This window comes from Azospirillum brasilense (assembly GCF_001315015.1).
GTDB classification, from domain to species: Bacteria; Pseudomonadota; Alphaproteobacteria; order Azospirillales; family Azospirillaceae; genus Azospirillum; species Azospirillum brasilense.
Genome location: NZ_CP012914.1, coordinates 1732501 through 1789723, shown reverse-complemented (window position 1 = coordinate 1789723; position 57223 = coordinate 1732501). Strand labels below are relative to the sequence as shown.

Sequence of the window (57223 nt, the reverse complement as noted above, 5' to 3'; positions counted from 1 at the left end):
CCAACGTCGTCACGAATCGCGATCTTGAAGCCCGTGTGGACACCTCGGACGAGTGGATCGTCCAGCGCACCGGCATCAAGTCGCGCCACATCGCCGCCGACGGGGAACTGACCTCCGACCTCGCCATCGCCGCGGCGACCCGCGCGCTGGAGCATGCCGGGGTGGACGCCGCCAGCATCGACTGCATCGTGCTGGCGACGACGACTCCGGACAACACCTTCCCGGCCACCGCGACCAAGGTGCAGGCCGCGCTGGGGACCAAGGGCTTCGCGCTGGACATCCAGGCGGTGTGCGCCGGCTTCGTCTACGCGATGTCGATCGCCGACAACTTCATCCGCATCGGGCAGGCCAACCGCGCCCTGGTCATCGGCGCGGAGACCTTCTCCCGCCTGCTCGACTGGAAGGACCGCACCACCTGCGTCCTGTTCGGCGACGGTGCGGGGGCCGTGGTGATGGACGGCTACGATGCCGCCGGGACCTCGGCGGACCGCGGCGTGTTGTCCACGCATCTGCATTCGGACGGCGCCCAGTACGGGCTGCTCTACGTCGATGGAGGCCCGTCGACCACCGGCACGGCCGGGCACGTGCGGATGAATGGCCAGGACGTGTTCCGTCATGCCGTCAGCAAGTTGTCCTCGGTTGTCGAGGAGGCTTTGGCGGCCAACGGGTTGGAGCCGTCGGCGGTGGACTGGCTGGTGCCGCACCAAGCCAACCAGCGGATCATCGACGGCATCGCCCGCAAGCTGAAGCTGCCATCCGACAAGGTCGTGCTGACGGTGGACCGCCATGGCAACACCTCCGCCGCCTCGATCCCGCTGGCGCTGTGCGAAGCGGTGCACGACGGCCGCGTGAAGCGTGGCGACCTGATCCTCATGGAGGCCATCGGTGGTGGCCTGACCTGGGGCGCCGCGATGGTGCGCTGGTAAGCCGCGCACCCGCATCGCTTTCCCGTAGGGTGGCGTTTGCTGCGCCGCTCACAACGACGCGATCCAAGCTTTTGAATTGACCGGGTTCTTTCCCCGGATTACGGTTTTTCCCCTATGGTTTCGGGGGGGAAGCGAACCATGTCACAGAATACCGTCACCCGCGCGCAGCTCAGCGAAGCGGTCTACCAAGAGGTCGGCCTGTCGCGCAACGAATCCGCCGATCTGGTCGAAAGCGTCCTGGAGGAGATCTCCGACGCCCTGGCCCGCGGCGAGATGGTCAAGATCTCGTCCTTCGGCAGTTTCCAGATCCGGCAGAAGGGGCAGCGGGTCGGCCGCAACCCGAAGACCGGCGAAGAGGTTCCGATCCTGCCCAGGCGCGTCCTGGTCTTCCGGGCTAGCCACGTGCTGAAGAACCGCATCAACGAGGTCGTGGAGGCGGAGGAAGCCGAGGCGCAGCGCGTGAAGGCGGTCTCCTGATCCGCCGCACGAACCGGCCGACAACAAGGGTTTTCCGGATATGAAGGCGCGCGGCACCACGAAGTCCGCCATGGCGTTCCGCACGATCAGCGAGGTGTCGTCCGACCTGGACGTGCCGCAGCATGTGCTGCGTTTCTGGGAAGGCAAGTTCCCGCAGCTTCGCCCGCTCAAGCGCGGTGGAGGGCGGCGCTATTACCGCCCGGAAGACGTGGACCTGCTGCGGCAGATTCAGAATTTGCTGTATGGCGAAGGCTACACGATCAAGGGTGTCCAGCGCCTTCTGAAGGATGGGAAGCTGGACGACGATCCGGACGCCCGAAGGAGAGCGGAGGACGCGCCAGATGAACCGGACGCGTTTGAGGCTGCTTCGGACGGGGCGCGCGTGGACTTGGTCGCCACCGAAGAGGCCGCTCCGATCGTTGCGCTCGACGGCCTGTCGGACACCATCCGGCAGGCCATCGCCCAGGCTCTCGATGAGTTGAGGGAGGCGCGCCTTCTGCTCGCAGTGGGGGAGGCTAAAGAAATTTGAGAAGCATGGAAAAAAGTGAACTGTAGCGCTTGCGTTGGACCAAGGTCCCGGCTATAGTCCCGCTCCCTTCCGGAACGAAGGGCGGTCCGTCGAACGGAGCGTAGCGCAGCCTGGTAGCGCATCAGACTGGGGGTCTGGGGGTCGCAGGTTCAAATCCTGTCGCTCCGACCAAGTTCCGGATTGGAAGAGAAGCCTTGGAACCCTGCGGTTCCAAGGCTTTTTCTTTGGCTGTGCCGACGCTCATGTGCCGTGTTGAAGCAGGCTGTGCTTGTGGGGCTTATTGTCGGGTGGAAATCGCGGCTTACGCTTGATGGCACTCCAGCCGTTGGCTGCTCACCGCCACGGCCTCAACTCGCGCTGCCCACGCTTCAAAATGCGACCCGATGGGGCTTATCCATGGCTTCCACGTCAATGGAGATCATGCCCCTCCGTGAAGTGAATTATCATTTATAGAATGTCATGATTTTTCGATGTGGCATGGGTGATTCCGCAATTTCCCAACGTTGGAACAATTTTTCATGGTCCATTAGGATACGCATAAGCGCAGATGCAGTGAATAGGAAGGTTTGATCGACACCCGCCGAACTTACGCCGATGAGAGGCAAGTCATTCAAATCTTTTCCGCGACCATCGAATACACCTCCGAATATTGGATCATCAAGCTGGGGAAACTCGATGACCAGAGCGTTGCGCGTGAGTTCCGCGCAACGCCTCAGGACCCGCATGGGCTCTTTGAGGTGATGGATGACATTGAGAAGGAGCACACGATCGAACGGCTCGGATGGTGAGTAATCCAAAATGTCCTGGCAGCGAAACTCCACCGAGCTGCCCAATATTTCCTTCAAGATGACTGCGGCTTGGAATCGGGTTTGGCGTGGCTCCAATCCGACCACCCGCTGGGCCCCGCGGCGCTCCGCCTCGAAGGAGAAGAATCCAATGGCACTGCCGACATCCAGAACGGAATGGCCACTCAGATCGTCCGGCATGGTCAAGGCTGCGGTTGCAGAACGGTCCTGCCCACGCGTGGCAAGGCCGTGTGGCAGCTCTATGCGTTGATACTCAAAAATGGGTGATATGATGATGTTCTCGATTCTCTCCCGTGAATAACGGGACGGGTGATCGTGCAATATCTCATTCATTTTCTCTGGTGGAACATCCAGGAATTTGCCGTCTCTTGAATGAATGAACTCAACCTTGATCCCTTGCCGAGCAAGCTCATCAATGAAGCTTGTGTACACATGGGACAAATCAAACCGGGCATAGACGCCCGTCCAGTAGCTGTTCGGGTAGGCCTGAACGACCGACCGCAGATTCGGTTCGATGGACGTCCGCACACCGGCTCGTGCGTTCAGTTCATGCAGAGAAGCGAGAAGGACCGTGGCCTTTTTCGGACCGGGCAAATCCCGGATCCGCAGCCAAGCCTCATCGATGTCGTACGACCAGGGGGTATTCTCAACTTCATGGCCGCCATCGGCATCAATGGCATGGACAGGGCGTAGGATGTTGTAGTGGATGGCAAAATCGCCCGGTGGCAGAGGGCGGACACCGATTTCGTCGGGGAACACCAATGGCACCTTGCTTCCCTGGTCATCGAGCAACCGGGGTGAGTTTGATTCATAGAATGTTGATTTCCCGACGCAACTCGGTCCGCAGATCAGGTGGATCATCTAAGTCGAACCATCCTTATAGGTTACCAATACGCGGTGTATGGCGAAAAACTAGATCAAGCACCGCCAGCCCGAGAAGGGAAAACAGCTCCCAACGATCTCTTCGCCCGCAGGCGGTACGGACAGTTTTTCTGAGTAGCGTTGACGGGTCTCCCGCATGAGTCATTTGAGGCATGCTGGGCACGCTTCAAACTGGCGTCGATAGCTGGAATGGATCGGAGAACCATCATTCCGCCCAGGTTCGGGAAAACGAAAGGCCTTGGGTTTCTTCGGCTCAAGGCCTTTCGCTTTATTGCCGGTAAATGCTTGTGCGAAGGCTCCCGCTTCATTCGTCTATCGGATCGGTGAATGCCACACCGTTTCGAACCGTTCAGGCGGCGCTTTCCGATGCGGCCACAGCCTCGTCGGTGGCGGCGTCCTGCTGGTTCATCTTGCGCCGCTGCGCGGCCATGTCGATCAGGGCCGTGCGCAGCGCCGGATGGCGGGCAGTGAACTGGTTGAAGTCGCGCCGCTCCAGCACTTGAAGCTGGCAATAGTCGACCGCGGCGACATCGGCGTTGCGCCGCTGGCCGCTCAACAGGGCCATCTCGCCGAACATCGTGCCGGCGCCCAGGCGGATGGTCTGGCCCTCCATGAGCACCTCCACGGCGCCGGAGGATATGAAGTACATGGCGTTGGCGCGGTCGCCCTTGCGGATGATCCGCTCGCCGGGCACCGCCGACTTGGGCCGGAACAGCATCATCAGCCGCTCCTGCTCGTGGGCGTCCAGCAGCGACAGCACCGGGAAGGTCTTGGCGAGCGCCTGGATTTGCAGGTCGTGCTCCTTCTCGCGCTCCTCCGCCTGGTGGCGGGCGTCGGCGAGGCTGCTCTGGAGCTGCTCGAACTGCTCCCAGCCATAGGGCGGCACGCCGGCGGCCCGCTTGGCCTGGAGATGCTTGCGCAGCATCGCGACGCCCGCGAAGACCGCCGGGTTAAGCGTGATCGACAGCAGGGCGCCGGCCAGCACGAGGTCGCGCCCTTCCTCCGGCAACAGGCCGAGCGACATGCCCAGCCCGACGAGGATGAAGGAGAATTCACCGATCTGCGCGAGGCTGGCCGACACCGCCAGACCCATGCCCACCGGGAAGCGCAGCAGGATCACGATGCCGAAGGCAATCAGCGATTTGCCGACCACGATCAGGGCCACCACCGCGATGACCGCCAGCGGATCGCGCAGCAGGATCGACGGGTCGAACAGCATGCCGACCGACACGAAGAACAGAACGGCGAAAGCGTCCTGCAACGGCATCGAATCGGTGGCCGCCTTGTGGCTGAAGCGCGATTCGTTCAGCACCACGCCGGCGAAGAAGGCGCCCAGCGCGAAGGATACGCCGAACAGCACCGCCGAGCCGTAGGCGACGCCGAGCGCGATGGCGAGAACGGACAGGGTGAACAGCTCGCGTGAGCCGGTGCGCGCCACGTTGGTCAGGATCACCGGGACGACGCGCGGACCGAGCACAATCGCCAGAACGGAGAAGGCGGCGACCTTGCCCAGCGTCAGGGCCAGCGTCAGCCAGATCGGACCGTCCGAGCCGGCGCCATGGCCCCCGGCGGCGCCCCCTGCGGCGCCCGGTGCGTGGCCGCCCAGGACCTCCGCCAGGGCCGGCAGCAGGACGAGCGCCAGGACCATCGCGAGGTCCTCGACGATCAGCCAGCCGACCGCGACGCGACCTTCGGCGGTGTTCAGCATGTCTCGCTCTTCCAGCGCCTTCAGCAGCACGACCGTGCTCGCCACCGACAGGCTGAGGCCCAGCACGAGGCCGGCGCCGAGACTCCAGCCCCACAGCCAAGCCAGCCCGACGCCCAGCGCCGTGGCGAGGCCGATCTGGCCGACCGCGCCGGGAATGGCGATTTTCCGGACCGCCAGCAGATCCGAGGGCGAGAAATGAAGACCGACGCCGAACATCAGGAGAATGACGCCGATTTCGGCCAACTGGGCGGCGAGAGCGCCATCGGCGACGAAGCCCGGCGTGAAGGGACCGATGATGACGCCGGCGACCAGATAACCGACGAGGGGAGGCAAGCGAATGCGGTCAGCGAGGTATCCGAATATGAAGGCCAACCCGAATGCGATGGCGATCATGGAAATAAGCGGAACATCATGGGACATGCGAAAATCCTGGCTGCATCGGCGCGATGCCGCATAGTACGGATTTCGGCGGGCGGTGTGAGCGATGTTGTCGAGATTTTTCCAGTCGTTCGTCCGCATTCGCGGACACTAATGTTCGATCTCCGCAAATTCGCCTCAATTGCCCAATGCTTCGGCATAAGGTCCGAAATCCATGCGGTGTGACTTTGCTGGCCTGTGGCGTTCCGAGACTGGATAAGCGGGCCAGGACCGCTATGCTCCGCAGGCGGACGGAGAGGTGAAAAGCATGGCGAGCAAAAGACGCAAGGCATCCAAGAAGACCGGCCGGGGCCGCTCGGGGACGGGGCGCCCTCTGGCGGGCGAATCGATGGTCCTGGATGGTCGGGCGCCGCGACCACAGGTCCGGACCTCCCCTGTCGTGCGAAGCCGGGGCAATGCGAAACGCTCCGTCTCTCTGGACGGCGATTCGGGGGCCTTTCTCGGGCCGGAGCAACAGTATCTGCTGAGAAAGCGCCAGGAGGTCGAACGGCGCGACGCCCGGTTGCGGCGCACCGTGGCCGGGGCGCTGGTCGCGCTCGCCGCAGCGGCGGCGGGCGGCCTGTTCTGGGCGTTTGGCGGGGTGTGAAACCGCGCCGCGCCCGCTCCCATGACAATTGGGACGCAGGCGCGGGGCGATGCGCGTCAGGACCCCAGGCGGCGGCGCAGGAGCGACAGCGGCTGCGGGTCGTCCAGCGACGGCTGGAAGGCGACGGTGATCTCCGTCAGGGCGTGCGCCCAGCTCTCCGGGTTGGTGTTCTCCGGCGCCTCGGCGGAGGTGAAGCCGGTGCGCAGGAGGAAGCGGTACTGGTCGGGGATGACGTGCCCGACCGCCCGGATCTCACCCTCATAACCATAGCGCTCCCGCAACTCGCGCGCGGTGGAGAAGCCGCGGCCGTCGCGGAACTTCGGAAACTCGATCGCCACCAGGGCGAAGCGGCCCAGGTCCGGCGCGATGGCCGGGGCCAGGGTTCCGCTCTTGACCCGGACGCCGAGCGCCGCGTTGCGCCCGTCGAAGCTCGCACGCTCCGCCTGCCAGCGCTCGAAGGTGACGACGGCGGGGCGGTCGGCGGGAACCGGCTCGCCGTCGGCGACCGCGACCCACTCGTCCTCGACGATGCGGCCGTCCTTAATGAGCGGCATAGACTCTCTCCTTGAACGGGCCGTGGCCGACGCGCTTCAGCGTGTCGATGAAGCGTTCCCCGTCGTAGCGGTTGGACAGATAGACCTCGACGATGGCCTCGATGGCGTCCACCGTCTCGTCGGCGGTCACCGCCGGGCCGAGGATGTCGCCGATGGCCGTGGTCAGGGTCGGGTCACCGCCGACGGTGATCTGGTAGAACTCCTCGCCCTTCTTATCCACGCCGAGGATGCCGATGGCGCCGACGTGATGGTGGCCGCAGGCGTTGATGCAGCCGCTGATCTTGATGCCCAGCTCGCCGATGGTCTGCTGCCGCGCCGGATCGGCGAAGCGGGCCGAGATGGCCTGGGCCAGCGGGATCGAGCGGGCGTTGGCCAGCGCGCAGTAGTCGAGGCCGGGGCAGGCGATGATGTCGCCGATCAGCCCGGCGTTCGGCGTGCCCAGCCCGTTGGCCTCCAGCGCCGTCCACAGGGTGAACAGCGCGTCCTGCCGGACATGGGCGAGGACGAGGTTCTGGGCGTGGCTGACGCGCAGTTCGCCGAAGCTGTGCGCGTCGGCCAAATCGGCGATCAGCTCCATCTGCTCCGAGGTGGCGTCGCCGGGGATGCCGCCGGCGGGCTTCAGCGAGATGGTGGCGGCGGCGTAGCCGGGAACCTTGTGGGCCAGCACGTTGACCGCCACCCAGCGGGCGAAGTCCGGGTTCGTGGCCTTGGCGGCCTGGAAGGACTCCGGCTCGTCGGTCAGCTTCTCGAAGGCCGGGCCGCCGAAGCGGCGGCGGATCTCGTCGACGACCTCCGGCGCGAGGCGGTATTTTGGGCCGCGCAGGCGGGCGAACTCCTCCTCGACCTCCTGGGTGAACTTCTCCTGGCCCAGTTCGTGGACGAGGATCTTGATGCGCGCCTTGTAGATGTTGTCGCGCCGGCCATACTGGTTGTAGACGCGCAGGATGGCTTCGAGATAGGCGACGAAGTCCTCCTCCGGCACCCAGTCGCGGATCAGCTTGCCGATGAAGGGCGACCGGCCGAGGCCACCGCCGACGTAGAAGGTGAAGCCGACCTCGCCCCGCTCATTGCGCTTGGCGAAGACGCCGACGTCATGGACGCGGATGGCCGCACGGTCGGCGTCCGACCCCATGATGGCGATCTTGAACTTGCGCGGCAGAAAGGTGAATTCGGGGTGCAGGGTCGTCCACTGCCGCAGGATCTCGGCGTAGACGCGCCCGTCCACCACTTCGTCCCGCGCCGCCCCGACGAACTGGTCGGTGGTGACGTTGCGCACGCAGTTGCCGCTGGTTTGCAGCGCGTGCATGTCCACCTCGGCCAGCTCATGCAGGATCGCCGGGGTGTCCTCCAGCTTGATCCAGTTGAACTGGAGATTCTGCCGGGTGGTGAAGTGGCCGTAGCCCTTGTCGTACTTGCGCCCGATCTCGGCCAGCTTGCGGAGCTGCCGCGCGGTCAGGACGCCGTAAGGAACGGCGATGCGCAGCATGTAGGCGTGGAGCTGGAGGTAGAGGCCGTTCATCAGCCGCAGGGGCTTGAACTCGTCCTCCGTCAGCTCGCCGGACAGGCGGCGCTCGACCTGGGCGCGGAACTGCTCCACGCGCTCCGCAACGAAGCGGCGGTCGATGTCGTCGTAGCTGTAGACCCCGGCGTTGCGGCCGGGCGCGATGTGGTTCATGGAACTCGCCCTTGTCAAAAAAGTGGCCGCCCGGTTCAGGCCGCAGCCTGCTTGCCGAGATCGATGCGGACGGTGGGGCCGAGCGCCCGGATGCGCTCCCGCGTCTTGACCGGCACCCGCTGCCCGTCCACGACGCGCAGTTCGAAGGCGTAGACGTCCACGGCGAACTGCTCGCCCTCCGCCTTGGCCTTGGCGGCGGCCAGGGCGGTGTCAGCGGCGGCCGCGTCCTCGAACAGGGCGGCGCCGTCCAGACGCTCCACCCAGCCGAGGTCGGGGCCGAGGTCGGGGCCGGGGGCGAGGAAGATCACCTCGCCGTCGCGCAGGCGGTTGGCGGTGATGGCCTTCAGCACCGCCTCGTTCCTGGACTTATCGTTCAACGCCATGCCTTCAACTCCTAACACGTACGCTCACGCCGACACGGCGATGGAAAACGGGTTCTGGCCGGTGGTCTGCTGCCACGCGCCGATCAGGGTGCGCAGCCGCACGACCTCGCCGACCACGATGATCGCGGGGCGCTTGGCCTGTAGCCGCACGACGTCCCGGGCGCAATGGGCAAGATTGGTCTCGATGACGCTCTGCGCCTCGGTGCTGGCGCTCGACACGATGGCGACCGGGGTCATCGGCGGCTTGCCGGCGGCTTCGAGCCGTTCGGCGATGGTCCCGATGGTGCCCAGCGCCATGTAGAACACCAGCGCGCCGGGCAGCCGCGCCAGAACGTCCCAGTCCAGGTCGGCGGGCAGACCGCCGGCCTTGTCGTGCCCGGTGACGAAAGTCGCCGTGGTGCCGAAGCCGCGGTGGGTCACCGGAATGCCGGCATAAGCCAAGCCGCCGATCCCCGCGGTGACGCCGGGCACCACGCGGAAGGGGATTTCGGCCTCGGCCAGCGCCAGGCATTCCTCGCCGCCACGCCCGAAGACGAAGGGATCGCCGCCCTTGAGCCGCAGCACGCGACGGCCTTCCCGGGCCAGTTCCACCAGCCGGGAGTTGATCGCCTCCTGCTTGGGGGAGGGGTGGCCGGCGCGCTTGCCCATGTCCACCAGAAGGGCCTCGGGGTTGGCGGCCTCCAGGATGCCGCCGCCGACCAGCGCGTCGTGGACGATGGCGTCGGCCTCGCCCAGCGCCTTGGCGGCCAGCAGGGTCAGCAGGCCCGGATCGCCGGGGCCGGCGCCGGCCAGCCAGACGCTGCCCGGCTCGAAGGAGGGCAGGCGGGACAGAAGAGACGATGCGATCATGGCAGCCATCCTTTGGCGGCGATCAGATCCCGGCAGGCGCGCAGCACCTCGGGTCCCTTGGCGCCCGTGGCGCGCAGGCGGTCGCGGAGCGCGGCGAGTTCCGCCAGCCGGTCCGCCCAGACGGCGGGGAACAGGGTCTCCAGCCGTTCGCGGAGCACCTGGGCCAGCGCCGGGCTCCGGCCGCCGGTGGAGACGGTCATCAGCAGGTCGCCGCGCCGTATCACAGACGGCGCGTGGAAATCACAGAGCGGAATCACATCCTCGACATTCACCAGGATGTTCCGGACACGCGCCTGACGGGCCAGGGCCTCCGCGGCGGGGTCGTCGATGCCGACGACGAACAGCACCTGCACACCCTCCAAGTCGGCGGGCGCGGGCAGGGCGCGACGCAGGGCAATCCCCGCGAGAGCGATCAATTCAGCATCCGGTTCCGGTGAATAGACCGCCGGTGCCGCGCCGCCCTCCAGCAATTGCGCGAGACGGCGTTTCGCCAGCGGTCCCTGACCGACCAGCGCGATCCGCACATGCGTCGGGTCGAGCGCGACCGGGATCACCGCGGCCACCCGAAATACACACCGGAGCTATCGTGAAAACACATCATGGGCGCATTTAAGCGCGATGGCGGGGTGCAATCAACAGATTTCACAAACTCGCTTAAACCTATAATACATGTAGACAATGTATATGCATTGCAACGCCGTGAAACTGGTGTTAATGTGCAATTCAGAACAAATACTCCACTTCGTGGATAGGCAATTAGGTCATGCTTGATGGACTTGCCCAGGCTGTGAAACGCGACCGCGTGACCGATCTGACCGAACGTTACGGGCGGCTGGACGGGGCGGTGCTTCTGAACGCCCTTCTGCGTGATGAATTCGACGGCCGCGTTGCTGTGGTTTCGTCCTTCGGAACGGAATCGGCGGTGCTGCTCGCCTTGGCGGCGGAAGCCGACCCGTCCTTCCCGGTTCTCTTCGTCGACACCGGGAAGTTGTTCGGGGAAACGCTGCGCTACCGCGACAAGCTGGTGTCCGCGCTCGGCCTGACCGGCGTGCGCACGATCGGCCCGACCGGCGCGGATCTGGCGGCGGAGGACCCCGACGGGCTGCTGTTCACCCGCTCGCACGACGCCTGTTGCCATCTGCGCAAGACGGTGCCGCTGGACCGCGCGCTGGAGGGTTTCGACGCCTGGGTGACCGGGCGCAAGCGCTTCCAGGCATCGACGCGCGCCGCCCTTCCGCTGTTCGAGGCGGAGGAGGGCACGGGCCGCATCAAGATCAACCCGCTTGCCCACTGGGACCGCGAGCGGATCGAGCAGGAGTTCACCCGGCGCAACCTGCCGCGCCACCCGCTTGAAGCCGACGGCTTCCTGTCCATCGGCTGTTTCACCTGCACCGAGCGTGTCGCTCCCGGTGCGGACCCGCGGTCGGGCCGCTGGGCCGGAACCGCCAAGACCGAATGCGGCATTCACACCTTCAAGAAGACCGGAACCGCACAATGACCGCCGATCTCGATTACCTTGAGAGCCAGAGCATCTATATCCTCCGCGAGGCCTACAACCGCATCGACAAGCTGGCTCTGCTGTGGTCGATCGGAAAGGACAGCAACGTCCTGCTCTGGCTCTGCCGCAAGGCGTTCTTCGGGCGCGTGCCGTTCCCGGTCGTCCAGCTCGACACCGCGATGGAGCTGCAGGAGGTCTACGACTTCCGCGACCGCATCGCCGGGGAGTGGGACCTCGACCTGCGGGTGGAGGCGTGCCCGCCGGAAGCGGACATGGACCAGACCCTGCCGCCGCTGACCCGCGCCGCCGCCCGCAAGACGGAGGGGCTGAAGAACCTTCTGCGCACCGGCAAGTACCAGGGCATCATGGTCGGCATCCGCCGCGACGAGCAGGCGACCCGCGCCAAGGAGCGCGTCTTCTCGCCCCGCTCGCTGGAAGGCGATTGGGACGTGAAGGACCAGCCGGCGGAGTTCTGGGACCATTACAAGACCCGGTTCGACGAAGGCACCCACGTCCGCATCCACCCGCTGCTGCATTGGACCGAGCTGGACATCTGGCGCTACTCCAAGCGCGAGGGGATTCCCATCGTCCCGCTGTACTTCGCCAAGGACGGCAAGCGCTACCGCTCGCTGGGCGAGAAGAACATCACCTTCCCGGTGGACAGCACCGCCGGCACCATCGACGAGATCATCGCCGAACTGGTCGTGACCCGCATTCCGGAGCGCGCCGGCCGCGCCATGGACAACGAGGCCGAGGACAGCTTCGAGCGCCTGCGCAGCTCGGGCTACATGTAAGAAGCGGGGATTGGGACCATGGACATCCGGAACGAATTGAACGGCCAGCTCCGCATCGTCATCGTCGGCCATGTCGACCACGGCAAGTCGACGCTGATCGGGCGCCTGCTGAACGACACCGGCAGCCTGCCCGACGGCAAGGTGGAGCAGGTCCACGAGATGAGCCGCAAGCGCGGCATGCCCTTCGAATGGGCCTTCGTGATGGACGCGCTCCAGGCCGAGCGGGACCAGGGCATCACCATCGACACCACGCAGATCCACTTCAAGACGGAACAGCGCCCCTACGTCATCATCGACGCGCCGGGCCACACCGAGTTCCTGAAGAACATGGTGACCGGCGCCTCCCAGGCCGACGCCGCCCTGCTGGTGATCGACGCCGCTGAGGGTGCCTTGGAGCAGTCGCGCCGCCACGCCTTCCTGCTGCACCTGCTGGGCGTGCGGCAGGTGGCCGTCGCCGTCAACAAGATGGACCGCGTCGATTTCGACCAGTACCGGTTCGAGGCGGTGTCCCAGGAGATCCGCGCCTATCTGGCGGAACTCGGCCTGCACACCTCCACGGTGATCCCGATTGCGGCGCGCCACGGCGACAACATCGTCACCCGCTCCGACAAGGCGCCCTGGTACGAGGGGCCGACCGTGGTGGAGGCGCTGGACGCCTTCCGCCCGCAGCAGGCGCCGACCGAACTGCCGCTGCGCTTCCCGCTGCAGGACGTCTACAAGCCCGACGACCGCCGCATCCTGGCCGGCCGCATCGAGAGCGGGCGCCTGCGCGTCGGCGACACGCTGCGCTTCTCGCCGACCGGCGCCACCGCCACGGTGGTCAGCATCGAGGGGTGGAACCACAGCCAGCCCATCGTCGCCGCCCAGGCCGGGCAGAGCATCGGCATCACGCTGGACAAGCGCATCTTCGCCGAGCGCGGCCATGTCGCGCACCATGAGGAGGGGGCGCCGCACGTCACCCACCGGCTGGGCGTCCGCGCCTTCTGGCTGACCTCGGAGCCGCTGGCGGTCGGCAAGACCTACACGCTGAAGATCACGACGGGCGAGCACCGCGTGACGGTGGAGAGCATCACCGCCGTCATCGACATCGAGGACCTGTCGAGCACCCCGGCCAAGGCGGTCCACCGCAACGAGGTGGCCGAGGTCGTCCTGCGCTCCCGCTCGCCGATCGCCGTCGACCTCGCTTCGGCGCTGTCGCGCACCGGGCGCGGTGTGCTGATCGACGGGCACGATGTGGTCGGCGGCTGCATCGTCGTCGAGGTGGACGAGGGGCCCGCCGCCTCGGCCAACACGACCGAGGTCTCGCACGCCGTCACCGCGGACGAGCGCAACGCCGCCAACGGCCACAAGGGCGGCGTCCTCTGGCTGACTGGCCTGTCCGGGGCCGGCAAGTCCACGCTGGCCATGGCGCTGGAGCGCGCCCTGTTCGACCGCGGCTGGCAGGTCTTCGTGCTGGACGGCGACAACGTCCGCAACGGGCTGAACGCCGGGCTGGGCTTCTCGGCGGAGGACCGGGCGGAGAACATCCGGCGCGTCGCCGAGACGGCCAAGCTGTTCGCCGACGCCGGCGTGCTGGTCATCGCGTCGCTGATCTCGCCGCTCCAGGCCGACCGGGCGCGGGCACGGGCCATCGGCGGCGAGCGCTTCCACGAGGTCTATGTGGCCGCCGATCTCGCCACCTGCGAATCGCGCGACCCCAAGGGCCTCTACCGCCGAGCGCGCGCCGGGGAGATTCCGGACTTCACCGGCGTCTCCGCCCCCTACGAGGCTCCGGAGTCGGCGGAGCTGACCATCGACACCGGTGCGGTCACTCCGGTGGAGGCGCTGGGCGAACTGCTCGACTATGTGGACGGTGCGTTCGGCCGGAACGCCCTGAAGCGCGACCGGGTGTAACGGCTTCCCTCGTCCGTTCGGGAAAAAGCCCCTTCGCGTCGCCGCGAAGGGGCTTTTCCTATGGTGGAATGGATTTCACATTGCGAAACGCATTATGTGAAATCAGGCATTTCATCATTCAATAATGTGTAATTCGCTCTTCCTTCCGATAGGAGATGTGCTAAATAGGCGGGCAATTTCCTGCGAGGATGGAACCATGACCGCCCTGACCCGACGCTCCGCGATGCTGGCTGTGGCCGCCGTCGCATCCCTGACCGCCGCGTCCCTGACCGCCCTGACGCCCGGCGCGGCCCGCGCCGCCGATCCGGTGAAGCTGGAGGTCGGCTACATTCCCATCCTTGCCGCCGCGCCGCTGTTCATCCTGGAAGGGGAAGGCTGGGCGCGCGAGGCTGGCATCGACCTGAAGCTGACCAAGTTCGAATCCGGCCCGCATGCCATCCAGGCGATGGCCGCCGGCAAGATCGACCTGCTCTACGCCGGCGTCGCTCCGGTCCTGGTCGCCCGCTCGAAGGGCGCCGACGTGTCGGTGATCGCCAACTCGGCGGTCGAGGAGATGGTCGTCGCCAGCCGCGGCGAGTTCGCCAAGGCGCTGGGCGGCAAGGCCACCGCGGAGTCCATCGCGAAGTTCGTCGCCGACAGCGGCCGCAAGGTCAAGATCGGCACGCAGCCGCCGGGCTCGGTCCCGGACACGGTGCTGCGCCACTGGCTGTTCAAGGTGGTGAAGGCCGACCCGGCCAACGTGGAGATCATCTCCATGGGCATCGAGAAGACCCAGCAGGCCCTGCTGGCCGGTGCCCTCGACGCGGCGACGATCCGTGAGCCGACGGTGACCGTGACCCAGAAGGTCGACCCGAACGTCGGCCTGCTCGCCACCGGCGCGGAGATGTTCCCGAACCAGCCCGGCACCGTCATCGCGGTCCGCGGCCCGGTCGCCAAGGAGCATGGCGAGGCGCTGACCCGCCTGCTCAAGGCGCACATCCGCGCCGTCGACCAGATCGCCAAGGACCCGGCCCGTTCCGCCAAGGTCGCCAACGAGTATCTGGGCAAGGGCCTGATGGAGCCGGCTACGCTGGAGTCCGCCTTCCGCTCGCCGGGCTCCAAGTTCGTCGCCGACCCGCACGGCGTCGTCCCGGCGGTCGAGCAGATGATGACCTACGCCAAGGAGATCGGCTCCGCCGAGGGCACCATCCCGGTGGCGGAGGCGTTCGACTTCCGCTTCTACGACGCGGCCGCCGCGAAGTAAGCGCGATGCGTCAACCGCTGAAGCTCCACAGCTCCATCGCCCTGTCGGCGCTCGGCGTCGGCGCTTTCCTGCTCGCCTGGGAGGCGCTGGCGCGCAGCGGCGTCGTCCCCGCCGGGCTGCTGCCGTCGCCCAGCGCAGTGCCCGGCGCCTTCCTGGCGGAGTTCCGGTCGGGCACCTGGCAGGCGATGGTCTTCGCCAGCCTGTCGCACTATCTGTCGGGGCTGGCGCTCGGCACCGTCCTGGGCATCACCTTCGGCACGGCGGCGGCGACCTGGGGCATTTGGGACGCCTTCCAGGCCTGGGTGGTGCGCATGCTGCGCCCCATCCCGTCCATCGCCTGGATTCCCTTCGCCATCATCTGGTTCGGCGTCAGCAAGTCGGCGGCGACCTTCCTGATCGCGCTGACGGTGTTCTGGATCAACTACTACGCCACCTACAGCGCGGTGCGCGGGGTGGACAAGGACCTGATCGAACTCGGCCATGCCTTCGGGCAGGGCGGGCTGATCCCGCGCCTGTTCAAGATCGTCCTGCCCGGCGCGCTGCCGGGCATCCTGTCCGGCGTGCGCGCCGGGCTGGGGCAGGGTTGGATGACGGTGGTGGCGGCGGAGCTGTTCGGCATTTCCGGCCTGGGTGCGCGCATGTCCGACGCCTCCGGCCTGCTCGCCACGCACATCGTCGTGCTCTACATGGTCACCATCGCGGCGCTCTATGGCGTCTGCGACTTCCTGTTCATGCAGGTTCAGCAGCGGGTGCTCGCATGGCAAAAGTAAATGGCTCCGCTGTGATCGATCTGAAGGGGGTCGCTATCGGCTACGGTGCCGAGGCTCCGCCAGTCCTGGTGGACGTCGATTTGTCCATCGAGCGCGGCAGCTTCGTCGCCATCGTCGGGCCGTCCGGGGTCGGCAAGTCCACGCTGCTGCGCGTCGTCGCCGGGCTGCACACGGCGCGCGCCGGTGCCGTGACCATCCACGAGACGAAGAAGCCGGGCCACCGTCCGGTCAGCCTCGTCTTCCAGGATGCCCGCCTGCTGCCTTGGCGGCGGGTCGCCAAGAACGTCCGCTTCGGCCTTGAGGGCCTGCCGATCTCCACCACCGAGCGGGAGGAGCGGGTGGCCGCCGCGCTGCGCCTCGTCCGGCTGGACGATTACGGTCGGCGCTGGCCCTATGAGCTGTCGGGAGGTCAGCGCCAGCGCGTCGGCATTGCCCGCGCCCTGGCCGTCGATCCCGACATCCTGCTGATGGACGAGCCGTTCGGCGCGCTCGACGCCATCACGCGGCACAGCCTTCAGGATGAGCTGCTGCGCATCCACCGCGAGACCGGCAAGACCGTGCTGTTCGTCACGCACGACCTGGAAGAGGCGGTGCATCTCGCCGACCGGATCATCGTGCTGGGCGGCAGCCCGGCGCGCATCGTCCAGGACGTGCGCAACGAGCCGGGCCGCGAGAGCGGCGGCTTCCGCGAGCAGGTCGAGCAGCTGCGGTCGGGGATCGCGGACAATTACAGCATTTGAGGCGTCGAACCGGGCACCCACCCAACCCTCCCCCTGCGAAGCGGGGGGAGGTCGGGAGGGGGCGACGCGACCTTTCACGCTCTTACGGCGCCACCCGCCGCACATCCCTTGCCGTCAAATGCACGTTCGCATCCGGGTCCAGCTTGCGGTCCATGATGCGGGCCTCCACCGCCTTGTCGAAGACCGGGCGGTTCATGCAGACATACTGAAGCGCCTCGTCCGGCTTCGGCAGATGGCCAGCGAGGGTTTGCAGGGCGCGGCGCGGGACAAAGACCCGCCCGTGATACTCCCCGACCTCCACCGCGAACTCCACGGCGTCGGCTTCCTCGTTCCAGGACGGGTCTTCGGGGAACACGAACAGCGGCATCACACCCTCACGCAGTACACATCTCAGTCCAGGATGTAGGTAACATCGTAGCCGCTGCGCTTGAAGCGGGTCTTCAAAAGCGTGCCCTGCGCGTCGAACCACAGGTCGCGCTCCACGTCGCCGGAGATGCGGTGATGCTGCGCCGGCACCGCCCGTCCGCCGACGGTCAGCGTCTCTGTGCCCACGAGGTCGGTGCGCACGCTGTAGGGCTTGCCGTCGATGACCGACAGCAGGGTGGGGCGCTTCAGCACCTCCGGGGTCCACAGCGTCAGGGGCAGGGTGTCGGCGCTGGCCTTGCCCACCTTGCCGTCCACCGTGACGGAATAGCCGTCGCCGGTCCGCATCATCCGGATGGCGTGGGGTGTGCCGTCGTCATCGGTCTGGGCGCTCATGGAGTCGAGCATCCCGCCCTTCCACACCTCCTCCCGCTTGTGGTCGTAGCGGAAGTTGATGAACAGCACCTTGACCCGTGTCGAGGCCGTGACGGCGACCTTGGTCACGTCGCTCTGGTGCTCCAGCCGGACGGTTTCGCTGCCCACCGGATCGTCGCCCATCAAAATACGGTAGTTCAGCGTGCGCGGCTCGGCCGCCTGGGCCGCGGCCGCGGAGAGCAGCAGACCGGCGGCCGTCAGCGCCGCGCGCAGGGCGTGCGTCATGGATGTTCCCTCCCTGTGCTCGTTGTACAGCGGCGGCTTATGATGCCGCCGTCCGGTTTTCGTTACTCAGCCGCAGGCGCTCAGTCGTCGAGGAGTTGCGCCAGCTTCATGGCGACGCCCATCGAGCCGTCCACCTTCAGCTTGCCCATGGTGAAGGCCAGCATCGGGTTCAGCCGGCCGTCCATCAGCTTCTTCAGATTCTCGGCGGAGATGCGGATGGTGCAGTCGGGGTCGTCGTCCCTGGCGCCCTCCCGCGCGATGGCGACGGGCGTCTCGCGGGCGTTGACCCGCACCGCCTCGCCGTCCTCCAGCGCAAAACGGACGTCGGCCTTCAGGCTGCGGAAGCTGGTGGAGCGGGATTGGAGTTCGCGCAGGATGTCCTCAACCATGGATCGGTCTCTCTCCCCTGGATTCATGTTGGTTGTATCTTGACAGTAAGCCGGCTTTACGTTTACGTCAACGTCATAACCAAAACGTTTCCGGCGCCACAATGATCCGGGAAACATCAATTCATCCACGGGGAGTGAAACCATGCAGACCGCCGCCGCGCCCGGAATCCCATCGCCCCGCACCGCCTTCCGTCGTCGCTTGTCCTGACCCGCCGCGCAGCCGGGAGGATCGGAGATGACCGAGAATCTTGCGCGCCGGGGCAGCATTGGCGACGACACGCCGGCCCATCCCTGGCTGGCCCATTACCCCGAGGGCATCGCCTGGGACCAGCCGATCGCCGTGACGCCGCTGGCCACGCTGTTCGAGGAGGCCGCCCGCCGCTACGCCGACCGTCCCTGCCTGGATTTCCTCGGCCGCCGCTACCGCTACGCGGAGGTGCTGGGGCTGGTGAACCGGGCGGCCAAGGGTTTCGCCGCAATGGGGGTGAAGCCGGGCGTGCGGGTAGGGCTGTGCCTGCCGAACACCCCGACCTACGTGATCGCCTATTTCGGGATCCTGAAGGCCGGCGGTACGGTGGTGAACTACAACCCGCTCTATGTCGAGCGGGAGCTGGAGCACCAGATCGAGGATTCCGGGACCGAGATCATGGTCACGCTCGATCTGAAGCAGATTTACCCGCGCATCGAGGCGATGCTGGACCGCACGCGGCTGAGGACGGTGGTCGTCTGCCGCATGGCCTCCATCCTGTCCCCGGTGAAGAGCGTGCTGTTCCGCGTGCTGAAGCGCAGCGAGCTGGCCAGCATCCCGCAGGACGGGCGGCATGTGGACTTCGACGCGCTGCTGGCCAACGACGGAATGATGCCGCCGGTGCGGCTGGACCCGCGGCGCGACGTCGCGGTGCTGCAATACACGGGCGGAACCACCGGCGTGCCCAAGGGGGCGATGCTGACCCACGCCAACCTCGTGGCCAACGCCCGGCAGGTGCAAGCCTGGTTCCCCGGCATGGCGCTGGGGGAGGAGCGGATGCTCGCCGTCCTGCCCTTCTTCCACGTCTTCGCCATGACGGTGATCCTGAACATGGGGCTGGCGGCGGGGGCGGAGCTGGTCATGCTGCCGCGCTTTGACACGCTGCAGGTGCTGAAGACCATCGCGCGGCGCAAGCCCACGCTGCTGCCCGGCGTGCCGACCATGTACAAGGCGCTGCTGAGCCATCCCGACGTGGCGCGCCATCCGATGCGGTCGATCCGCTACTGCATCTCCGGCGGGGCGCCGCTGCCGATGGAGCTGAAGCGCCAGTTCGAGGAGGCCACCGGCTGCGTGCTGGTCGAGGGCTACGGCCTCAGCGAGGCGTCGCCGGTCTGCGCCTGCAACCCGCTGACCGGCGTGAACAAGGAGGGCTCCATCGGCCTGCCGCTGCCCGGCGTCATGGTGCAGATCCGCGCGCTGGACGATCCCGACCGCGTGTTGCCGCCCGGCGAGAAGGGGCAGGTCGCGCTGTCCGGCCCCAACGTCATGGCCGGCTACTGGAACAAGGACGAGGAGAGCCGGCGCACCATCGTCGGCGGCTGGTTGTTCACCGGCGACGTCGGGCTGATGGACGAGGACGGCTATGTCTTCCTGCTCGACCGGCTGAAGGACCTTATCATCTGCGGCGGCTACAACGTCTATCCGCGCGTGATCGAGGAGGCCATCTACCAGCACCCCGACGTCGTCGCCGTCTGCGTCATCGGGATTCCCGACGACTACCGCGGCCAGAGCCCGAAGGCCTTCATCCAGCTCCGGTCCGGTGCCGACCTGACCGCCGAACGGCTGAAGGACTTCCTGCGCGACAAGATCTCGCGGATCGAGATGCCCAAGCAAATCGAATTCCGCGCCGAGCTGCCCAAGACAGCGGTCGGCAAGCTGTCGAAGAAGGAGCTGATCGCTGAAAGCTTGCAGAAGCCGGAGGGGTGACCGGGAAAGGGCGCGCGGCTTTGTCACATCGTGGTGTGTGTGGTAGGAACGGTGACGCCGTCCGGCGGTGTGGAACGAGCGGCCTTCGCTTCCCACACGCCAACGCGGCGCGACGTGACGGAAGGCGTGCCCCCCACCATGGAACAGCTCTACACGGTCAATCAGTTGGCGGAGGAACTGGGCATCACGCCGCGCGCCCTCCGCTTCTACGAAGTGAAGGGGCTGCTGTCGCCCAACCGCCTCGGCAACAACCGCGTCTACACCAAGCGCGACCGCGCCCGGCTGAAGCTGATCCTGCGGGGCAAGCGGCTGGGCTTCTCGCTGGCCGAGATCCGCGAGTATCTGGACCTCTACAACGTCGATGGCGGGGTGGAGCAGTTGAAGGTCCTGCAGAAGCGCATCGACGCGCGGCTGAAGGACCTGGAGCAGCAGCGCCAGGACCTGGAGGCGACCGTGGGCGAACTGCGGGAGATCGGGGCCCAGGTGCAGGCCGCGCTGGACGAGCGCGGGTTGGCGTCCAAGAGCGCCTGAGCCGGTGCGGTCCCGTCCGCCGGGCCGGGCCGGAGGGGATGGGGTATGAATTTGCTGTTCCGCCTGATCGGCGTCATCGTGGCCGCTCTGACCGGTCGGCCGGTGGGGTTCCTGGAACCGGCGCGGCTGCGCTTCCGGGTGTGGCCCACCGACCTCGACCTCAACCTGCACATGACCAACGCCCGCTATTTCAGCGTCATGGACCTGGGGCGGGTCGATCTGATGCTGCGCTCCGGCATGGGGCGGTCGATCCTGCGCCACCGCTGGCAACCGGTGATCGGCGCTGCCAACCTGCGCTTCCGCCGCCCGCTGGCGCCCTTCCAGCGCTTCGAGCTGGCGACCCGCGTGCTGTGCTGGGACGACAAGTATTTCTTCATCGAGCATCGGGTGGAGACCGCCACGGGCACGGCGGCGTTGGCCGTGGTGCAGGGCGCCTTCGTGGCGCGCGGCGCCGTGGTCGCCCCGGCGGACATCCTGGCGATCCACGGCGAGAACCGGGAGTCGCCGCCCATGCCGGACGCCGTCGCCGCGTGGCGCGAACGGCCGCTGGCGCCCTGACACTTGCGCCGCGCCGTCCCGTTGCACTATGGCTGGCCGGACGCGAAAGGCCGGCAAAGCGGAAGGGCAAGGGGCATGGGCGCACACGGAATCAACGGCATCGACCATCTCGTCATCGTCGTCCGCGATCTGGAGGCGGCGCAGGATGCCTATCGCCGCATGGGCTTCACCATTTCGCCGAAGGGCCGGCATGGCGAACTGAAGTCGGCGAACCACACCATCATGTTCGGGGCGGGCGACTATCTGGAACTGCTCGCCATCGAACAGCCGCACCCCTTCACCGCCTTTTACAGCGACGTGTTGAAGACCCGCGAGGGCATCGCCGCGGCGGCGCTGAAGACCGACGACGCGCGGGCGGCGCAGCGGCTTCTGGTCGAAGCCGGCTATCCGGCGGGTGAGCCGGTCGAGTTCGGCCGTCCCGTCGAACTGCCGGGCGGCGCGCAACAGGCGCGCTTCACCACCACACCGATCGACGGCGTGCCGGAGTGGGGCGGGCGGGTCTTCCTGTGTCAGCACCACACCCCCGAGGTGGTCTGGCGTCCGGAGCTGGTCCAGCACGACAACACGGTGACCGGCCTCGCCGCCCTGGTCGTCGCCGCCGACGATCCCGACGCCACCGCCGCCTCCTACGCCCGGCTGTTCGGCACGGCGGTGGAGACGCGGGGGCCGGCGCGCGTCGTGCCGACCGGCAGTGCCCCCATCGTGGTGGCCGATCCCGCCGCGCTGCAATGGGGCTGGACCGGCGACCCGGCGCTGGCGGTTCCGCGCCCCTTCCTGGCCGGGGTGGTGCTGACGGTGGCCGATCTGGAGCGCGCGCAGCAGGCGCTGCAGAAAAGCAAGTTCCCGACGGTCGTCGGCAACGGCGTGCTGCGCGTGTCGTCCGCCAGCGCCTGCGGCGCCATGCTGGCCTTCGCCAAGGAGTTCGACCTCGGCGCGCTGATCCCGTAAACCCGCCGGGCGGCCTGTTGTCATAACGGAATCATATTGCTGCACTGCGTCCGCTCCGTTGGACAGGACGCCGTCGCGGGCGCACATTCCCCTCTTGCGTGCATGTTGCGGCGCATCATGGGGGCATATCGACGTGGCGGACGGCGATTTCGGCAGGGTTCGGATCGAGCCGGCGGGGCAGGGCGCGGCTGAAGCGGGGGCGACGTATCTCGTCGCCGGCACGCCGGCCTACAAGCGGGCGAGCCGCATCCTTTTCGTCGCCGGTTTCTCCACCTTCGCCGCGCTCTACTGCGTGCAGCCCCTGATGCCGGAATTCACGCGGGAGTTCGGCGTCACCCCGGCGCAGTCCAGCCTCGCCCTGTCGGTGTCCACCGGTGTTCTGGCCTTCGCGCTGCTCATCGCTGGGGCGGTGTCCGACCGGTTCGGGCGCAAGGCGATCATGGCGCTTTCCCTGCTCGCCTCCGGTACGCTGGGCATCAGCGGCGCGATGGCGCCGGACTGGGCGTCGCTGCTGCTGGTGCGGGCGCTGGAAGGGATGGCGCTCAGCGGCCTTCCCGCCGTCGCCATGGCCTATGTGTCGGAGGAGGTGGACCCGCGCTCCGCCGGGGTCACCATGGGCCTGTACATCGGCGGGACGGCGCTCGGCGGCATGTCGGGGCGGGCCCTGACGGCGCTGGTCGCCGATGTCGCGTCCTGGCGCATGGCGATGGGGGTGATCGGCACCCTGGGAATCGCCGCCGCATTGGCGGTGTGGTTCGCGCTTCCCGCGTCGCGCCATTTCCAGCGGCGGCCGGCGGGCATGCGGGAGCTGGCGGCGGCGTGGCGCGGGCACCTGATGGATCGCGGGCTGCTCGCCCTGTTCGCCATCGGGTTCCTGTCCATGGGAGCCTTCGTTACCGTCTTCAACTACATCGGCTTCCGCCTGCTGGCGCCGCCCTTCGATCTGCGCCCGGCGGCGGTCGGCGCCGTTTTCACGGTCTATCTCTGCGGGGTGGTCAGCTCGCCGCTGTTCGGCGGGTTGGCGGTGCGGCTGGGGCGTGGGCGGGTGCTGGCGGCGGCGGCGGCGATGATGGCGGCCGGGCTGGCGCTGATGACGCCGGACAGGCTGGGGACGATGGTTCCGGGCATCGCCCTGTTCACCTTCGCCTTCTTCGGCGTCCACACCATCGCCTCCGGCTGGATCGGGCAGCGGGCGCCGGTCAACCGCGGGCAGGCCTCGGCGATCTATCTGTTCTGCTACTACATGGGCTCCACCGTCGCCGGGACGCTGGGCGGCGTCTTCTGGTACGCCTTCGGCTGGGCCGGAGTCGGCGGATTCGTCGGGCTTCTGCTCGCGGTTGGGCTGATCGTGTCGCTGGGGCTGGCGATCCGTCGCTGATTCGTTCATTGCGCGCATACGGAGGTATGGCTTCAACCGTTTCGGTTGCGCCGGGCGCCGCTTCGTCTCATTCTGGGTGCACCTGCACAACGAGGCGACCATGGCCCGTTTGTCCGTCTACAGCGACACCGATCCCACCGTTGCGGAACTCTCGTCCGCCGACCCGGCGCTGGTCACCGCCCATCTGGCGCTGGCCGGCGTGCTGTTCGAGCGCTGGCCGGCGCCTCAGGCCATTCCAGACGCCGCCGACGCCCATGCGGTGCTGGAAGCCTATGCCGGGCCGGTGGCGGTCCTGAAGGAGGCACGCGGCTTCCAATCCGCCGACGTGGTGCGGATGCCGCGCGGCCAGCCGGACGCCGCGGTCCGCCGCGCCGCCTTCCTTGCGGAGCATACTCACGACGAGGACGAGGCCCGGTTCTTCGTGCAGGGAAGCGGCGCCTTCTATCTGCATGTGGACGGAAAAGTGTTCCGCATCGTGTGCGGGGCCGGTGACCTGTTGAGCATCCCGGCGCGGACGAAGCATTGGTTCGACATGGGGCCGGACCCGGAATTCACCGCCATCCGCTTCTTCACGCGCCCGGATGGCTGGGTGGCGTCCTTCACCGGTGACGTGATCGCCGACCGCTTTCCGAAGTTCGAGTCGGAAACCGGTAACGTTTCATGACCCGCCCATCATGACCCGGCTGCCGCCGTTACCTTTCGCCGCAGCCGATTGCGGGCGAAAAGCGGCGCTGTTACAAGCCCTTCGGTATCGGCGCCGATCCAATGGCGGCGCGCCACCCGCTTCGGAGGCTCCATGACCACGGATGGCCACTCCATCCCGTGTACGGGCAACGGCTTCATCGACGCGGCCCATACGTCGCTGATGGACCATGTCGAAGCCATCCGCTGCGCCTGCGCCGACGGTGCTTCCCGTGATTCCATGGTTCCTCGATTCAGCCGGTTCGCGGACGAAATGCGCATGCATTTCGACCATGAGGAGGTCATCATCCGTGCCGCCGGCTTCACCCGGTGGGAGGAGCACGCCGGCCACCACGCGATGCTGGACCAGCAGTTCGGCCGGCTGATCGACTATGTGCGCGACTGTGAGGTCACCTCGGATTTCCTGTGCACGGTGGCGGGCACGCTGGATGCCGCTCTGTGCGGACATGAGATCCGGCACGACGGCGATTACACCGCGCTGGTGCGCGACGCATCGATGGCGCCGGAGGGGCGGACCCTGATCGCCTGGAACAGCGCTTTCGAGGTCGGGGTGGGGCCGCTCGACGCCCAGCATCGTCAGCTCGCCGAGCTTATGAACGAGTTGGACGCGATGAGCCGCCGGGGCGCCCCGTCCGGTGAGACGCTGGACCTCTTCGGGCTGCTGCACGACCATGTGCACGCCCATTTCGCCATGGAGGAAGGGGTGCTGCGCCGCGTGGCGCCCGGCCGCTTTGTGGCCCATCGCAACCACCACCGGCTGTTGGAGGGGCAGTTCTCCCGCATCCGCCAACAGGTGGAGAGCGGCCGGCTCGACACCGGCGTCGCGGTGCGGGGGTTCCTGCGCTTCTGGCTGATGGACCATGTGCTGGGCTCCGACCGTCCGGCCTTCGCCGAGACGGCGGACGCGGTGCCCCGCTGACCGCCGCCATCGTTCCGATAACGGGCCAATCCTGGGCCAACCCCGGGCCGCTCCCGACCTGTCATCAAAAAATCACTTGAATCGCCGGGGAAAAAGCGTAATTCATCGGGGACGACGCACTCGCACGTGCCAATGGCCCTCTGTGGTTATGCAACGACGTACCGCGTCCTTTTTGGCAGAACCGGTCATCAGTGGGCCGGTCCCGAGAGGGAGGTAGGCATGTTGGCTCTCCACGGCAGGGCTCTCAGACGGTAGCCCATAGCCGGACATCGACGCTTTGAACCTGCGGAGCTGTTAGCCCGCTCGTGAGCGTTCGACCCGGCTTTTCTCCGTCGCCTTTCACCACAACCCGAATTCCGATCCGCGGCTTTGACGGTCGTGTCGGATTCCCGTCTGTTCGCTGGACCGCCCCGCGCCGGGTGGCCCAGGGTAAGGAGTGCGCCATGGGCTTCATCCGATCCCGTTCCGCCGTCGCCCCGCTGCGCCGCGGCGTTTCCGTCTCCGCCCCGTCCTTCGGCGCTTCGCCGGTGTCGGACCGCCGCACCTCCGTCCATCAGGCGGTGGCGCTGGCCCGACCCGAGGAGCCGATGCACTGCATCCGTCCGGGCGTCCTGGCCGACACCGCGTCCAGCTTCGTGGCCGCCTTCGACGCCGCCGTGTCGGGCGACGTGCTGTACGCCGTGAAGTGCAACCCGGAGCCAGCGGTGCTGCGCGCCCTGTGGGCCGGTGGCGTGCGCCACTTCGACGTGGCCTCGCCGGGCGAGATCCGACTGATCCGCCAGATGTTCCCGGACGCGGTGCTGCACTACATGCACCCGGTGAAGGGGCGCGAGGCGATCCGCACCGCCTACCAGCAGTACGGCGTGCGCGACTTCGTGCTCGACAGCATGGAGGAGCTTCAGAAGATCCTGGAGGAGACGGGCGACGCCCAGGACCTCGGCCTCGTCGTGCGTCTGGCCCTCCCGAAGGGCAACGCGGTCTACGACCTGTCCGGCAAGTTCGGCGCCCCGGCGACGGAGGCGGTCGAGCTGCTCCAGGCCGTGCGCATGGTGGCCCCGAAGGTCGGCGTGTCCTTCCATGTCGGCTCGCAGATGCTCGACCCGTCCGCCTACGAGCGGGCGCTGGAGCTGGCCGGCCGCATCATCGCGGAGTCGGGCGTGGTGATCGACGTTCTGGATGTGGGCGGCGGCTTCCCCGTCTCCTATCCGGGCGTCACCCCGCCGCCGCTCGGCGACTTCATGGAGGCCATCGCCCGCGGCGTGGCGAAGCTCGACCTGCCGGCCCATTGCCGCGTCTGGTGCGAGCCGGGCCGCGCGCTGGTCGCGCCGGGCGTGTCGCTGGTCGTGCAGGTGGTGAAGCGCCGGGGCAACGAGCTGTTCATCAACGACGGCGTCTACGGCGCCCTGTCGGACGCCGGTGTCCCCGGCTTCCGCTTCCCGGCCCGCATGATCCGTCCCTTCGCGCCGATGGGCGACGAGCCGGTGGAGGCCTTCGCCTTCTACGGCCCGACCTGCGACAGCGCGGACCGCATGAACGGCCCGTTCCACCTGCCGGCGGACATCCGCGCCGGCGACTGGATCGAGCTGGGCCAGCTGGGGGCCTACGGCTCCTGCCTGCGCACCGCCTTCAACGGGTTCGACCAAGCCCGCGTGGTCGAAGTTTCGGACGCGCCGCTGCTGGAAACACCCGGCTATGTCCTCAAGAGCTGCGTGGCATAAGTCCCGCATCGCGGGAAAGCTGTGGATATCCCTAAAAAATCACCGTAAACCATCGTTGGTCCGCCACCCTCCGCCTTTGCAAGAGGCGCGAGGGTGACGGGCTGTATTTCTGTCACGCCAACCACGGGGGACCGTCTTAGATGACCCTGGACACCAAGCACATCACCTTCACCGGCCGCATGGTCATTGTCGGCTTCGGATCGATTGGCCAGGGAGTTTTGCCCCTGATTTTGCGCCACATCGGAATCACGAAGGACCAGATCACCATCGTCACCGCCGAGGAGCGCGGTCATGCCGAGGCGGATGAGCTTGGCGTCAAATTCATCAACCTGCCGCTGACGAGGGAGAATTACGCCCAGGTTCTGGAGCCCATGCTGGGCAAGGGCGATTTCCTGGTCAACCTGTCGGTGGACGTGTCGTCCGTCGCCCTGTTCGAGTTCTGCCACAAGATTGGCGCGCTCTACATCGACACCTGCGTCGAGCCGTGGGCCGGCGGCTACACCGACCCGTCGCTGTCGCCGTCGCTGCGCTCCAACTACGCCCTGCGCGAGACCGCGCTGTCGCACCGCGCCGCCTTCGAGGGTGGGCCGACCGCCGTTCTGACCCATGGCGCGAACCCCGGCCTCGTCTCGCATTTCGTGAAGCAGGCGCTGCTCAACGTCGCTGCCGACACCGGCGAATCGGCAGAGGTCCCGAAGGACCGCGCCGGCTGGGGCGCGCTGGCCGCCAAGCTGGGGGTGAAGGTGATCCACATCGCCGAGCGCGACACCCAGGTTTCCAACGAGCCGAAGAAGGTGGGCGAGTTCGTCAACACCTGGTCGATCGACGGCTTCGTCGGCGAGGGCTGCCAGCCCACCGAACTCGGCTGGGGCAGCCACGAGAAGCATTTCCCGGCCGATGGCCGCCGCCACGAGTTCGGCTGCGACGCTGCCATCTACCTGATGCGTCCGGGGGCCTCCACGCGCGTGCGCACCTGGACCCCGCTGGAGGGGCCGTTCCACGGCTTCCTCATCACCCACAGCGAGGCGATCTCCATCGCCGACTACTACACCCAGCGCGACGGCAACCACGTCACCTACCGCCCGACCGTGCATTACGCCTATCACCCGTGCGACGACGCGGTGAAGTCGGTGCATGAGCTGGCCGGCAAGAACTGGTACATGCAGCCGAGCCAGCGCCTGATGATGCACGAGATCGTCAGCGGCACCGACGAGCTGGGCGTGCTGTTGATGGGCCACAAGAAGGGCATCTACTGGTTCGGTTCCCGCCTGGGCATCGACGAGGCGCGCGCCCTGGTGCCCTACAACAACGCGACCTCGCTGCAGGTCACGGTGGCAGTTCTGGCCGGCATCGTCTGGGCGTTGGAGAACCCGAACCGCGGCATTGTCGAGCCGGACGAGATCGATTTCCAGCGCATCCTGGAAATCGCCAAGCCCTATCTCGGCGAACTGGTCGGCGCCTATGGCGACTGGACTCCGCTGCAGGACCGCGAACGTCTGTTCCCTGAGGACATCGACCATGACGACCCCTGGCAGTTCAAGAACTTCCGGGTTGTCTGATTGGAAAAGGGGCTCTTCGGAGCCCCTTTTCCATTGGCGCGCTTAGAGGGTCAGCGCCAGCAGCAGCGCGCCGGCCACCAGGGCGATGCAGGCGCGCCGATAGAGGTGAAGGGCGCGGGTGATGTCCTGCACGGTGGCGGCGGTGCGGCCCGGCCCCATCCAGGCGTCCTCGATCCGAACCTCGCCATAGACCCGCGGTCCGCCGAGCCGGAGGTCGAGCGCCCCGGCCATTGCCGCCTCGGGCCAGCCGGCGTTGGGCGAGCGGTGGCGGTGGGCGTCGCGCCGTACCGACCGCCAGGATTCGGCGGCGTCGGCCCCCTCGGTGAAGCGGGCGGCCACCCAGATCAGCAGCGCCGACAGGCGGGAACCGGGGAGGTTGACCAGATCGTCCAGCCGCGCCGCGGCCCAGCCGAACGCCTCGTGCCGGGGCGTGCGGTGGCCGATCATGCTGTCCGCGGTATTGATCGCCTTGTAGAGCGCGATTCCCGGCAGCCCGCCGACCAGCAGCCAAAAGGCCGGGGCGACCACACCGTCCGAGAAATTCTCCGACAGGCTTTCGATGGCGGCGCGGCTTACCCCATGCTCGTCAAGGGTGGCCGGATTGCGGCCGACGATGCGCGACACGGCTTCACGCGCCGCCTCCAGCCCGCCGTCGCGGAAGGCGGCGGCGACCGCGGCCACATGGTCGTGCAGGCTGCGCTGCGCCAGCAGGGTGGAGGCCAGCGCCGCTTCGAGGAGGCCGCCGAGCGGCAAGTGCCGGCACAGCCCCGCCACCGCCGACGCGGCGCCACCCACCACCAGAAGCAGGACGAGCAGAGCCAGCACGCCGGCGGCCTTGCGGACGGCGAAGGATTCACGCTCGCGGTTGAGCGCGCGGTCAAGCTGGGCGATAAGCGCCCCGATCCACACCACCGGGTGGCGGATTTGGGCGTAGAGTGCGTCCGGATAGCCGGCGGCGGCCTCGATGAGGAGAGCGGCGGCGAGCACGGACGGATGAAGCTCCACGGGATCGAATCCTCTGGGGGAAGGGAAGGGGCGGGATGATGGCGGAATCGGCGGCGGGGTCCAAGAGGATCGTCCAGGGTGAGATCATCCACGGCGGCGACCTCGACGCTGCGCGGGTAGCCTTTCCAGGGGCGCCGGAACCCTGGGTGGACCTGTCCACCGGCATCAACCCCTGGCCTTACCCGCTGCCGCCCATCCCGGACGAGGCCTGGGCGCGCCTGCCGGGCCGCGCGGCCGAAACGGCGCTGCGCGAGGCCGCGGCGGCCTGCTACGGCGTGCCGTCGCCGGACCGTATCGCCGCCGCGGGCGGTTCCCAGGCGCTGATCCAGATCCTGCCGCGGCTGCGGCGTCCGGGGACGGTTGCCGTGCTGGGGCCGACCTACGCCGAACATGCCGCGGGCTGGGCCAAGGCCGGCCATCGCGTGACCGGGACGGAGTCGCTGGACGCCTGCGATGCCGACGTGGTCGTGGTCGTGAACCCGAACAACCCGGACGGCCGCATCGTCCCGCCCGAAACCCTGCTGGCCCTGGCGGAGCGGCAGGCGGCGCGGGGCGGCTGGCTGCTGGTGGACGAGGCCTTCGCCGAGGTCATTCCGGAGTGCAGCGTGGCGTCGGAGGCCGGGCGCGCCGGTCTGGTCATCCTGCGCTCCTTCGGGAAGTTCTTCGGGTTGGCCGGGGTCCGGCTCGGCTTCCTGCTCGGTGAGCCGGCGCTGGTCCGGGATGTGCGGGCCGCCGTGGGACCTTGGGCGGTGTCGGGTCCGGCGCTGGCGGTCGCCACCGCGGCGCTGTCGGATTCGGCGTGGATCGCCGCCACCCGACGCCGTCTGGCCGACGCGGCGGCCCGCTTCGACGCCCGACTGATGGAGGCCGGGGTGCGCGTCGCTGGAGGCACGTCGCTCTTTCGTCTCATAGACGATCCGCAGTCCGCCGGGCTTTACAATGAGTTGGGCCGGGCCGGGGTGCTGGTGCGCCGGTTCGACTATCGGCAGAGGTGGCTGAGGCTGGGCTTGCCGGTGGACAATCTGGCGGAAGACCGTGTGTCAACGGCGTGCGGAACGTTCAAAAATCGATAGATTTTGCGCTCAGGATAGGCGATCACCACCATAGCGCGACAAGATGGCACACAGGGGCAAAAAGGCGCATCGGCTAACGTACTCCTTGTTTGCCCTATCGTGGCGCAAGAATCTTCCACGACGCTGTCGGGGCCATGCTGGATTCGGTTGGTTCAATGAGTTCTTCTGGGGATGCGGAGGAAACCCGTGTTGCGCTGTGGCGTGTGTTCGACACGCTGCCGACGGGGGTCTGCGTCACCACGGACACAGGGACCATCCTGTACGCCAACCCGGCCCTGCATGGTCTGCTGCGTTATGCTTCCGGCGGCCTGACCGGTCTCGACCTCGCGGCGCTGGAGCCGGAGGATGCCTTTTTCCCGGCGCTGCCGGATGCGCCGGGCGAGCGGCGATTGCGCTGCCAGGATGGCGGAACTGTCTGGGTGGCTGAGTCGGTCGGTCCCACCACAGGCCCGCTGGGCGAGCGGCAGTCTCTTCGCGTCTACACCGACATCAGCCACCACCGGCAGGCGCAAGCCGCGCTGCGCGACCAGCTCCTTATGAAGGAGGTGCTGTTCGAGACGCTGCCGGTTCCCGTCTTCGTGAAGAACGCGGCTGGTGAATACACGGACTGCAACGACGCCTTCGAGCGCTACACCGGCCTGGATCGCCGGAGCATCGTCGCCAAGACCGCCTTTGCCGTGATGGACCCGCGCATCGCCAAGGCGCACGCCGATCAGGATCACGAGCTGACCGTCAACTGGGGCCAGCGCAGCTACGAGGAGGCGGTTCCCTTCGTCGGCGGCACCACCCGCCTGTCCAGCCTGACCAAGGCCGTCTTCTGCGACAGCGCCGGGAACCTGGGCGGCATCGTCGGCGTGATCCACGACCTGACGGAGGGGCTGCCCAGCGAGGAGCGGCTCCAGGCCATCCTGGAGCAGAGCCCGATCGGCGTGTCGGTGTCGCGCCGCGACGACGGCAAGATCATCTTCGTCAACACCCGATTCGCCGAATTGATCGGTCTGAAGCGTGAGGATCTGATCGGCCGGCAGGCGCGCGACTATTACCTGGATCGGCACCAGCGCGAGCGGGTGATCGATCGCCTGCGCTCCTACGGGTCGGTGACCAACATGGAGGTGCAGTTCCGCCGGGCCGACGGGTCGTCCTTCTGGACGCTGTTCACGGTCAACCAGGCGGTGATCCAGGGCGTTCAGGTGAATCTGGCCTGGATCTACGATTACACCGACCGCCGGAACATGGAGGAAGCGCTGCGGGACATGGCGTCCCGCGATCCGCTGACGGGAATTTACAACCGGCGCTCCTTCATGGAGTTGGCGCGCTCGCAGCTGGCCCGCGCCCACCGCTTCAGCGAGCCGATGTCGGTCTTCGTTCTGGACGTGGACCATTTCAAGCGCATCAACGACAGCTATGGCCACGCCACCGGCGACGACGCCCTGCGCATGGTGGCCGGCGGCTGTCAGGCCATCTTGCGCGAATACGACATTCTCGGCCGGCTCGGCGGCGAGGAGTTCGTCGTGGTCCTGCCCGGTGCCACCGCAGAGGAATCCCGCGTGGTGGCGGAGCGGGTGCGCCGCCATCTGTCCCGCATGGCCATTCCTGGGCCGGAAGGCCGGTTCCATTTGACCAGCAGCATTGGCATCTCGGCGCTGGACGGGTCCTACGACACCCTGGAAAAGGCGATCCACCGGGCTGACCTCGCCCTCTACCGCGCCAAGCGCGAGGGCCGAAATCGTGTCGTGGTTTACGAACCAGGCATGTGATCCACCATCTCGGAGAGAAAATCGATCCGATCCAGTCCATGGTGGGGACTGATTTTTCTCTTCGGACTCCGTATCGTTCGCTTCGATGCAACCCATTTTTCGCGTTAGGAATGTGATACAATTTGTCGCAGCCGAGCGCCGCTCGTTTTTAAAGCCATCCAATTATTACGTACGCTATGAGTCGAGGGCAGAAGATATTACCAACGGTTGGGTTGGTGATCTGTTTGTCGGGTGATTGCGTTCACCGGTGTTTGAAAGGCGGACGGTCATGACGGTCGGCACGGGCGGCACACATGGTACCCTGACCGGGCGGGAGCGGACCTTTCACCGCGATGAGATCATCGTCTCGAAGACGGATATCAAGGGCCGCATCACCTACGCCAACGACGTGTTCCTGCGCATCAGCGGCTACAGCGAAGCGGAGTTGCTGGGAAAACCGCACAACATCGTCCGCCATTCCGACATGCCGCGCTGCGTCTACAAGCTGTTGTGGACCCGCATCGAGGCTGGAAGCGAAATCTTTGCCTATGTCATCAACCGGGCGAAGGATGGAGACCATTACTGGGTGTTTGCCCATGTCACGCCAGTTTTCGGCAATCCGGACAGCGGAAACGGGCGAACCATCACCGGCTACCATTCGAGCCGGCGTGTCCCGGCGCGCCCCGCGGTGGACGCGGCGGCGGGCCTCTACGCCGCGCTGCGGGCGGAAGAGGCGCGGCACGCCGACCGGAACGCGGCCATGGCGGCCTCCGGTGCCATGCTGGAAAAACTCCTGCGCGACAAGGGCACGAGCTATGACGAGTTTGTCTTCAGTCTCTAAATCGCTCGCCGCTGCCGCTTCGGCCGCCCTGCTGTCGGGAGCACAGGCGGTCTACGGCTTCATGACCGGCGACGCCGTCGCCGCCGCGCTGGGGCTGCTGGCGATTCTGCCTTGTCTTGCCGCGATCCGCTGGCTGGCGCTCACCAACCGGACCATCCACAAAGCCATCGCGGTTATTGCCGCGGCCGAGAAGGGCGACCTTCAGCCGCGCATCTTGAACATCCAGGGGGCCAGCCCGATTGCGGACATGCTGCGGACCCTCAACCGCCTGCTCGACCGCGTGGAATCCTTTGGCAAGGAGGCCAACGCCGCCATGCAGCACGCGGCGGAGGGGCAGTATTACCGGCGCATCGTGATGACCGGCATGGTCGGTGAATTCGGCGCCTACGCCCACCAGATCAACGACGGGCTGGCGGCCATGGACGGCAAGAGCCGCGAGTTCGTGGAGAGCGCAACCCGCATCGGCGCCAACATCAAGGAGGTGGCGCAGAGCCTGTCAGCCAGCGCCGCCCAGCTCGAAGCGTCCTCCACCGCCATGACGGCGACCGCGGCCACGGCCAGCGAGCAGTCCTTCTCCGCGGCCTCGGCGGCCGAGCAGGTGTCGTCCAACGTGGACGGCGTGGCCGCCGCGACTGGCGAGGTATCCGGCGCCATCGGCGAGGTGGCCCAGGGCGTGTCCCGCACCGCCGATCTCGCCCGCAGCTCGGTGGAGAAGGTGCGGGAGGCCGACGCCACCATCCGCTCCCTGCTGGCCGCCTCCGATCAGATCGGCGCGGTCGTGCAGCTCATCAACGACATCGCCAGCCAGACCAATCTGCTGGCGCTGAACGCCACGATCGAAGCGGCCCGGGCCGGGGAGGCCGGGAAGGGGTTTGCCGTGGTGGCGACGGAAGTGAAAAACCTCGCCAACCAGACCGCCAAGGCGACGGAGGACATCTCCGCCCAAATCTCCCAGGTCCAGTCGGTGACCCGCGATACGGCGGCGGTGATCCAACATGTCGGCGGCATGATCCACGACATCGACCAGATCGCGGTGGGAATCGCCGGCGCCGCCGAGCAGCAGAGCGCGGCCATCGACGAGATCAGCCGCTCCATCCGCGAGGCATCGGCCGGCGTGCGCACCGTGGCCGACGCGGTGACCAGCGTGTCTTCCGGCGCGCAGGATGCCAGCGCCGCCGCCAGCCAGGTTCTGTCCTCCGCCGGTGAACTGGCGCGCCGCGCCGAGACGCTGAACGGCGACATCGACAAATTCGTCGCGCGTGTTTGCGGTGGGCAGCGTTAACTGTCGATTAAAGGTCGGTGACGGTTGTCCCGCCGCGGCGTGAGGGGGGAGCCGGGCGTGCCTATCTTTCCCCGGATGCGCCCATCGGCCGCCCCGTCATCTCCAGCCCGACCAGTGCATCGTCAGGCGGTGTACCGGTCCGCTCGGCGTCCTTGAGGGCGGCATCCAACGCCTGGATGCGATCGCCGCTGATACCGGCAGCATCCCGGCGGCGGGCCGCCGCCACGAGTTCACCGGCCAGTGCGGAAGCCTGCGCGAAGCCGACATTGCCCGCGGAGCCCTTGAGGATATGGGCTTCGCGTTCCACGATCGGGAAATCGCCGTCCTGAGCACCACGCCGCAACCGGTCGAGATGGCTTGGCGCTTCGCGAAGGAACGTTTCCATCAACAGGCCGAAGCCCTCATCGCCAAGCGCGTCACGCAAATCCTCGCGTTTGGCGTGGTCGATGCGCGGCGGCGGAACTTCGGTCTCCGGCGATGGTTCCCGCCGGTTGGGGCCGCTTCCTTGCGGAATGCCACCCCATCGCGCGACCGTCCGTAAGAGCTGGTCCGCCGCGATGGGCTTGGGCAGATAGTCATCCATTCCAGCGGCCAGACAGGTGGCCTGATCTCCTTCCATGGCGTTGGCGGTCATGGCGACAACGGGAACGCGGGCGGCGGATCCGCCCATCCGGCGGATCGCCCTGGTCGCCGCCAGACCGTCCATTTCCGGCATCTGCACGTCCATCAGGACAAGATCGTAGGGCAGGGCGGCGACGGCGTTGACCGCCTCCAGCCCGTTTGACACCGAATCGACCGCATGGCCGGCCCGGCGCAGCAAAGCCAGCGTCACCTGAAGGTTCACCGGATTGTCTTCCGCCACCAGGATGCGGCGGCGGGCCGCGCCGGTCGGGGGGGTGCTGGACGGCGTCGGCGCGGCCAAGGGCCTGCCCGGTGAGGAGCCCGGTGGCGATGAGGCGCCCGACTTGTCTGTGGGACCCGCATCCGGCGACGAAACCCTGAGTGCCCGCGCAGCGAACAGATGCGACACCGCGGTGCGCAACGCCCTGGACCGGACGGGCTTGACGATCCGCACGTCGATAACGGCGGCTTCCTCTTCCGTCTCATCCATGCGCTGGGAGGTGGCCAGCGCCAGCGGCAAGTCGGCCAACGCCGGGATGGCACGGATGCGAGCCGCCAGCTCCGGCCCGGTCAGGCCCGGCATGCAATGATCGAGAATGGCGGCGTCGAACGGTCGGCCCTTGGCGCATGCCGACAGCAGCCGGTGAAGGGCATTTTCACCCGTTGCGGCGGAGTCGGTTTCCAGGCCCATCGCGGCGAGCTGGCGGGCGAGCAGATCGCGGTTCACCGCCAAATCGTCGACCAGAAGAATGCGCCGCCCGGCCCAACTGCCCGGTGCTTGCGGCGCGGATGCGGCATCCGTCGGCGTGCCGCGCCACAAGGGAATGACGACCCAGAAGACGCTGCCCTCGCCGGGCATGCTGTGGACGCCGATCCGCCCGCCCATCAGCTCCGCGAGGCGCTTGCAGATGGCGAGGCCGAGCCCCGTTCCACCGTGACGGCGGGCCGACGACCCATCCACCTGACTGAACATCGTGAAGAGACGCTTGTGATCCGCCGTTGCGATGCCGATTCCCGTGTCCCTCACCTCGAAACGAATGGTCACCGGCGTCTCGTGTGGGGGCGGGACCACGGATTCATCCGGTTGCGGTCGGTCCTCAGCCCCAGCGGCAGCGTCCTGTTCCACCGACAGAACGATGGTCACACTGCCCTGGTCGGTGAACTTGACGGCGTTGCCGGCAAGGTTGATGAGGATCTGGCGCAGGCGGCCAGGATCGCCGCGCAACGGACCATGCAGGGCCGGCGGAACGTAGCTGGCCAGTTCCAGCCCCTTTGCGGCGGCGCGCGGAGCCAGCAATTCCAGCACGCTTTCCACCAGCGGCACGGCTTCGAAGTCCGATACCTCCAGGGTGAGGCGCCCGGCATCGATCTTTGAGAAGTCCAGGATGTCGTTGATGATGGTCAGCAGCGATTCCGCGGAGTCGCGAATGGTGTCGGCGTAGCCGCGCTGCTCCTCGTCCAGGTGGGTTTCCTGGAGAAGCCCGGCCATGCCGATCACCCCGTTCATGGGCGTCCGGATCTCGTGGCTCATGGTCGCCAGGAATTCCATCTTGCTGCGCTGCCCGGCCTCGGCCTTCTCCTTGGCCTCGGTCAGAGCCCGCTCGGCCCGCTTGCGCTCCGACAGATCGCGGAAGAAGGCGGCGAAGAGGATGCCGTGCTGCGTCTGCACCTCGGCCAGGGACAGATCGAGGGGGAACACCTCGCCATCCATCCGCAGCCCGTTCACCTCGCGCGTGTAGTTCGGGCCGATCCGTCGGGCGCCGGCGGTGATGGCCTCCATGACGCGGCTGTGGGTCGGGTGGTGCTGCGGCTCCATCAACTCCTGCACATGACGCCCGACCAGGTCGCCGGGCGGGTAGCCGAAGATGCGGTGTGCCGCGGTGTTCGCGGTCTCGATCACACCATCCGACCGCGCCGTCAGGATGCCCTCGGCGGCGGTTTCCAAAAGCGCGTTGAAACGGGCGTTGCCGTCTTCGAGCTGGGCGTCCTTGCGGCGCAGCAGGGTCAGCGCGGTGGCGAACAGCAGGATGACCAAGCCGGCCCCCAGCGCGACCCCGGCAATCTCCATCTGGTTGGTCCACCAGCCCGCCAGTTCCTCATCCTCGCTGCGGCTGATCGCCAGAACCAGAGGCCAGAGCGGCGTGGCGCGGTAGGCGGTGATGCGCTCCCGACCGTCCTGGCCGGTTTCGTGGAACACACCGCCCTCGGACATGGGAAGATGGACGCGAAACAACTCCGCCCCGGCCATCGGCGTGCCGATGCCGTCCGTCCCATCCTGAGGAAGCCGGGCCAGAAGCAACCCGTCCCGGCGATAGAGCGACGCCGTGCCGTGCAGCCCGTTGCGCACCGCGCGGAAAATGCTTTGCAGATATTCGGGATTGACCGAGGCGACGGAGACGCCGAGAAGCGTCCCATCCGCTCCACGAATCGCCCTGCTCATCGGCAGGACCCACCTGCCGGACCGGTCGTCCGCAGCACCGGTCGGCGCCAGAAACCGTCCGCGCACCGGGGCGCCGATGTAGAGTCCCTGGTTCTGTCCGGACAGTTGGGTGCGAAACAGATCCATCTCCGCGAACGAGGAGCCGATCAGACGGGGATCCTCCGTGGTCGCCACCAGAACGCCCCGGCGGTCGAGCACGGAAAGGCCACGGAGATGAGGCGACCGGCGCAGCCGTTCCTGAAGCAGCGGGGGCGACGACCCCTTCCAGTCTTCCATGGACTGACCATGCAGCAGATTGCCGACGCTGACCGCCTCGCCCACGGAGGCCAACGTCACGTCAACCGCCTGGACCGTTCGGCTGACCGAGGACTCCAGGGCACTCGCCAAATCATCGATGTTTTCCGCAGCATTCTTCAACGCCAGGGCGCGGTCGGCGTGGATGTCGTAGGCGACCTCGAATACAAGGGCCATCACCGACAAGAAGGCCAACGCGAGAAAGGCGCCCCGATGCTGGAACAGGGCAAGCTTGGCCATCACGCGTGGCTCCGTGCGGTGTGCTGGTGTCCCGCGAATCTTAACAGCGGGCAGCCGAATCGCAAGCATGCGCTGTGCTTTACGAGGGCGCAGTGCTATCCTGTCGCGGTCATCGGGGATGGGTTCGGGGGTCCGAGGTCGTGCGGCGTCTTTCCATCGCACTGACGGCGTTGGCGCTTCACACGGCGCTCCAGTCGGTGTTCCTGGTGTTCGGAACGGCGCCGGTCCGGGCGGAAGGCCGGCTTGACCGGGTGCAGCGCACCGGGTTGCTGCGCGTGTGCATATGGCCGGACTATTACGCCATTTCCTTCCGCAGTTCATACAGCGGGGAACTCCAGGGCCTGGACATCGACATGGCGCGGTCCTTCGCCCACGATCTGGGCGCTCGGGTGACCTTCGTGGAAAGCGGCTTTCCGAATTTCGTCGCCGATCTGTTGAGCGACCGGTGCGACATCGGCATGTTCGGCATCGGTGTCACGGCGGCCCGTGCGGAAAAGGTCGCCTTCAGCCAGCCCTACCTGCGCAGCGGCATCTACGCCGTATCCTCCCAGATGCACCCGCGCATCCTGAGGTGGGACGATCTGGACCAGGACGGCATGGTGGTGGCGGTTCAGAAGGGCACCGTCATGGACGACTATGCCAGCCTCTCGTTCCGCAAGGCCAGTGTCCGCATCGTTTCCGGCCCCCTGGAGCGGGAGGAGGAGGTCCAGTCGGGACGTGCCGACGCCTTCCTCACCGATTACCCTTATGGCCAGCGGATGCTCGCCTTTCACCAGTGGGCGCATCTGATCGCTCCGGAGAATCCGGTTCAGACTACGCCCTATGCCTACGCCGTGGCGCCGGGGGACCCGCTGTGGCTGGACCGGGTGAACCAGTTCGTCGACGCGGTCAAGCGCGACGGGCGGCTTGAGACCGCCGCCGCCCGGTTCCGCCTCACCCCCATCGTGGCTCGGGACTGACCGTCAGATCTCGACCTGCGTGCCGAGTTCGACCACGCGGCCCGGTGGGATGCAGAAGAATTCCGTCGCCGACAGGGCCGTCTTTGACAGAAGGATGAAGGCGGGCTCGCGCCAGCCCGGCAGGCCGGTTGACCGCGACGGGATCAGCGTCTCGCGGCCCAGGAAGAACGACGTCTCCATCATGTCCAGATGCAGTCCGAAGCGGCGGCATCGCTCCAGCGCGCGGGGAATGTGCGGCTGTTCCAGGTAGCCGAAGCGCAGCACCACGCGGAAAAAGCCCTTGCCCAGCTTCTCCACCAGAACGGCGCGTTCCGGGGAGACGCGGGGCACCTCCTCCATGATCACGGTCATGACGACCACCCGCTCGTGCAGCACCCGGTTGTGCTTGATGTTGTGCAGAAGGGCGTGGGGGACGACGTCGGGGTTGCCGGTCATGAAGATGGCCGTCCCCGCGACGCGCTGCGGCGACTGCGGAGAGACGCGCTGCAGGAACAGGTCCATCGGCAGGGCGTCGGCGTAGAGCCGCTCGGCCAGGATGCGGCGGCCCCGGCGCCACGTGGTCATCAGCGTATAGACCGCGGCCGCGATCAGGAGCGGGAACCAGCCACCGTCCGGCACCTTCAGCAGGGTCGCCCCGAACAGCGCGAGGTCAACCACCAACAGCATGGAGAAGGCAGCCACGACCAGCAGGGGGTTCCAGCGCCACAGCCGCCACGCCACCACCGCGGCCAGGATCGTGTCGATGGCCATGGCTCCCGTCACCGAAACGCCGTAGGCGGCGGCCAGATTGCTGCTGGACCCGAATCCGATCACCAGGATCACCACGCCGATCAGAAGCAGCCAGTTGTTGCGCGGGATATAGACTTGGCCGACCTCATGCTCGGACGTGTGGCGGATCTCGCGCCGCGGCAGGTAGCCGAGCTGCACGGCCTGCCGGGTCAGCGAGAAGGCGCCGGAGATCACCGCTTGGCTGGCGATGACCGTAGCCGCGGTGGACAGCAGGACCAGCGGCAGCTGCGCCCAATCCGGCGCCAGATGGAAGAAGGGGTTCTCCAGCGTCTCCGGCTCGTGCAGCAGCATGGCGCCCTGCCCGAAGTAGTTCAGCAGCAGCGCCGGCAGGACGAGGTAGAGCCACGCGATGCGGATCGGTGCCCGCCCGAAATGGCCCATGTCGGCGTAGAGCGCCTCGGCCCCGGTGACCGCGAGGACCACGGCGCCCAGCGTCAGGAAGGCCACCCAGCCGTGGTCGACGAACAGCGCCGCCCCGTACAGCGGGTTGAAGGCGCGCAGCACGTCCGGCCAGTGCAGCACCTGCATCAGGCCCAGCACCGCCAGCGTGACGAACCAGACCCCCATGATCGGGCCGAAGAAGATGCCGACCCGGCCGGTTCCCTGCCGTTGGAACAGGAACAGCAGGGTCAGCACCGCCAGCGTGATCGGGACGATGTAGGGGGATAGGGCCGGGGTGACGACCTTCAGCCCTTCCACCGCGCTCAGGACCGAGATGGCCGGGGTGATCAGGCTGTCGCCGTAGAACAGCGCCATGCCCAGGATCGCCAGCGCCATGATGGCGCGGTTGCCCGCCTTGGAGCTGAGCCCGCGGTGGGCCAGCGTGCCCAGAGCCAGGACGCCGCCTTCGCCCTTGTTGTCCGCCCGCATGACGAGCAGGACGTATTTCAGTGTCACGACGATGATGAGCGCCCAAGTCGCCAGCGACAGGATGCCGAGGATGGTCGGCTCGTCGAGCGGCAGGCCGGTGTGGGTGAAGGACTCCCGCATGGTGTAGAGCGGGCTCGTCCCGATGTCGCCGTAAACCACGCCCAGCGCTCCCAGGACGAGGGCGGGCATGCGGTTGGCTTGAGGGGGGTGGCCCGAGGGAGTGGAACTGGGAGCGGGGTTGGGGGCCGGAGCGGCGCCGTTCGGTCCGTCGCCGGTTTGCTGGTTGGCGCTGTCCATGATGGTCCGTTCGTTCGGATCGCGGTCCGGTGTCGGGGATCCCTCCTTGCGGGCGGAACGCTTCGGCCGCGAACCTTCTCCTTACATCAACCGCTTACCACAAGACCATATGGTTCCGGTGGTATGAGGCCGCCAGCCACAAGGTGGAAGGCGGTGGGCTTCTTCACGCCCGGCGTCAGGACCAATGCCCCGGAATAGAACGAATATGGAACATACCACTTGCTGTTCATGATTTGTTCGTATATGGTTTCTTCATCGAAGCCGTGGCCGAGCGTCAACATCACCCGGCGCGGCGGCGCCAACCGATGAAGGAGGACTTTCATGTCGATCCTGGTGTTCCTGCGCGAACTTGCCGGACTGACGGCCCTATTCGGCACCCTGTTCGTCTGGACTCTGCTGGGCCACGCCGCTGGCTTTTGAGGCGCCGCCCCCTCCCGAAAGGAGTCGCCATAAGGGTTGGGCCTCCTCTGGATAATCATCCGAAATCCCAGGCAACCGTTGGCGATGCATCGCTTACATCCGGAATGCGTTCACCGCAGCCGCCGGGCACATCCAGCCGGGCCGGGGCAGGGGACGCGACGATCAGATCACCGGCCAAGGCCGGCTGGTGACGACAACGCGGAATTCTGGGATCGGGACGGATGCGAAACTTCTTTCGGAAGCGGCGGGCGACCGCCGATGCGGATGACCGGATGTCCATGGGCGGCGGCATTACGGGTGGTGGAGCGGCCGGACCGGGCTCCACCCCGGGCAATGCGGCTCATGGTCACCCGCCGATGCAATCCCAGAGCCCGCTCGCGGGCCGTCCGGCGCCGCATCTGCGGCCGGTTGGCGGCCCCGAGGGCGGTGGGCTTGGTGGCGGCGGTTTGAGCGAGACGATGCGCGGCCCATCCGGGTTGCGTCATGATCCGCTGAACAACCCGCTCGCTGGTGGACTTGGTGGTGGATTGGGCGCCCAGCGCGGCCAAGAGCCCGCCGACACGGAGCTGCCGCGCTTCACGATGACCGTGAACGGGGGGTTGCGCGGGCCGGGAGCGGTCGGTGCGCCGGCGATGCTGAAGGGGCTCACCCCCGAACTGAACGGTCTGCTGCGCGAAGCCTTCACGCCGACGCGGCCCAAGCAGCAGCTGAACTCGCTGTTCATCGGCCGGACCGACACGCTGAAGCGCATCATCTCGGCCATCGAGGAGGAGCGGGCGCATGTCATTCTGTTTGGCGACCGGGGCCGCGGCAAGACCTCCGTCGCCAACGCTATCGAGAAAATCGCCGGTCAGGCCGGCTACCTCTCGCTGAAGTTGACCTGCAGCGCGGAGCTAAGCTTCGAGGACATTTTCCGTCATTTCCTGAAGAAGATTCCCTCCACCTATTATCGGTCGGGGATCGACAACCCCTTCGCCTCGCGCCGCAGCTTCACCAGCTTCAACGAGCTTCTGCCCGAGGGTGGATTCAGCGTGACGGAGCTGAACGAGGTGCTGGCCGGCATCCACGCCACCCATGTGCTGCTGATACTCGACGAGTATGACCGCGTCACCGACGAGGATTTCCGCAACAAGCTGGCCGAGCTGTTCAAGAACCTAACCGACAGTTCGATCCCGGTGACCCTGCTGGTCGTCGGCGTGGCGGAGAATCTCGACCAGCTTCTGGGCAAGCACCCGTCGATCCAGCGCTCGCTGGTGCCGGTGCATCTGCCGCTGATGACCGACGTGGAGATTGGGCGCCTCATCAACGCGGGGGCCGAGAACGCTGGCATCACCTTTGCGCCGGACGTGGTGGACCGCATCTGTGAGTTTGTCCGCGGGCTGCCCTATTACGCCCAGCTTCTCGGCCTGCATGCGGCCCGTAGCGCGGTCAGCCGCGGCTCGACGGTGGTGGAGCGGGACGACCTTGCCTACGCTGTCACCCGCTGCCTGCAGGAGGCGGAGCGCGGCATCGTCGACTCCTACGCCCGCGCGCTGGCCGCCGAACGCCGCGCCGAACTGGAGGACGTGTTGTTGGCGTGCGCCCTGTGTCCGGCGGACTCCTACGGCACCTTCGACCCGAAGGAGCTGGCCGGACCGGGCGGCACCCCGCCGACCAAGGAGGCGCTGGGCATTCTGGAACGCCTCTGCCGGGAGGAGTATGGCGGCGTGCTGGCGCCGGTGGTCGAGCCGGGCTGGACCCGTTACCGGTTCCGGAACCAGATGATGCGCCAATACACGCTGATGCGGCAGGCCCACGAGCGCGGCCAGATCTGACCGTCCATCCACGGCAGACCTGTCCGGAGAGGCCCCTTTCCGCTGTCATGCGGGAAGGGGCCTTTGTGCGTTTCGGGGAGGAGGCTCTTTTGTGATCGGACCTTCGAAGGTCAGCGCGAATCAAGCAGCATCGCCACGAAGACCGCACCGGCAACCAGCCCGCACAGGACGACGACAATGGTGAGGCTGCGTAGGAACTGACGCATTTCGCCCTGCTTCCAGGCGCTTCGGGCGAGAAGCAACAAGTAGCCGGCCGCCGCCGCGCCGATCATCGTCCACATCGAGCCATGCACCGCATCTGTCAGGAGCGCTCCCGCCGCATAGTGTTATGACCTACGGTGAGGGAGGGCACTGCGATCATAGGACGCACGCGGCAAGGGGCGGATGCGCTTCTTTGGCATGAGTGCTTCCTGTCCGTTTGGGGTCGGGAACTTTTGGCAACCCCCATGAATCGGCTGTTATCCTTGCGCATCCAAAACGTGCGGCATACTGCAAGAAGGTGGTAGAAAAACTGAAAAGTATCCATTCGATTGGGGATGGCGAGTACTTTGAAAGAGGCGCAATAATCCATGATTAAAAGTAGCTTTGCGCATATGCCTAATGCGTTCTTCTTTTAATCCCACAGAGTGGTACCGTATTGCACGACACAGGGGTAAGGTCATCCAAAATATCGGCACGTCAAAGCCATCGGTGGGGCACGGGTGGGGAAACCTCGGGTGATTGGTAACCTACAAGATTGCCCAGGGAGTCAGAGCAATTTTCCAAAAATCGCGGGAGCTGACCAATGGAACCAGTGCGTGCTTTTCTGATCGACTCCAATAAGCTGTTCCGCGAAGGCCTCAAGAGGCTTCTCGACGATTCACCATTTCAGATCGCGGCCGAGGCGGGGAACCTTCGCGAGGCGCTGAACTCCGTGGAGAACGGCCTGCGTCCGCAGCTTATCCTGCTCGATCTGGTGAATGGGGGCGAGGAAGAGGCCGATGGCATGCGGCGCCTGCGCGCTCAGCTTCCCGAGGCACGTATGGTCATACTGACCAGCGACCTGTGCACCCGCCGTCTCGCCAACGCCCTGGAGGCCGGTGCCGACGGTTACCTGATGAAGGACCTGTCGTCCGACGCGCTGGCCCAGTCGTTGCGTCTGGTGATGATGGGCGAGAAGGTGTTTCCGACTCATCTCGCCGCGTTGCTGATCTCTGGCCGGGTGAACGGGAACGGCACCGACATGCCGGTGTCGCGCAAGGGCCTGTCGCAGCGGGAGGTGCAGATCCTGCGCTGCCTGCTGAATGGCGACAGCAACAAGATGATCGCCAACCACCTGAACATCACCGAGGCGACGGTGAAGGTCCACCTCAAGAGTCTGCTGCGCAAGATCAACGCCTCCAATCGCACCCAGGCGGCGATTTGGGCGTTGAACAACGGCATCGGCGGTGAACTGGCCGGGGCCGGGGCGGTGACCGCAGCTGCGGCACACCAGTAACCGCTCTCCCGCGATTTTTCCCACTGGTGCAGGCGCCGGATCGGCCCGTCATCCGCATATCCGGGTGACGGGCGGGTCCGGCGTTTGTGCGTGCGGCTGCGGACGGGGCAACTCGCATCCGGGCGGGCGGTATCCGGTCTGAAGCTGCGGCGCAGACAGAAAATATCCCGGCGCGGTGGCCGGGATTCTTTCGGTTGATCGGGGCGGAGCGCGTCCGACGAAGCGTCAGGACGTGCCGGTCCGGTGGGCCGGGGCCGCGTGCATGTGCGGTGGCACCATTCCCTCTCGGGCGGACTGCAGCGCACCCTGCTGTCGCGCGGCGAAGACGCCGGCTTCCGTTCTGTTGCGGAAGTGCAGCTTGGACAGAACACTGCGCACCATCGACTTGATGACCGCCTCGGACAGATCGAGCTGGTTGGCGATCGTCCGGTTGTTCAGCCCTTGGCCAAGCAGACGCAAGGTCTCGAACTCCGGTTCCGACAGCCTCGGCAGCAGCGTCAGCCGGATCTCATCGACACCCAGCCGGGACAGGAACTGTTTGGGCATCAGACAGTGCCCCTCCAGCCCCAGGTCCAGCAGTTCGTTGATGCGGTCCACGTTGATGTCCTCGAACACCCACGCATCGGCGAAGGCCAGGATGTGTGCGGCGTCCAGCAATTCCCGCGACGACAGCACCACGACGATCCGCGACCGGCGTGACAGCCGCAGATAGACCATCGGTTCGTTCTCGCGCAGCGCGGTGAACTGCTGAAGGCCGATCAGGATCGCATCGGGCGTCAGCGTGCTCTGCGTCAGTTCCGATATGTCGTGGAAGACGGTCACACGATGGCGACCGGCCCGGTCGAGCGCCTGCACCACGGTGTCGGTCAGGGAATTGTTGTCGAGAATCAGGCAGACGTGCATGGGGGTCACCGCGTTGCGGGTCGAGTGCGATGCTTTCTCTTGGGCGTACTCATGGTTCATTTGCATGGGTCAGCTCTGTTTGGAGGAGGCATCCACGGCAGGCCCTTGTCGGGCATTATCGCCGCCTGTGTTTTAGGCTTGTCTCGTGCTCTCTATCCGTCGGCGCTCTGTGTCTTCGCTTAATAGGTTTCGTTTAAAGACTGCATCGAATTTCAGGCATATATCCATCAAACCTGGAAAAAAACTTGACACTGTGACAAGCAGTTTATAAATTAGTCGTGTAACACGTAAATCAAACGATAGATGATCACTCAAGATCGTCAAGCGCATCTGAATGGTGACTGGTTCGCTCCAAGCGATAACTCTTTTGTGACGAGCTGCACTGAAAGGCCAGTACAGGTGTGTGCCGCAAGGTGACGCATTCGTGCAGGAAAGGGCTGACCATCCGCCCAGCCAACCGCGCCGATGGGATAGGTTCTTCAAGCGTTTCGAGCATAGGTGGCACTCCTTTGCACGCATCGGATGCCTTCTGGCAGGGCGTGTCGATGTCTGCACTTTGAACAACCAAACCTAGAAAAAATTCCGCTGCCTCTTTCTTTCGTGTACAGGAATAGACAAAAAGTCATAGTTCTTGCTTTGTTCAATCGGCCTTTGCCGTATCGAGCGGACTCTCCTGACCGCAAATGACCTATGGCGCTTGTCCGGATATTGCCCCTCTTCCGAATGTGGTAGCAGTTCCTCAAGCCACGGGGCGAAAGGGTTGGTGGATCGCCAAAGGGGTGGCCCGGTTAGTCCGGGAGGGCTGATCCGAAGCAACGGTATAAACGAAGGCGGACGGGGCCATGAAAATTCTGATCGGTGACGACCATCTCCTTTTTCGTGAAGGCCTGCGCCGTCTTCTGGAGCAGCTTCACGGCGATGCGATCTTCGTCGAGGCGGGCACGTTCGACGAAGTCCTTCAGCAATGCCGCGTGGCCGGTGGGTTCGACGTGGTGCTGATGGATCTGCACATGCCGAACTGGCCGGGCTTCGACGGGCTGCGCGAGGTGCAGAGCCTGCAGCCGGGCGTTCCGGTGGTGGTGATCTCCGCCTCGGAGGCGCTGAGCGACATCCGTGGCGCGCTCGACCACGGGGCCACCGGCTACATTCCGAAGTCGAGCAGCGTCAAGGTGATGATGGGCGCGCTGAACCTCGTCTTCTCCGGCGGCATCTACGTGCCGCCCGGCGCGCTCACCGCCGCGACGGCGGCCTCCGACGCCGCGCCGCGCCGCGGTCGCCTGGACGGTGCGGACCGCAGCGCCTACGGCCTGACCCAACGCCAGCGCGAAGTCCTGGATTGCCTGCGCGCCGGCAAGTCGAACAAGCAGATCGCCTACGAACTCGGCCTGTCCGAGGGCACGGTGAAGATCCACGTCACGGCGATCTTCAAGTCGCTGGGCGTCAAGAACCGCACCCAGGCGGTGATCGCCGCCGCCGCCATGGCCTCCTAAAGGGGCGGGTCCAAGGTCACGGGGCAGGGCGGGAAACAAAGAAAACCGGGTTGGAGACCGACAGGGCCGCGAGCAGGCACGAACAAGGTGCCGCCGCGGCCTTTTCGATTCCGGCTTTCGCCTCACCTCATATACTCATGCCCGAACCCGCGCCGGCGGCGCGTCCGAGGGTCCAGAAGGAGGAAAGACAGCGATGGCGGCGGAAACCCCGGTGTGCGACTTCGGCCGGAAGGCGGAGGATTTCAGCCTGAAGGGAACCGATGGAAAGACCTACAGCCTGGCCGACGTCCAGGGACCGAGCGGTACGCTGGTCATGTTCATCTGCAATCACTGCCCCTATGTGAAGGCGGTGATCGGGCGAATCGTCGAGGAGGTCGACGCGTTGAGGGCTCACGGCATCGGCGCCGTGGCCATCATGTCCAACGACACCGACGCCTATCCTGACGACGGCTTCGACAACATGAAGCGCTTCGCGGCGGAACACGGCTTTAGCTTCCCCTATCTGCTTGACGAGACGCAGGAGGTGGCGCGGGCCTATGGCGCGGTCTGCACGCCCGACTTCTTCGGGTTTAACGCCGACCTCTGCCTGCAGTACCGCGGGCGGCTGGACGCCTCCAAGCGCGAGCGGATCCCCGACGCCCCGCGCGAGCTGTTCCACGCGATGGTCCGCATCGCCCAGACGGGGAAGGGGCCAATGGACCAGATCGCCAGCATGGGCTGCTCCATCAAATGGCGGAATCCCGCCTGATTCCGCCCAAAGCGCGGCCTTAATGCCTGGATGGGCGCCGTTGCGCCTTGACCGCATGCAGCGCCCAATGCTATCCGGCCCTTTGAACCATCAGAACCGCCCGCCGCAGCCGCGCGCGGGCGCAATCCCCGCTGTAACGGTTTTCGTGCCGTAGGATGCCGCTGTAGAGCCATGAGCGATATTTTCCGCGAAGTCGACGAGGATCTGCGCCGCGACCGCATGGAGCGCGTCTTCAAGCGCTATGGCGGCATCATGCTGGCGGCCGCGCTGGCGGTCGTTGCCGCGACGGGCGGTACGGTCGCCTGGCGCAACTGGCAGCAATCCCAGAAGCAGAACGAGACGACGGCCCTGGCCGCCGCCTTGTCCCAGGCCACCCAGGGACCGGACAAGGGCGTGGAGGCGCTGGCCGCATTCGCCGGCAAGGCCGATCCCGGCATGGCCGCGCTGGCCCAGCTGAACGCCGCCGCGCTGCTGGCCCGCGAGGGCAAGACGGCGGAGGCCGTGACCGTTTACGACACGCTGTCCAACAACGCCGGCGCCGCCGCGGTTTACCGCGAGCTGGCGGCCCTGCTGTCGGTGATGCACCAGCTCGACTCCGGCGATCCGGCCCAGCTCCAGGCGCGGCTTCAGCCTCTGACGGCGGATGCCAATCCCTGGCGCTTCTCCGCCCGCGAGATGAGCGCCGTGCTCGCCGCCCGCGCCGGGGACAAGGACCGCGCGCGCACCCTGTTCCAGCAATTGGCCGACGACTCGCAGGCTCCGGCCGGCGTCCGGTCGCGCGCCGCCGATCTCGCCACCCTCTACGGCAAGAGCTGATGACCCGCATTCCCATGGCCGCCCCGACCGCGCACCCCACCGCGAAGCGCCGCTCCCTGCGCGCCGCTCTGCTCTCCGCCCCGCTGCTGGCCGTGCTGCTCAGCGGCTGTGACACCGTCAGCGGGTGGTTCGGCAAGACCCCCGACCCACCCCTGCCGGGCGAGCGGGTGTCCGTCCTGACCCGCGAGCGCAAGGTCGAGGTCGACCAGCGGCTGGTCGGCACGCCGGTCGCTCTGCCGACCGCCGTGGCCAACCCGTCCTGGGCGCAGCCCGGCGGCACGCCGGAGCACGCCGGCGGCAACCTCGCTTTGTCGGCCACCCCCGCCGAAGCGTGGCGCGGCGATGTCGGCACGGGGGCCAGCAGTTCCCGCTCGCTTCTGGCGACGCCGGTCATCGCCGATGGGCGCATCTTCGCCATGGACGCCGACTCGCACGTCGCCGCCTTGGATGAACGCACCGGGCGCCAGCTCTGGCGCATCGACACCAAGCCGGAGAAGGAGCGCGGCGGCGCCAGCGGCGGCGGCGTCGCCTTCGCCGACGGACGCGTCTTCGCGGCCACCGGCTTCGGCGAGGTGGTGGCGCTCGATCCCGCCAACGGCTCGATCATCTGGCGCAAGCGCGTGCCGGGCCCGGTCCGCGGCGCGCCGACGGTCGAGGGCGGGCGCGTCCTCGTCCTGACGCTGGACAACCAGCTCACGGCCCTGTCAGCCTCCGACGGCGCCGTCCAGTGGTCGCATCAGGGCATCCTGGAGACGGCGGGCCTGCTGGGCGCCGTCAGCCCGGCGGCCTCGCCGACCCTGATCGTCGCCCCGTATTCTTCCGGCGAACTGTACGGCCTGCGCCCGGAGAACGGGCGCGTGGCGTGGCAGGAGAGCCTGGCGGCCATCCGCCGCAGCGGCGCCCTGAGCAGCCTCGCCGACATCCGCGGCCTGCCGGTCATCGACCGCGGCGTCGTCTACGCGATCGGCCATTCCGGCCGCATGGTCGCCATCGACGAGCGCATCGGCATCCGCCTGTGGGAAGCCGAGATCGGCGGCACCCAGACCCCTTGGCTCGCCGGCGACTATCTCTTCGTCATCACCAACGATTCGGAGTTGGTCGCCCTGACCCGTCAGGCCGGTCATGCCCGCTGGGTCACCCAGCTCGCGCCGTTCACCGATCCGGACGACAAGAAGGGGCCGATCACTTGGTCGGGTCCGGTCCTGGCCGGTGGCAAGCTCTACGTCACCGGGTCGAACGGCCAGATGCTGGCCCTGTCGCCGGCCGACGGGCAGGTGCTGACCCGCTATTCGCTGCCGGCCTCCACCTATTTGCCTCCGGTCGTGGCGAACAACACCCTATATGTCCTGGGCGAGAACGGTACGCTGGTGGCGTACCGCTGATCGCCACCCTTGGTTCTTTATAAGGCCCCCGGCCCGATGTCCTTCACCGTTGCTCTCGTCGGTCGGCCGAATGTCGGCAAATCGACTCTCTTCAACCGTTTGGCCGGCAAGAAGCTGGCGCTGGTCGACGACACGCCCGGCGTGACGCGCGACTGGCGCTCGGCCCCCGCCCGTGTAGGCGGGCTGTCCTTCACCGTGGTCGACACCGCGGGCCTGGAGGACGTCACCGACGACAGCCTGGAGGCGCGCATGCGCCGCCAGACCGAACGCGCCCTGGAACGCGCCGATGTGGCGCTGTTCATCGTGGACGCGCGCAGCGGCATCACGCCGCTCGACCGCCATTTCGCGGCTCTGCTGCGCAAGAGCAAGACCCCCGTCATCCTCGTCGCCAACAAGGCGGAGGGCAAGGTGGGGATGACCGGCCTCTATGAGGCCTTTGAGCTTGGCCTGGGCGATCCTCTCGCGCTGTCGGCGGAGCATGGCGAGGGCATGGCCGATCTGGTCGAGGCCCTGTTGCCCTACGCCCCGCCCGAGCCGGAAGCGGTCGAGAAGGCCGCAGCCCTCGCCAAGGGCGAGGGAGAGGAGGAGCTTCCGGTCGGCGACCAGCCGGAAACCGACGAGGAGCGCGCCCGCCCGATCCAGATCGCCATCGTCGGTCGTCCGAACGTCGGCAAGTCCACCCTGCTCAACGCCCTGATCGGTGAAGAGCGCGTGTTGACCGGCCCCGAGGCCGGCATGACGCGCGACGCCATCAGCGTCGATTGGGAGTGGCGCGGCCGCAAGTTCCGGCTGGTCGACACCGCCGGCATGCGTAGGCGTGCCCGCGTCGACGCCAAGGTGGAGAAGCTGGCCGTCGCCGACGCCCTGCGCGTCGTCCGCATGGCCCAGGTTGTCCTCCTCGTGGTGGACGCCAACCAGATCCTTGACAAGCAGGACCTGACCATCGCCCGCACGGTGGTGGAGGAGGGCCGCGCCCTGGTCATCGCCCTGAACAAGTGGGACGCCGTGGACGACCGCGCCATGGCCCTGCGTCAGGTCGAGGACAAGCTTCAGGCCGCTCTGGCCCAGATCAAGGGCGTGGAGGTGGTGACCATCTCCGCGCTGCAGGGCAAGAAGCTGGACACGCTGCTGGATTCGATCCTGTCGACCTACGGGCAGTGGAACCGCCGCATCCCGACCGCCCAGCTCAACCGCTGGATCGAGGGCGTGCTGGATCACCACCCGCCGCCCCTGGTCGAGGGCCGGCGCGTGAAGATCCGCTATGCCACGCAGGTGAAGACGCGTCCGCCGACGGTGGCGCTGTTTGTGAACAAGCCGCTCGATCTGCCGGAAAGCTACCAGCGTTATCTGATCGCGCATTTGCGCGAGACGTTCGACCTGCCGGGCGTGCCGGTGCGTCTGCTGCTGCGGAAGCAGAAGAACCCCTACGCGGATGATTGAGGCCGTCGAGCGTCGGTTCTGACCGACGCCCGACGGTACATGAGCCGTTGCGCTCCCCGTCCCCGTCCCCGCTGGGGCAAGGAAGCGGGAAGCGCAACCGGTTACGCCAGCTTCAGTTCCTTGAAGAAGTCGTTGCCCTTGTCATCAACGATGATGAAGGCCGGGAAGTCCTCGACCTCGATGCGCCAGATGGCTTCCATGCCGAGTTCCGGATACTCGACGCACTCCACCTTCTTGATGCAGTCCTGAGCCAGACGGGCCGCGGCGCCGCCGATGGAGCCCAGATAGAAGCCGCCGTGCTTCTGGCAGGCCGCAGTCACCTCCGGGCTGCGGTTGCCCTTAGCCAGCATGACCATCGAGCCGCCCGCCGCCTGGAACTGCTCGACGAAGCTGTCCATGCGCCCGGCGGTCGTCGGGCCGAAGGAGCCCGAGGCGTAGCCTTCCGGGGTCTTGGCCGGGCCGGCATAATAGATTGGGTGGTTCTTGAAATAGTCCGGCAGCGGCTCGCCGGCGTCCAGCCGCGCGCGCAGCTTGGCATGGGCGAGGTCGCGGGCGACGATCAGCGGGCCGGTCAGCGACAGGCGCGTGCGGATCGGATACTGCTTCAGCGTGGCGAGAATCTCGTTCATCGGCTGGTTGAGGTCGATCTTGACGACCTCGCCGGCCAGATCGCCGTCGGTGATCTCCGGCAGGTACTTGGCCGGATCGGTCTCCAACTGCTCCAGGAAGATGCCGTCCTTGGTGATCTTGCCCACCGCCTGACGGTCGGCCGAGCAGGACACGCCGATGCCGATCGGCATGGAGGCGCCGTGACGCGGCAGGCGGATGACGCGGACGTCGTGGCAGAAGTACTTGCCGCCGAACTGGGCGCCGATGCCCATGGTCTGGGTCAGCTTGTGCACTTCGGCCTCCATGGCGAGGTCGCGGAAGGCGTGCGCGTCCTCGCCGCCTTCGGTCGGCAGATTGTCGAGGTAGCGGGCCGAGGCCAGCTTCACCGTCTTCAGATTCTGTTCCGCCGACAGGCCGCCGATGACGATGGCGAGGTGGTAGGGCGGGCAGGCCGAGGTGCCGAGGTAGCGGATCTTGTCCTCAAGGAACTTCAGCAGCCGGTCCGGCGCCAGCACCGATGGGGTGGCCTGATGCAGGAAGGTCTTGTTGGCCGACCCGCCGCCCTTGGCCATGAACAGGAACTTGTAGGCGTCTTCGCCCTCCGCGTAGATCTCGACCTGGCCCGGCAGGTTGTTGCGGGTGTTCTTCTCCTCATACATGGAGATCGGGGCGAGCTGGCTGTAGCGAAGGTTGCGCTTCAGGTAGGCGTCGCGGGCGCCTTCCGACAGGGCGGTCTCGTCGCCGCCCTTGGTGAAGACGCGGCGGCCTTTCTTGCCCATGATGATGGCGGTGCCGGTGTCCTGGCACATCGGCAGTGTGCCGGCGGCGGCGATGTTGGCGTTCTTCAGCAGGTCCAGCGCCACGAACTTGTCGTTCGGCGAGGCTTCCGGATCGTCGAGGATCGCGCGGATCTGGCCGAGATGGCCGGGGCGCAGCAGGTGGTTGATGTCCTTGAAGGCCTCTTCGGCCAGCAGGCGCAGGCCCTCCGGCTCCACCTTCAGGACCTGTTCGCCGTCGAACTCGACGACCGAGACGTGATCCGAGGTCAGCTTGCGGTAGGTCGTGTCGTCCTTGGACAGCGGAAACAGCGTCGCGGCGCCGCGGGCGGGGCTGATGTCATCGGGCATTCGGGGGGCTTCCTTCCTGTTTTTGGGTCACAGGCCCCGATGCGGCGCGTTGGAGCGCGCAAAAGGGCCAGGGCCACGCTCGCGCACCGTTATACACCCCTGCGCCCGCCGCACAACGGGAACGGAACGCCCTGCGGCGTTAAGGAAAGGGTCTGTCCTCGGCCCGGAAACGAAGCGGCCCGGCCCCACCGCCGAAGCGCTGGAAGCCGGGCCGCAACAGTCCAACACCGACAAGAGCTTACGCGGCGCTCTTGAACTGTGCCGTCAACTCCGGCTGACCTTCGACCACCGGCTCTGCCGGGGCGCCGGCCCATTCCGTGTGGGCCGGAATCTCCTCGCCCTTCATGACCAGGGTCAGCGGGCCGAGATGGGCGTAATCGCCGACGCTGGTGTCGTACAGCACGGTGGACCCGGCGCCGATGGTGACGCCGCGGCCGACCTTCACGCAGCCGACCTTCATCACGCGGTCCTCGTAGAGGTGCGTCTGCAGGGCCGACAGGGCGTTCACCGCGCTGTGGTCGCCGACCGAGACGCAGTCGAACTCGGTGATGTCGGTGGTGTCCATGAAGACGCCCTCGCCGAACTTGGTGCCGAACAGGCGCAGCACCCAGGGCAGCATCGGCGTGCCGCGCAGATGGTCGAGCAGCACCTTGCCGGCGAGACCCCAGTAGAGCACCGCCACCGCTTCGGTCTTCATGGCCCACCAGGACCACATCGGCTTCACGGTCGGCGCGTAGCGGCCCATCAACAGCCACTTCACCAGGATGACCACCGCCACCATGGCCACCGGAATGGCGACGCTGACCGCCAGGAACTGCGCCAGGAAGGCGCCGTAACGCTGCTCCAGGATGGCCGGGGCGAACAGCTCCACCGCCAGCGTGCCGAAGGTGATGAACAGCATCGTCGGCATCGACAGGCTGAAGGCCTCGAACACCGCGCGGCCCAGGCGGCGGGCCTTGGACGGCTCGTAGGTCCAGTTGGCGCCGACTCCGTCGAAGCGTTGGCGCACCGGCAGCTTGATCGGCGGGCTGCCGAACCACGTCTCCCCGGCGGACATCGCCTCGTTGGCGGGCGGCTTCGACTTGATGCCGATCAGCGAACCGGTGGGGATGCAGGCGCCCGCCGGCACCACCGCGTCGTTGCCGACGAACACGCGCGCCTCGGTCTTCACCGGCTTCAGGAACATCCAGCCGCGGCGGATGTCCTCGTCGCCCAGAACCACCTCGTCGGCGATGAAGCACTTCTCGCCGATCTCGACGAGGTCATAGCGCCCGGCGAGGTTGGTGGAGATCTCCGCGTCCTTGCCGATCTTGGCGCCCATCAGCCGGTACCACGCCCGCATGTAGACCGTGGCGTAGAGCGAGCTGAGCGTGTCCAGCATCACCTCGGTGGACAGCGCCACCATCCATTTGCGCAGGTAGAAGCCGCTGTGCACCGAATAGGTGCCGGCTTCGACGCGCGGCAGGACGATCCAGCGCACCGCGGCGATCATGCAGACCGTTACCGCGACCAGCGCCATGGCGGTCGGCCAGGCGATCAGCGGCAGATAATAGAGGTAGCTGACTCCGAAGACCGACCCCAGCACCCCATCCAAATTGTCGAACAGGTAGAAGGCGGGGAAGATCGGCATCAGCGAAATCGGCGGCAGGGCCAGCAGCATCGCCGTGTAGAAGGCGGCGTTCACCCCGCGGCGCAGCCGTCCGGCGGTTGCCGGGGCGGGCAGTTCCGTCCGGTCGACGCTGCCGACGCGGCGGGCCGGTGAGCCGTCCCAGCGCTCATAGGCGCCGGTGCGGGCGCCGGCGGGCAGGGCGGTCAGGTCGGCCAGCTCCGTGCCATGACCGACCACCGCGTCCATGCCGATGACGCAGGACGTGCCGATGTAGGCGTCCGCGCCGATCTCCACCGCGCCGATGACCAACTCGTTCCCGATCACCTCGGCGTTCGCCAGCTTCACCTTGCCGCCGATCGAGGCGCCGGCACCGATGGTCACGAGGTCGATGGCCCCGGACTCGAACTCGCCGATCAGCGCCTCGTCGCCCACCTTGGCACCGAGCGCGCGCAGGAGGACGCGCATGACCGGCGAGCCCTGGAACCACTTCAGATGGACGAGGCTGATGAAGCGCTGCGCCAGCCACCAGCGGTAATAATAGGCGCCCCACAGCGGGTAGCGTCCAGGCTTTGTGCGCCCGATGATCAGCCATTTGGCCGCGACGGCGATCACCACCGTGGCGGCGTTGATCACCATATAGACGCCGAGGAGCGTGGCGATTTCCTGAAGGAAGTTGGCGTCCTCGCCGGACAGCAGCATGTAGCTGACGAAGACGCCGAGCCACTGCGCCGTCATCAGCGCCAGGATGAAGGGCAGGGCTGCCGCCTGCGCGGCGCCGCAGAGGAAGCGGCGGAGCAGGGGAGGCGGCGTGAAGGAGCGGTCTTTGCGCTCGGCTCCGCCGCCGTTGCCGCCGCGCGGCGCGCGGGCGTCCAGCCGCTCGGCCATGGCGCGCAGGCTGCGGGCGCCATAGACGTCCTGCAGGGTCAGCCCGTCGAGATGCCGGGTCTCCCGCACCGCCGACACGAACCGCGCGGCGAGCAGCGAATGCCCGCCCAGATCCATGAAGAAGTCGGCCTCCAGCGGCACCGACTGGCCGGGGAAGACGCGCTTGGCGGCCTCCAGCAGGGCGGCTTCTGTCGGGGTCTGCGGCTCGTCCTGTTCGCCGGGGCCGGCGTCGTCGGTCAGCGGCGCGGCCTGCAGCGCCTTGCGGTCGGCCTTGCCGGATGTCAGGCGGGGCAGGCGGTCCGTCACCTCGAAATGCGCCGGCACCATGTAGCTCGGCAGCTGGGTGCGCAGCTGGTCGCGCAGCGTCGTCTTGTCCAGCGTGGCGCCGGGCTGCGGCACCAGAAAAGCGACCAGCCGGTCCAGCCCGTTGTCGTTGCGCAGCACGACGGTGGCCTGGCTCACGCCGGCCATGTCGGTCAGCTTGGCCTCGATCTCGCCCAACTCCAGCCGGAAGCCGCGGATCTTCACCTGGTCGTCGATGCGGCCATGGAACAGCAGGTTGCCGTTCGGGTCGACGCTCACCGCGTCGCCGGAGCGGTAGAGCAGCGGGTCGTTGCCGTGGATGGCGAAGCTGTTGCGGATGAACTTCTCGGCGGTCAGCTCCGGACGCCCCAGATAAGCCTGCGCCACCCCCGGCCCGCCGATCAGCAGCTCGCCCTGGGTGCCGGGCGCGACCAGCGCCAGCGACTCGTCCACCACATAGCAGCTGTAGTTCGGAATCGGCCGGCCGATGGTGACCGGCTCGTCCGGGCGCACCTCGGCCACCGTGGCGACGACGGTCGCCTCGGTCGGGCCGTAGCTGTTGAAGATCGTCCGACCCGGACGGCACCAGCGCGCGGCCACCGCGGGCGGGCAGGCCTCACCGCCCAGGATGACGACGCGCAAGCTGGGCACGTCCTTGGGCAGCATGGCGAGCAGGGTCGGCACGGTGTCCAGCACGGTGATGCCGGCGTCGTTCAGCACGTCGGCCAGCCGGTCGGCCTCGTCCAGCACCTGCCGGCTCGCCACCCAGAGAGTGGCGCCGACCAGATACGGCACGAAGATCTCTTCAAGCGACAGGTCGAAGGCCACCGACGCGCCCTGGAAGGCGACGTCGTCGCGGGTGATCCCATAGACGCTGTTGGCGGCGCGCAGGTAATGGCAGATGTTGGCGTGGCTGATGACGATGCCCTTGGGCTTGCCGGTCGAGCCCGAGGTGTAGATTGCGTAGGCCGGATGATCGCGGGTGACGCCGTCCGCGCGCAGGTCGGGCGCGCTTTCATCATCGCAAGCCAGTTCCTCCAGCCGCAGCGCAGGCACCGCAAACCCTGCCGCCTTCGACGCGGTCACGGCGTCCACCAGGATGGCCGGCGCCGAGCAGTCGGCCAGGCTGACCGCCACCCGCTCGGCGGGCGCGTCGGCGTCGAAGGGCAGATAGGCCGCCCCGGCCTTCAGGATGCCGAGAAGCGCCACATGCAGGTCGAGCGACCGTGTCATCCACAGGCCGACGAAGCTCCCCGGACCGATGCCACGCGCGCGCAGCGCGTTGGCGACACGGTTCGCCCGGGCCTCCAGTTCCCCGTAGCT

49 protein-coding genes and 1 tRNA gene (2 of these 50 running past the window's edge) are annotated in these 57223 nt (G+C 67.0%); 32 read left to right on the top strand and 18 right to left on the bottom strand.

Translation table 11 applies throughout. From position 1 onward, the window contains the following. From AMK58_RS08260 to AMK58_RS08245, 4 genes are all read left to right on the top strand, one after another. On the top strand, window positions 1-926 hold the 3' portion of the coding sequence (locus AMK58_RS08260) for a beta-ketoacyl-ACP synthase III (RefSeq protein WP_014240746.1). It extends 46 nt beyond the left edge of the window; only the last 926 of its 972 coding nucleotides appear in the window; its start codon lies off the left edge, out of view; its stop codon occupies window positions 924-926. A gap of 138 nt (window positions 927-1064) precedes the next feature. After that, window positions 1065-1403, top strand: a complete 339-nt coding sequence (locus tag AMK58_RS08255) for an integration host factor subunit alpha (protein WP_014240747.1) — start codon at window positions 1065-1067, stop codon at window positions 1401-1403. A 40-nt stretch (window positions 1404-1443) separates the two neighbouring features. Further along, window positions 1444-1932 carry a MerR family transcriptional regulator gene (locus AMK58_RS08250; protein WP_035674596.1) on the top strand — a complete coding sequence of 163 codons (489 nt, stop codon included), beginning with the start codon at window positions 1444-1446 and terminating at the stop codon, window positions 1930-1932. A 94-nt stretch (window positions 1933-2026) separates the two neighbouring features. Next, a tRNA-Pro gene (locus tag AMK58_RS08245) sits at window positions 2027-2103 on the top strand. A 272-nt stretch (window positions 2104-2375) separates the two neighbouring features. Here the strand turns inward: AMK58_RS08245 and AMK58_RS29435 are convergent. Both AMK58_RS29435 and AMK58_RS08235 read right to left on the bottom strand, forming a co-directional pair. After that, a complete protein-coding gene (locus AMK58_RS29435) occupies window positions 2376-3599 on the bottom strand; it encodes a class I SAM-dependent methyltransferase (RefSeq protein WP_079285191.1) in 1224 nt (407 codons plus the stop codon). Window positions 3600-3969: 370 nt separating this feature from the next. Next, complete coding sequence (locus AMK58_RS08235) at window positions 3970-5721, bottom strand: cation:proton antiporter domain-containing protein (RefSeq protein ID WP_196813128.1); 1752 nt, start codon at window positions 5719-5721, stop codon at window positions 3970-3972. A gap of 424 nt (window positions 5722-6145) precedes the next feature. Here AMK58_RS08235 and AMK58_RS30345 point away from each other — a divergent pair, with 424 nt between their 5' ends. After that, entirely contained in the window at window positions 6146-6352 is a 207-nt protein-coding gene (locus tag AMK58_RS30345) for a hypothetical protein (protein ID WP_137165098.1), read from the top strand. Between the two features lie 56 nt (window positions 6353-6408). On the opposite strand, the gene AMK58_RS08225 is transcribed toward AMK58_RS30345, so the two are convergent. The 5 genes from AMK58_RS08225 to AMK58_RS08205 are packed head-to-tail and all read right to left on the bottom strand — an operon-like array spanning window position 6409 to window position 10376. After that, on the bottom strand, window positions 6409-6906 hold the full coding sequence (locus tag AMK58_RS08225) for a DUF934 domain-containing protein (protein ID WP_035674610.1): 498 nt from the start codon (window positions 6904-6906) through the stop codon (window positions 6409-6411). Continuing rightward, window positions 6893-8581, bottom strand: a complete 1689-nt coding sequence (locus tag AMK58_RS08220; protein WP_035674612.1) for a nitrite/sulfite reductase — start codon at window positions 8579-8581, stop codon at window positions 6893-6895. The genes AMK58_RS08225 and AMK58_RS08220 overlap by 14 nt, the downstream gene beginning before the upstream one ends. Before the next feature lie 35 nt (window positions 8582-8616). Continuing rightward, complete coding sequence (locus tag AMK58_RS08215; RefSeq protein ID WP_059398797.1) at window positions 8617-8964, bottom strand: DUF2849 domain-containing protein; 348 nt, start codon at window positions 8962-8964, stop codon at window positions 8617-8619. Between the two features lie 24 nt (window positions 8965-8988). Further along, window positions 8989-9813, bottom strand: coding sequence for a uroporphyrinogen-III C-methyltransferase (gene cobA / locus AMK58_RS08210; protein WP_059398796.1), 825 nt, complete (start codon window positions 9811-9813; stop codon window positions 8989-8991). Next, window positions 9810-10376, bottom strand: coding sequence for a precorrin-2 dehydrogenase/sirohydrochlorin ferrochelatase family protein (locus AMK58_RS08205; protein ID WP_236778080.1), 567 nt, complete (start codon window positions 10374-10376; stop codon window positions 9810-9812). Before AMK58_RS08205 ends, cobA begins: the two co-directional genes overlap by 4 nt. 200 nt (window positions 10377-10576) lie before the next feature. Between AMK58_RS08205 and AMK58_RS08200 the strand changes: the two genes are divergently transcribed. The 6 genes from AMK58_RS08200 (at window position 10577) to AMK58_RS08175 (ending at window position 16751) form a co-directional block, all read left to right on the top strand. Next, entirely contained in the window at window positions 10577-11311 is a 735-nt protein-coding gene (locus AMK58_RS08200) for a phosphoadenylyl-sulfate reductase (protein WP_035674619.1), read from the top strand. Further along, window positions 11308-12105 (top strand): sulfate adenylyltransferase subunit CysD, encoded by a 798-nt coding sequence (gene cysD / locus AMK58_RS08195; protein WP_035674621.1) that lies wholly within the window; start codon window positions 11308-11310, stop codon window positions 12103-12105. Before AMK58_RS08200 ends, cysD begins: the two co-directional genes overlap by 4 nt. Window positions 12106-12123: 18 nt before the next feature. Further along, window positions 12124-13998 (top strand): adenylyl-sulfate kinase, encoded by a 1875-nt coding sequence (cysC, locus tag AMK58_RS08190; RefSeq protein WP_051140279.1) that lies wholly within the window; start codon window positions 12124-12126, stop codon window positions 13996-13998. Window positions 13999-14194: 196 nt separating this feature from the next. Continuing rightward, window positions 14195-15241, top strand: coding sequence for an ABC transporter substrate-binding protein (locus tag AMK58_RS08185; RefSeq protein ID WP_035674625.1), 1047 nt, complete (start codon window positions 14195-14197; stop codon window positions 15239-15241). 5 nt (window positions 15242-15246) lie between these two features. Continuing rightward, the gene (locus tag AMK58_RS08180) at window positions 15247-16011 is read left to right on the top strand and encodes an ABC transporter permease (protein ID WP_035674628.1); all 765 of its coding nucleotides are present in this window, start codon (window positions 15247-15249) and stop codon (window positions 16009-16011) included. Continuing rightward, complete coding sequence (locus AMK58_RS08175) at window positions 15999-16751, top strand: ABC transporter ATP-binding protein (protein WP_035674630.1); 753 nt, start codon at window positions 15999-16001, stop codon at window positions 16749-16751. The genes AMK58_RS08180 and AMK58_RS08175 overlap by 13 nt, the downstream gene beginning before the upstream one ends. 82 nt (window positions 16752-16833) lie before the next feature. Here AMK58_RS08175 and AMK58_RS08170 read toward each other — a convergent pair whose 3' ends face one another. The 3 genes from AMK58_RS08170 to AMK58_RS08160 all read right to left on the bottom strand — a co-directional run bounded on the left by AMK58_RS08170 (window position 16834) and on the right by AMK58_RS08160 (window position 18163). Beyond that, window positions 16834-17118 carry a DUF1488 family protein gene (locus AMK58_RS08170; RefSeq protein ID WP_035674633.1) on the bottom strand — a complete coding sequence of 95 codons (285 nt, stop codon included), beginning with the start codon at window positions 17116-17118 and terminating at the stop codon, window positions 16834-16836. A gap of 23 nt (window positions 17119-17141) precedes the next feature. Beyond that, complete coding sequence (locus AMK58_RS08165; protein WP_035674636.1) at window positions 17142-17774, bottom strand: DUF6134 family protein; 633 nt, start codon at window positions 17772-17774, stop codon at window positions 17142-17144. An 80-nt stretch (window positions 17775-17854) separates the two neighbouring features. Then, complete coding sequence (locus AMK58_RS08160) at window positions 17855-18163, bottom strand: SCP2 sterol-binding domain-containing protein (protein WP_035674638.1); 309 nt, start codon at window positions 18161-18163, stop codon at window positions 17855-17857. A 235-nt stretch (window positions 18164-18398) separates the two neighbouring features. On the opposite strand from AMK58_RS08160, the gene AMK58_RS08155 reads away from it, so the two are divergent. The 9 genes from AMK58_RS08155 (at window position 18399) to AMK58_RS08115 (ending at window position 28430) form a co-directional block, all read left to right on the top strand. Next, on the top strand, window positions 18399-20117 hold the full coding sequence (locus tag AMK58_RS08155) for a long-chain-fatty-acid--CoA ligase (protein ID WP_035674640.1): 1719 nt from the start codon (window positions 18399-18401) through the stop codon (window positions 20115-20117). A gap of 138 nt (window positions 20118-20255) precedes the next feature. Beyond that, window positions 20256-20648 carry a MerR family transcriptional regulator gene (locus AMK58_RS08150; RefSeq protein WP_014240764.1) on the top strand — a complete coding sequence of 131 codons (393 nt, stop codon included), beginning with the start codon at window positions 20256-20258 and terminating at the stop codon, window positions 20646-20648. Between the two features lie 45 nt (window positions 20649-20693). Beyond that, window positions 20694-21206 carry a thioesterase family protein gene (locus AMK58_RS08145; RefSeq protein ID WP_035674642.1) on the top strand — a complete coding sequence of 171 codons (513 nt, stop codon included), beginning with the start codon at window positions 20694-20696 and terminating at the stop codon, window positions 21204-21206. A 75-nt stretch (window positions 21207-21281) separates the two neighbouring features. After that, window positions 21282-22154 (top strand): VOC family protein, encoded by an 873-nt coding sequence (locus AMK58_RS08140; protein WP_035674645.1) that lies wholly within the window; start codon window positions 21282-21284, stop codon window positions 22152-22154. Between the two features lie 133 nt (window positions 22155-22287). After that, a complete protein-coding gene (locus AMK58_RS08135) occupies window positions 22288-23532 on the top strand; it encodes an MFS transporter (RefSeq protein WP_079285189.1) in 1245 nt (414 codons plus the stop codon). A gap of 100 nt (window positions 23533-23632) precedes the next feature. Further along, window positions 23633-24196, top strand: a complete 564-nt coding sequence (locus tag AMK58_RS08130; RefSeq protein ID WP_035674648.1) for a 1,2-dihydroxy-3-keto-5-methylthiopentene dioxygenase — start codon at window positions 23633-23635, stop codon at window positions 24194-24196. A gap of 132 nt (window positions 24197-24328) precedes the next feature. Continuing rightward, window positions 24329-25153 (top strand): hemerythrin domain-containing protein, encoded by an 825-nt coding sequence (locus AMK58_RS08125; RefSeq protein WP_035674650.1) that lies wholly within the window; start codon window positions 24329-24331, stop codon window positions 25151-25153. Window positions 25154-25596: 443 nt separating this feature from the next. Continuing rightward, window positions 25597-26871 (top strand): type III PLP-dependent enzyme, encoded by a 1275-nt coding sequence (locus AMK58_RS08120; RefSeq protein ID WP_035674653.1) that lies wholly within the window; start codon window positions 25597-25599, stop codon window positions 26869-26871. 140 nt (window positions 26872-27011) lie between these two features. Further along, complete coding sequence (locus AMK58_RS08115; protein ID WP_035674656.1) at window positions 27012-28430, top strand: homospermidine synthase; 1419 nt, start codon at window positions 27012-27014, stop codon at window positions 28428-28430. A gap of 42 nt (window positions 28431-28472) precedes the next feature. On the opposite strand, the gene cbiB is transcribed toward AMK58_RS08115, so the two are convergent. After that, window positions 28473-29435, bottom strand: a complete 963-nt coding sequence (cbiB, locus tag AMK58_RS08110; RefSeq protein WP_035674659.1) for an adenosylcobinamide-phosphate synthase CbiB — start codon at window positions 29433-29435, stop codon at window positions 28473-28475. Window positions 29436-29470: 35 nt separating this feature from the next. On the opposite strand from cbiB, the gene cobD reads away from it, so the two are divergent. From cobD to AMK58_RS08090, 4 genes are all read left to right on the top strand, one after another. Next, window positions 29471-30508, top strand: coding sequence for a threonine-phosphate decarboxylase CobD (gene cobD / locus AMK58_RS08105; protein ID WP_059398795.1), 1038 nt, complete (start codon window positions 29471-29473; stop codon window positions 30506-30508). 155 nt (window positions 30509-30663) lie between these two features. Further along, window positions 30664-32265, top strand: a complete 1602-nt coding sequence (locus tag AMK58_RS08100; protein ID WP_236778079.1) for a sensor domain-containing diguanylate cyclase — start codon at window positions 30664-30666, stop codon at window positions 32263-32265. A 268-nt stretch (window positions 32266-32533) separates the two neighbouring features. After that, a complete protein-coding gene (locus AMK58_RS08095; RefSeq protein WP_035674665.1) occupies window positions 32534-33085 on the top strand; it encodes a PAS domain-containing protein in 552 nt (183 codons plus the stop codon). After that, entirely contained in the window at window positions 33060-34367 is a 1308-nt protein-coding gene (locus AMK58_RS08090) for a methyl-accepting chemotaxis protein (protein WP_035674668.1), read from the top strand. The genes AMK58_RS08095 and AMK58_RS08090 overlap by 26 nt, the downstream gene beginning before the upstream one ends. Before the next feature lie 61 nt (window positions 34368-34428). Here the strand turns inward: AMK58_RS08090 and AMK58_RS08085 are convergent, their stop codons facing one another. After that, on the bottom strand, window positions 34429-37962 hold the full coding sequence (locus AMK58_RS08085; protein ID WP_236778078.1) for a response regulator: 3534 nt from the start codon (window positions 37960-37962) through the stop codon (window positions 34429-34431). Between the two features lie 140 nt (window positions 37963-38102). Between AMK58_RS08085 and AMK58_RS08080 the strand changes: the two genes are divergently transcribed. Further along, the gene (locus tag AMK58_RS08080; RefSeq protein WP_236778077.1) at window positions 38103-38921 is read left to right on the top strand and encodes an ABC transporter substrate-binding protein; all 819 of its coding nucleotides are present in this window, start codon (window positions 38103-38105) and stop codon (window positions 38919-38921) included. A 3-nt stretch (window positions 38922-38924) separates the two neighbouring features. Here AMK58_RS08080 and AMK58_RS08075 read toward each other — a convergent pair whose 3' ends face one another. Continuing rightward, window positions 38925-40769, bottom strand: coding sequence for a potassium transporter Kup (locus AMK58_RS08075; protein WP_035674709.1), 1845 nt, complete (start codon window positions 40767-40769; stop codon window positions 38925-38927). 194 nt (window positions 40770-40963) lie between these two features. Further along, window positions 40964-41200 (bottom strand): hypothetical protein, encoded by a 237-nt coding sequence (locus tag AMK58_RS08070; RefSeq protein ID WP_059398794.1) that lies wholly within the window; start codon window positions 41198-41200, stop codon window positions 40964-40966. A gap of 453 nt (window positions 41201-41653) precedes the next feature. Between AMK58_RS08070 and AMK58_RS08065 the strand changes: the two genes are divergently transcribed. Further along, window positions 41654-43111, top strand: coding sequence for an ATP-binding protein (locus AMK58_RS08065; protein WP_236778076.1), 1458 nt, complete (start codon window positions 41654-41656; stop codon window positions 43109-43111). A gap of 110 nt (window positions 43112-43221) precedes the next feature. On the opposite strand, the gene AMK58_RS30835 is transcribed toward AMK58_RS08065, so the two are convergent. Then, window positions 43222-43392: a hypothetical protein gene (locus AMK58_RS30835; protein ID WP_167555888.1), complete on the bottom strand. Its 171-nt coding sequence runs from the start codon at window positions 43390-43392 to the stop codon at window positions 43222-43224. Window positions 43393-43895: 503 nt separating this feature from the next. Here AMK58_RS30835 and AMK58_RS08060 point away from each other — a divergent pair. Continuing rightward, complete coding sequence (locus tag AMK58_RS08060) at window positions 43896-44588, top strand: LuxR C-terminal-related transcriptional regulator (RefSeq protein ID WP_059398793.1); 693 nt, start codon at window positions 43896-43898, stop codon at window positions 44586-44588. A 225-nt stretch (window positions 44589-44813) separates the two neighbouring features. Here the strand turns inward: AMK58_RS08060 and AMK58_RS08055 are convergent, their stop codons facing one another. Further along, entirely contained in the window at window positions 44814-45557 is a 744-nt protein-coding gene (locus tag AMK58_RS08055; protein WP_236778075.1) for a response regulator transcription factor, read from the bottom strand. A gap of 776 nt (window positions 45558-46333) precedes the next feature. Here AMK58_RS08055 and AMK58_RS08050 point away from each other — a divergent pair. The 5 genes from AMK58_RS08050 (at window position 46334) to der (ending at window position 51367) form a co-directional block, all read left to right on the top strand. Next, window positions 46334-46981: a response regulator transcription factor gene (locus tag AMK58_RS08050; protein WP_035674679.1), complete on the top strand. Its 648-nt coding sequence runs from the start codon at window positions 46334-46336 to the stop codon at window positions 46979-46981. Between the two features lie 193 nt (window positions 46982-47174). Beyond that, window positions 47175-47729, top strand: coding sequence for a thioredoxin family protein (locus AMK58_RS08045; protein ID WP_035674682.1), 555 nt, complete (start codon window positions 47175-47177; stop codon window positions 47727-47729). A gap of 171 nt (window positions 47730-47900) precedes the next feature. Beyond that, window positions 47901-48545, top strand: a complete 645-nt coding sequence (locus AMK58_RS08040; protein ID WP_035674684.1) for a tetratricopeptide repeat protein — start codon at window positions 47901-47903, stop codon at window positions 48543-48545. Next, window positions 48545-49927, top strand: coding sequence for an outer membrane protein assembly factor BamB family protein (locus AMK58_RS08035; RefSeq protein WP_059398792.1), 1383 nt, complete (start codon window positions 48545-48547; stop codon window positions 49925-49927). Before AMK58_RS08040 ends, AMK58_RS08035 begins: the two co-directional genes overlap by 1 nt. Before the next feature lie 36 nt (window positions 49928-49963). Continuing rightward, window positions 49964-51367: a ribosome biogenesis GTPase Der gene (gene der, locus AMK58_RS08030; RefSeq protein ID WP_035674687.1), complete on the top strand. Its 1404-nt coding sequence runs from the start codon at window positions 49964-49966 to the stop codon at window positions 51365-51367. Between the two features lie 101 nt (window positions 51368-51468). Here the strand turns inward: der and AMK58_RS08025 are convergent, their stop codons facing one another. Continuing rightward, a complete protein-coding gene (locus tag AMK58_RS08025) occupies window positions 51469-53103 on the bottom strand; it encodes a fumarate hydratase (protein WP_035674690.1) in 1635 nt (544 codons plus the stop codon). A gap of 238 nt (window positions 53104-53341) precedes the next feature. Beyond that, a protein-coding gene (locus tag AMK58_RS08020) for a Pls/PosA family non-ribosomal peptide synthetase (protein ID WP_035674693.1) crosses the window boundary here: on the bottom strand, window positions 53342-57223 show its 3' portion. Its footprint extends 102 nt past the window's final position; 3882 of the gene's 3984 nt are visible here — the last part of the coding sequence; its start codon lies off the right edge, out of view — the gene reads right to left on this strand; the stop codon is at window positions 53342-53344.

Coding starts and splice junctions, on each gene's coding strand:
- cobD (WP_059398795.1), top strand. CDS start 29,471: ATGATGGCGGAATCGGCGGCGGGGTCCAAGAGGATCGTCCAGGGTGAG.
- AMK58_RS08100 (WP_236778079.1), top strand. CDS start 30,664: ATGAGTTCTTCTGGGGATGCGGAGGAAACCCGTGTTGCGCTGTGGCGT.
- AMK58_RS08050 (WP_035674679.1), top strand. CDS start 46,334: ATGAAAATTCTGATCGGTGACGACCATCTCCTTTTTCGTGAAGGCCTG.
- AMK58_RS08035 (WP_059398792.1), top strand. CDS start 48,545: ATGACCCGCATTCCCATGGCCGCCCCGACCGCGCACCCCACCGCGAAG.
- AMK58_RS08175 (WP_035674630.1), top strand. CDS start 15,999: ATGGCAAAAGTAAATGGCTCCGCTGTGATCGATCTGAAGGGGGTCGCT.
- AMK58_RS08095 (WP_035674665.1), top strand. CDS start 32,534: ATGACGGTCGGCACGGGCGGCACACATGGTACCCTGACCGGGCGGGAG.
- AMK58_RS08155 (WP_035674640.1), top strand. CDS start 18,399: ATGACCGAGAATCTTGCGCGCCGGGGCAGCATTGGCGACGACACGCCG.
- AMK58_RS08185 (WP_035674625.1), top strand. CDS start 14,195: ATGACCGCCCTGACCCGACGCTCCGCGATGCTGGCTGTGGCCGCCGTC.
- AMK58_RS08055 (WP_236778075.1), bottom strand. CDS start 45,557: ATGCAAATGAACCATGAGTACGCCCAAGAGAAAGCATCGCACTCGACC.
- AMK58_RS08130 (WP_035674648.1), top strand. CDS start 23,633: ATGGCCCGTTTGTCCGTCTACAGCGACACCGATCCCACCGTTGCGGAA.
- AMK58_RS08045 (WP_035674682.1), top strand. CDS start 47,175: ATGGCGGCGGAAACCCCGGTGTGCGACTTCGGCCGGAAGGCGGAGGAT.
- AMK58_RS08120 (WP_035674653.1), top strand. CDS start 25,597: ATGGGCTTCATCCGATCCCGTTCCGCCGTCGCCCCGCTGCGCCGCGGC.
- AMK58_RS08220 (WP_035674612.1), bottom strand. CDS start 8,581: ATGAACCACATCGCGCCCGGCCGCAACGCCGGGGTCTACAGCTACGAC.
- AMK58_RS08125 (WP_035674650.1), top strand. CDS start 24,329: ATGACCACGGATGGCCACTCCATCCCGTGTACGGGCAACGGCTTCATC.
- AMK58_RS08150 (WP_014240764.1), top strand. CDS start 20,256: ATGGAACAGCTCTACACGGTCAATCAGTTGGCGGAGGAACTGGGCATC.
- AMK58_RS08170 (WP_035674633.1), bottom strand. CDS start 17,118: ATGCCGCTGTTCGTGTTCCCCGAAGACCCGTCCTGGAACGAGGAAGCC.
- AMK58_RS08075 (WP_035674709.1), bottom strand. CDS start 40,769: ATGCCCGCCCTCGTCCTGGGAGCGCTGGGCGTGGTTTACGGCGACATC.
- AMK58_RS08065 (WP_236778076.1), top strand. CDS start 41,654: ATGCAATCCCAGAGCCCGCTCGCGGGCCGTCCGGCGCCGCATCTGCGG.
- AMK58_RS08200 (WP_035674619.1), top strand. CDS start 10,577: ATGCTTGATGGACTTGCCCAGGCTGTGAAACGCGACCGCGTGACCGAT.
- AMK58_RS08025 (WP_035674690.1), bottom strand. CDS start 53,103: ATGCCCGATGACATCAGCCCCGCCCGCGGCGCCGCGACGCTGTTTCCG.
- AMK58_RS08070 (WP_059398794.1), bottom strand. CDS start 41,200: ATGAAAGTCCTCCTTCATCGGTTGGCGCCGCCGCGCCGGGTGATGTTG.
- AMK58_RS08235 (WP_196813128.1), bottom strand. CDS start 5,721: ATGATCGCCATCGCATTCGGGTTGGCCTTCATATTCGGATACCTCGCT.
- AMK58_RS08225 (WP_035674610.1), bottom strand. CDS start 6,906: ATGCCGCTCATTAAGGACGGCCGCATCGTCGAGGACGAGTGGGTCGCG.
- der (WP_035674687.1), top strand. CDS start 49,964: ATGTCCTTCACCGTTGCTCTCGTCGGTCGGCCGAATGTCGGCAAATCG.
- AMK58_RS08165 (WP_035674636.1), bottom strand. CDS start 17,774: ATGACGCACGCCCTGCGCGCGGCGCTGACGGCCGCCGGTCTGCTGCTC.
- AMK58_RS08215 (WP_059398797.1), bottom strand. CDS start 8,964: ATGGCGTTGAACGATAAGTCCAGGAACGAGGCGGTGCTGAAGGCCATC.
- AMK58_RS08115 (WP_035674656.1), top strand. CDS start 27,012: ATGACCCTGGACACCAAGCACATCACCTTCACCGGCCGCATGGTCATT.
- cobA (WP_059398796.1), bottom strand. CDS start 9,813: ATGATCGCATCGTCTCTTCTGTCCCGCCTGCCCTCCTTCGAGCCGGGC.
- AMK58_RS29435 (WP_079285191.1), bottom strand. CDS start 3,599: ATGATCCACCTGATCTGCGGACCGAGTTGCGTCGGGAAATCAACATTC.
- AMK58_RS08250 (WP_035674596.1), top strand. CDS start 1,444: ATGAAGGCGCGCGGCACCACGAAGTCCGCCATGGCGTTCCGCACGATC.
- cysD (WP_035674621.1), top strand. CDS start 11,308: ATGACCGCCGATCTCGATTACCTTGAGAGCCAGAGCATCTATATCCTC.
- AMK58_RS08145 (WP_035674642.1), top strand. CDS start 20,694: ATGAATTTGCTGTTCCGCCTGATCGGCGTCATCGTGGCCGCTCTGACC.
- AMK58_RS08160 (WP_035674638.1), bottom strand. CDS start 18,163: ATGGTTGAGGACATCCTGCGCGAACTCCAATCCCGCTCCACCAGCTTC.
- cysC (WP_051140279.1), top strand. CDS start 12,124: ATGGACATCCGGAACGAATTGAACGGCCAGCTCCGCATCGTCATCGTC.
- AMK58_RS08085 (WP_236778078.1), bottom strand. CDS start 37,962: ATGGCCAAGCTTGCCCTGTTCCAGCATCGGGGCGCCTTTCTCGCGTTG.
- AMK58_RS08090 (WP_035674668.1), top strand. CDS start 33,060: ATGACGAGTTTGTCTTCAGTCTCTAAATCGCTCGCCGCTGCCGCTTCG.
- AMK58_RS08060 (WP_059398793.1), top strand. CDS start 43,896: ATGGAACCAGTGCGTGCTTTTCTGATCGACTCCAATAAGCTGTTCCGC.
- AMK58_RS08040 (WP_035674684.1), top strand. CDS start 47,901: ATGAGCGATATTTTCCGCGAAGTCGACGAGGATCTGCGCCGCGACCGC.
- AMK58_RS08140 (WP_035674645.1), top strand. CDS start 21,282: ATGGGCGCACACGGAATCAACGGCATCGACCATCTCGTCATCGTCGTC.
- AMK58_RS08180 (WP_035674628.1), top strand. CDS start 15,247: ATGCGTCAACCGCTGAAGCTCCACAGCTCCATCGCCCTGTCGGCGCTC.
- AMK58_RS08255 (WP_014240747.1), top strand. CDS start 1,065: ATGTCACAGAATACCGTCACCCGCGCGCAGCTCAGCGAAGCGGTCTAC.
- AMK58_RS30835 (WP_167555888.1), bottom strand. CDS start 43,392: ATGTGGACGATGATCGGCGCGGCGGCGGCCGGCTACTTGTTGCTTCTC.